The sequence below is a fragment of the Methanococcus maripaludis genome, from assembly GCF_013760955.1.
Lineage (GTDB): Archaea > AGJL01 > Methanococci > Methanococcales > Methanococcaceae > Methanococcus > Methanococcus maripaludis_A.
This window is the reverse complement of sequence record NZ_JACDUL010000002.1, coordinates 345,271-402,941: the sequence shown is the minus strand read 5'-3', so window position 1 is coordinate 402,941 and position 57,671 is coordinate 345,271. Positions and strand designations below refer to the sequence as shown.

Genomic DNA, 57,671 nt, shown 5'->3' with positions numbered 1-57,671 from the left:
CTTATTTTCAAAAAGGGCTTTATCAGTCCAGTTATGACTTCCAACAATAACCGTATCATCCACAATTATTAATTTATTATGTGTTTTCTTAGAATCGTGGAATTTTACCATGATGTGCTGGCTTGAAAGCTTGCTCTGGGCTAGAATATTTGATCCAACTTCTTCTTCAAGAATTACCCTAACCATAACTCCACGCTTTCTCGCATTTACAAGTTCATCGATTAATTCTGATATCTTTGGATTTAAGTATATCGAAAACATAATGACGTCAATTTCTTTTTTGGCATATTTTATTCGATTTAAAACGTAATAATAGTATTTTTCGTCATTCAATACTTCAATCCTATCCTCAGGGCAGGTTAAACTTCTTGAATATTCAAAATTACTTTTTACAAGTTTTAATAACCTTATAATAATGTAAAATAAAATTACGAGGACTATCGTGTTTATAATTGCCAAATATCCACATATATTGGTTAAATCAAACTCCATTTTAATCCTCTAATCGTGTTGATAATAATTTTTAGTGAAAATTACAAAACTTATTTTAAAAAACAATATATTTTTAAACTCGGTACTATTAAATAATTTTGAATCATGATTTATTTATCACACGACTGATTTTAATTGTCTTGGTGGTTAGAATGAGCACTTTAGAAAAAGAACAAATTATTTCAGATGAGAAAAAATACGTTATAAACACTTACGGCCGAGTTCCAGTGGTCCTTGTAAAAGGAAAAGGAATGAGCGTATTTGATACCGAAGGAAAAGAATATCTCGATTTTCTTGCGGGAATCGGAGTAAATAACGTTGGGCACTGCCACCCTAAGGTTGTTGAAACAATTAAAAACCAGGCAGAAACCTTAATTCACATTTCAAATATTTATTACAATGTTCCACAAATCGAGTTGGCAAAAAAACTTGTAAATTTAAGCGGATTAGATAAAGCATTTTTCTGTAATAGTGGTGCAGAAGCAAACGAAGCTGCAATAAAACTTGCAAGAAAATATGGTAAAACAAAAGGTAAACAAGGGGAAATAATTACAATGGAACACTCATTCCACGGAAGAACCCTTACAACAGTTACTGCAACTCCTAAAGCAAAATATCAGGAAGGATTTGAACCATTACCACAAGGTTTTGCATACATTCCATTTAATGATATTGAAGCATTGAAAGCAGGAATTTCAGAAAAAACAGCTGCAATAATGATTGAACCAGTTCAAGGGGAAGGTGGAATTCACGTTGCAGATAAAGACTATTTAAAAGCCGTACGAAAATTATGCGATGAAAATAATATCGTTTTAATTTTTGATGAAGTACAGTGTGGAATGGGTAGAACCGGAACTATTTTTGCATATGAACAGTATGGGGTACTCCCAGACATTGTAACCCTTGCAAAAGGGCTTGGTGGGGGAGTTCCTATCGGCGCAATAGTCGCAAAAAGTAAAATTGCAAGTGCATTCACTCCTGGAAGTCACGGAACTACATTTGGTGGAAACCCACTAGCATGTGCTTCATCTAATGCAGCGATCGATGTAATTTCTGGACTTTTAGAAAATACGCTTGAAATGGGAGACTACTTCAAAAATAAATTAAAAATCTTGGACAAAAAGTACGAATTTATAAAAGAAGTCAGATCTCTCGGACTTATGATTGGAATCGAATTAACATTTAATGGATCAGATATCGTTTCGAAGATGTTTGAAAAAGGATTTTTGATAAACTGCACTTCAGATACCGTTTTGAGGTTCTTACCACCATTAATTGTTGAAAAAGAACATATCGATGCAATTATTTCGGCTCTTGACGAAGTGTTTTCCGAAATTTAACTTTTTTCTCTTTTTGATTTAGTCATAATGTTCAAAACTATACAACATTAATCTGAATTTGATTAAAAATGTTTTTCTAATGATAGTTGACCATACAAAAACTATATATTCCACATTTTTAAAATATATAATTATGTCTTTTGAAGTGGGGGCGCTTTAAATGGCTTTTTATATTGGGTTAAATTTTTAAATTAAATATGAGAGTGGGGCGATATTAGTGAATTCTATCGAAAATGTAGATCGAAAGCTGATTGAAAATCTTGCAAATCTAATGTCAAGTGAGGTTCGAGCAAAGATCTATATCTATTTACGGAAATACAATAAAAGTACAGTTGACGAAATTGCTGACGGAACTGGAATCTATCCATCAACAGTTCGAGAATCGATACTTGATATGTATAACACAGGCTATGTTTCAAGAGAAAAAATGGATAAAGAAGGATTGGGTAAAAAACCGTATTTATATACTGCGGCAGCACCTTCAGAAATCGTTAGAAAAATTTCAAAAAGCATTCAGGAAAAATTAAATGATTTGATAATGGTTGATAAAAGACTTGATGCAAAAGAGCTTAAAATACCATTCGTTCCTGTAAAAATTGTAGTTGATGAAAAGTATAAGGATTAATTTTCCAATTTTTTTGTAGTTTTTTTCAATACTTTCTCAAATTCTTCTTCTTTTAATCGTTCTCCGGTAATCATGAAGGCAACTCTATCTCCAATACTTTTACATGAGTTTCCAACTCTTTCAAGATAAGTTCCAACAACGATAAAGTCGCTTGCTTCGCTGATTATTTTTGGATTTTCAATCATATTGATTGTCATATCTCTGCAGAGAACTTTGTATAGTTCGTCTATTTTATTATCTTCAAGATAAGTTTCTTTTGCAAGGCTTAAATCTCTATTTCTAAATGATAAAATTGAATTTTTAAGCATTTTTTCAAGAATTTCGCCCATGATTGTTAGTACACTTCCATTTTTTGATCTAAGAGTGTTCTGTTCTGAATTTATGGTTATTTTTGCAATTCTTGAAGCCATATCTCCAACTTTTTCAAGTTTTGATATAATTTTAATCATTGTAATAATTTCCCTTAAATCGCTTGCAACAGGTTGCTGTCTCGCCATAAATGAAATACATTTTTCTTCAATTTCCATTTCTTTTAAATCAATACTGTCGTCTCCAGCTTTTACAATCTTCGCAAGTTCGACGTCATTGTTTAGATACGCATTTATTGAATTTTTTAGGGCAGTTACACACATTTCAGACATTTCATAAATCATATCTTCAATTTCTTTCATCTGGTAGGAAAATGCAGTTCTGACCATTTCTATCACCAAATTTTAATTTTTTTTTAATTAACCAAATCTTCCACTAATGTAATCTTCAGTTTTTTTGTTTTCAGGTTCAACAAATAATTTGTCAGTTTTATTAAACTCTACTAAATCTCCAAGCATGAAAAATCCAGTGTAGTCTGAAACACGGCTTGCTTGCTGCATATTGTGCGTTACAATTACTATCGAATATTCATTTTTTAATTCAACCATTAAATCTTCAATTTTGAGCGTGGAAATCGGGTCAAGTGCAGAACACGGCTCATCCATCAGTATTACATCAGGTTTTACAGCGATGGTTCTTGCAATACAGAGTCTCTGCTGCTGGCCGCCCGAAAGCTTTAAAGCGGATTTTTTAAGGTCATCTTTTACATCTTCCCATAGTGCAGATTTTTTCAATGCCCATTCAACGATTTCATCAAGTTCATTTTTATCTTTAATTCCATGTATTTTTGGACCATATGCAATATTATCATAAATACTCATTGGGAAAGGGTTTGGTTTTTGAAATACCATTCCAACTCGTTTTCTAAGTTCAACAACGTCAACATCTTTGTCATAAATATTTTTTTCATCAATAGTTATCGTTCCAGTAATGGTAACTCCCGAAATTAAGTCATTCATCCTATTGAGGCATCTTAAAAATGTGGATTTTCCACAACCACTTGGGCCGATTAGTGCAGTGATGTTGTTTTCATAAATTGGCAGATTTATGTCATTTAACGCCTTTTTTTCTCCGTACCACAAATTTACATCTTTTGATTCCATTTTGAGTTTCATAATCACACCAATTTTAATTAACTTTGCATGAGTTTGAATCTATTTTTAACGACATTTGCAATTGTAAATAGTATAAACATGATTACAATTAATACTAACGCAATCCCATAAGCCAGTTGGAGTTCTTCTGTAGTAGAATATTCTGTTGCAAGAACGTATAAACTAAACGAAAGAGTTTCGACTCTGTTAAATAACCCGAGGCCAAATGAAAATGTAGTGGCGGCGGTAAACATTATTGCGGCAGTTTCTTCTGCACTTCTACCCATTGCGAGAATTATTCCTGTAATCATCTGGGGCAGTGCTGACGGGATTACTACTTTTGTGATTGTTTGCCATTTTGTAGCTCCAAGTGCCAGGCTTCCTTCTCTAAGGCCTGGTGCAACCGCTTTTAGACCTTCTTCAGTCGCTCTCATGATAATTGGAAGAACCATGAATGAAAGAGTAAGCCCTCCGATTAATAATGATGGACCAACTGTTTTTATTGCAAGCGCATATCCAAAAATACCAAACACAATTGATGGAAGTCCTGCAAGGCTGTCTGATGAAAATCTAATTGCTTGGGTTATTTTATTGTCTGAAGCGTATTCATGGAGATATATTGCACCCAAAACTCCGAAAGGAATTGATAATAATATTGAAAGGACAACTAATGCAAGGGTTCCAAGTATGGAATTCCAGATCCCATCAAAACATCTTTCAGAACCCAAAATCACGTTTATTGGGTTAGCATCTCCAAAGAAAAATGCCATGTTTATTGCGCCGATTCCATTGATAAATACGTAGCCGACAATTGTAAACAAAATACCTATCACAATAAAGGCAAACAGGTAAAAAATACCAAACACAATGTTTTCTTCGATTTTGGCTTTTTTAGAATTATTCAAATTTCCACCTTAGTCCCATTTTATTTTGTATTTTTTATTGATGTATTGGGAAATTAAATTGAGTGAAAGAACCATTATAAAGAGCACAAGCCCCGTTGCAAACATTGCATAGTAAATCGGGCTTCCTGAAGCTGCTTCTTTGATATTTAGTATAATGTGGGATGTCAATGGTCTAACTGGATTGAAAATCGATGTTGGAATTAACGGCCAGTTTCCAGCAACCATTAAAACTGCCATCGTTTCTCCAATTGCTCTACCCATTCCAAGTATAACACCAGAGAGTATTCCACTGAGGGACGCTGGAAGAATTACCTTCTTTATGGTCTGCCACCTTGTAGCACCCATTGCAAGGCTTCCTTCTTTTAATTGGGAAGGAACAGAATTGATTGCATCCTCTGAAAGTACCGTAATTGTTGGAACAATCATGATTCCAAGAATTATTGATGCAGCAAGCCAGCTGTATCCGGGGTTTGTATTAAAAACATCTCGAATTAATGGAACAAGTAAAACCATTCCCACAAAACCATAAACTACTGATGGAATCGCAGTTAAAATTTCAATGGACGGTCTTAATATATTTTGAACTTTTTTTGGTGCAAGTTCTGCTAAAAATATGGCGCATCCAACTCCCAAAGGTATTGAAAATACAAGTGCAAGCACAGTTACCAAAAATGAGCCAATAATCATTGGAAATATTCCGTAAGAGTCATAATTTGGTGACCAGTCAAGCCCAAATACAAAGTCAAACGGACTCACGACTGAAAAAACAGGAAGACTACTGAATATTAAAAACAAAACCATTGCAAAAATAATTACGCTTGATAACAGTGCATTCAATTTCAATAGATTTTCAAGGACTGATTCGCCAATATTTTTTTTATGCATCTCGTTCACCATAATTGTAAATTGAAATAATTAATAGAATTTTTTAAAAAAATAAGTAAAAATTTAGATTAGTTAGTTTACTGATATGTATCCTTCTTCTACGACGATTTGTTGACCTTCTGAACTTAATAAAAAGTCAATAAATGCTTTAGCTTCTGCTGAAGGTTCACCGTTTGTAATAACGTTTAATGTTCTTGAAACTTTGTAAGTTCCTGCAACAACGTTAGCTTCGGTAGGGATTACTCCTTCGTATTCACAACCTTTAACTGATGAGTCAAGGTATCCAATTGAAAGGTATCCAATTCCGTTAACATCAGCTTTAACTGATGATTTCATTGCACCGTTTGATGCAACAACAACTGCCTGTTTTGTAATATTTCCTTTATTCAATGCTTTTTCAAAGAATACTTCTCTAGTACCACTTTCTTCGTCTCTCGTGTAAACTGTAATTGGTGCGTCATCTCCACCAACTTCGTTCCAGTTTGTAATTTTTCCAGAGTATATTGCAATAATCTGTTCTTGTGTTAAGCTTGATACTGGGTTTTCTGGGTGCACGATAATTGCAACACCATCTTTTGCAATTCCGTATGCGATTAATTCGGGGTATGTATCTAATTCTGAGGATTTGATTTCTCTTGAAGCCATTCCTATGTCATTTAAGTTTTCACCGGATTCTTTAACACCGAGACCTGAGCCTCCACCGGTAACTTCAATCATGTAATTTTTATTTGCCATCATGAATTGTTTTGCAGCTTCTTCTGCGATTGGTAAAACTGTTGTCGAGCCTGAAATTTTTAAATTTACTTGCTGAATTTCTTCTACATCATTTGAGCCATTAGTACTATCCATGCAGCCACTAAATCCTACGATTAGTGAAATAAAGACCGCACCTATTAGAACACTTATATATTTTTTCAAAGGAGACACCTCCCAGGTTTATGATATACCGTACACGTCAAATGTATATAAATGTTTCTATTTTGGTATTTTAGTTCCTATTTTATGAATAAACTAGGTTAATTTAAAAAAAATAAATTATCAAAAACTAAGTCTGAAATCAACTCTACAAAATATTATATATCTGAGATGTATAAAATAGAATTGTAATCATAGTTATTTTTGATAGAAGAAACATGACTCGAACGAATGGAGGATTCAACATGAAATTGATAACTTGGCTTGATGATCTTAGAAATGATGATGTTGATATTGCAGGTGGAAAAGGGGCTTCTTTGGGGGAAATGTGGAATGCTAAATTACCTGTTCCTCCAGCATTTGTCATTACTTCAGAGGCTTACAGATACTTTATTAAAGAAACGAAGTTGCAAGACGAAATCGAAAGAATTTTGTCAAATATTGATGTTAATAACAATGAAGAATTGAATAAGGCATCAAAAGAAGTTAGAAAAGCTATAGAAAATGTTAAAATTCCTGATGATTTAAAATTGAGTATTATTGAATCATACCATAAAATGTGTGAAATAAGTGGGGATGACGAAACATTTGTTGCTGTAAGGAGCTCAGCAACTGCAGAAGATTTACCCGATGCAAGTTTTGCAGGTCAACAGGAAACTTTTTTGAATATGAAAGGAAATGAACAGGTTTTACAAGCTGTTCAAGAGTGTTTTTCATCATTATTTACGCCAAGAGCTATTTTTTACAGGGAAGAAAAAGGATTTGACCATTTTGAAGTTGCACTTGCTGCAGTAGTTCAAAAAATGGTAAATGCAGACCAAGCCGGAGTTATGTTTACAGTAAACCCAATAAACCACGACTACAACCAAATGGTCATAGAAGGAGCTTGGGGGCTTGGTGAAGGTGTTGTTAGTGGAACAGTAAGTCCTGACACGTATATTGTTTCAAAAGATACCCAAGAAATTTTAAGTATCAATGTTGCAAGGAAAGATACAATGTTTATAAAAGACACTGATGGGGTTACAAAAGAAGTAAAAACTCCTGAAGATTTACTTGAAAAACAAGTTTTATCGGAGGAACTAATCAAAAAACTTGAAAATGTTGGTCAAACAATTGAAAACCACTACAAAAGGCCAATGGATATCGAATGGGCTATTGAAAAAGGCGAGATTTACATGTTACAGGCAAGGCCAATTACCACATTAAACGAGAAAAAAGAATCAAAATCTTCAAATGAGGTTGAGGGAAAAATCTTATTAAAAGGAATTGGTGCATCCCCCGGAATTGAAGCTGGAAAAATAAAAATCATTTCTGAAATTGAAGAAATTGGAAGAATATTGGATGGAGATATTTTAGTTACAAAAATGACAACTCCTGACATGGTTCCTGCAATGAAAAAGGCAGCAGCAATTATTACTGACGATGGTGGATTGACCTGCCACGCTGCAATTATTTCAAGAGAACTTGGAACGCCTTGTGTTGTTGGAACAAAAGAAGCTACCAAGAATTTAAAAGACGATGAATGCGTCACCGTTGACGGTGAAAAAGGAATAGTTTACGAAGGAAAAATTGGTAAAAAAGAAGAAAAAGCAACTGCACAGATAGTTTATGCTGGAGCTCCAGTAATCACCGCAACAGAAATAAAAGCAAATGTTAGCATGCCCGAAGTTGCAGAACGAGCAGCAGCAACCGGTGCTGATGGTGTTGGACTTTTAAGAGCAGAACACATGATTTTAGGAACTGGTGTTCACCCAGGTAAAATATTAAATGAAGGGGGGGAGGGTGCACTAACTGAAGTATTTGCAGAAGGTATTAAAAAAGTTGCAGATGCTTTCTACCCAAGACCTGTTACTTACAGAACACTTGATGCTCCAACAGATGAGTTTGTTGGATTAAAAGGTGGCGAAGATGAACCTCATGAACACAACCCTATGATGGGATGGAGAGGTATTAGAAGGGGACTCGATCAGCCTGAAATTTTAAAGTGTGAATTAAGGGCAATTAAACAATTAAAGGACGATGGATACAGAAATATCAACGTAATGATACCTTTGGTTACAAATGTTGATGAAATAAGAAAAGTAAAAGAAATTGCAAATGAAGTTGGATTAAAACTTAGGTTAGATGTGGAGTTTGGTGTAATGGTCGAAACACCTGCTGCAGCTTTGATAATTGATGATATTATAAATGAAGGAATTGATTTTGTAAGTCTTGGAACAAACGATTTAACCCAGTATACAATTGCAATTGATAGAAATAATGAAAATGTTTCGAAGTACTACTTAGAAAACCACCCTGCAGTTCTGAAATTGATTGAACTTGTAATAACCTCCTGTAAAAGTGCAGGTGTAAAAACTTCAATTTGTGGTCAAGCTGGAAGTAGGCCACAAATCGTTGAAAAATTGGTTGAATGGGGAATTACAAGTATTTCTGCAAATATTGATGCAGTGGAAACGATAAGAAATGTTGTTGCAAGAACTGAACAAAAAATCATTCTTGAATCCATAAGAAAACAAAAATAATTCTTTCTTTTTTATTTTTTAGTAGTATATCCTTTAATTTTAATTTACAATGGTGTTTTTGAGATGAATAAAGTTGTTATCGGAGGTACCTTTGATATATTACATAAAGGCCACGAAAATCTATTGTTACACGCATCAAAATTTGGAAAACTTTTTATTGGGATTACCAGTGATGAATTTATAAAATTATACAAAAAACACGAAGTAAATCCATTAAATATTCGAGAAAACAATTTAAAAAAGTTTTTAGATAGTAATAACTTAGATTATGAGATAATGGTAATTAATGACCCATATGGAAATTCAATTTCAAAAAATTACGATATAATTGTAGTAACTCCTGAAACGAAAGAAAATGCTGAAATTATAAATAAAATAAGGCTTAAAAATGGATTAAAACCGCTAAATATTGAAGTTTATGATTTTTTAATGGCAACAGATAACATTCCGATTTCAACAACAAGGATCAGAAATGGCGAGATAGATCTATACGGAAATTTAAAACGATGATATTTATGGAAATCATGTATATAATCGTATTTTTAATATTAATCGGGTATATTTCAAGACATTTTAAAATACTCGATGAAAAAGATAGGATGGTCTTAAATAAAATAGTAATTTACATAGCAATGCCATCAACAATATTTTTGCAATTACTTACGAATGTAACTCCGTCAGACCTTCCAGAATTTATGAAACTTCCTGTGATAATATTTATTTCAACGTCAGTATGTGCACTTTTGGCATATTTTGTTGGAAAGCGTTTAAAATTAGATAATAAATCACTTGGTGGATTCGTACTCGTTTCTTCAATTGGAAACACTGGATTTTTAGGTTATCCCGTAATTTTGGGGTTTTATGGAGAATCAGGTCTTTTAAGGGCAATTTTTTGTGATATGGCTGCAATTTTTTGTAGTATGCTTCTTGGAACGTATATCGGAGTTAAGTTAAGCGGTGCAAAAAAAAGTATTTTAAAAGAGGTATTTACATTTCCACCTTTGTTTACAGCACTATTTACATTAATATTGGTATTATTGCATGTAAAATTATCGATATTCCCAGAATTTTTTATAAAATCGCTCGAATACATGTCAAACGCAACAATTCCACTAATTATGCTTTCACTTGGGCTTTCTTTATCTCCAAAAGCTGCAAAATTTGGAATATTCTATGGGCTCTTAGCATCAATATTTAGGATGGTAATTTCGCCACTGATTGCATTTCCAATTTCCGAAAGTATTTTATCAAACCAGTTAGATAAACAAGTAGCGATAATGCAATCAGCAATGCCTTCAGCAATGATGCCGCTAGTTTATGCAGTAATCTATGATCTAGATGTAAGGCTTGTCGCTTCAGCATGTTTTGTTTCAACGGTTGTTTCATTGCTGGTTTTGCCAGTAATATATACTGCAATGCAAACAATGTAAAAAGCGAATTTAAACATCATAATTTTATATCTGAATTTAATAATCGGTATTATAATTTTGGGGGAATAATTAATGGTAAAAAAAGCTATTATACCTGCAGCAGGATTTGGAACGCGACTTCTTCCAATTACAAAGGCACAGCCAAAAGAAATGCTTCCAGTACTTGGAAAACCAATAATTCAATATGTAATTGAAGATTTAGCAGATGCTGGAATTGAAAATATCCTTATTATTACCGGTCGTGGAAAATACGCAATAGAAAATCACTTCGATAAAAATTTTGAACTTGAAGAAAGATTGAAGAAAGATGGTAAATGTGAAGCTTTAAAAGCAATTCAGGAAATAAACGATTTTGCACACATTTATTATATCCGACAGGGTAAACAAAAAGGCCTAGGCGATGCAGTTTATTGTGGAAGGGAGTTTGTTTGTGACGATTATACAATCATAATGGTTGGAGATACGATTTACTCAGGAAATGTTCCAAAAAAACTTATCGAAGCCCATGAAAAGTATGGATGTTCAGTAATTGCCCTTGAAAGAGTTCCAAAAGAAGATGTGTATAAATATGGAGTAATTTCTGGAAAAGAACTTGAAAAAGGTATTTTTGAAATAAATGATCTCGTAGAAAAACCAAACGTGGAAGATGCACCATCCAATTTGATAATTACTGGAGCATATTTATTATCTTCAAAAATATTTGAACACATTGAAAATACTGAACCTGGAAGGGGCGGAGAAATTCAATTAACGGATGCAATGAATGCACTTTTGAAAGAAGAAAAAATAATTGGTGTTGAAGTTGATTTCAAACGTTATGATATTGGAGACATCAAGGGATGGCTTGAAGCAAACGTAGAACTTGGAATGGAAAACATAGATGGATTTAAGGAATATATCGGGGATTTATGTAATAAATAAAAATATATATAAAATTTAAATTTTGGTGAAATTTTGAAAATTTTGGTAACTGGCGGTGCAGGATTTATTGGAAGCCACATTGTTGATTTATTAATCGAAAACGGGCACGATGTATCTGTTTTGGATAATTTAAGCACTGGAAATGAAAAAAATTTGAATTCTTCAGCAAAATTTATTAAAGGAGATATTTTAGATAAAAATTTGGATTTAACCGGATTTGAATGTGTAATTCATGAAGCAGCACAAATCAACGTTAGAACCTCAGTTGAAAATCCAGTTTTTGATGCAAATATAAATGTTTTAGGAACAATTAATATTTTAGAAAAAATAAAAGAATATGGCGTTAAAAAGATTATATTTTCGTCTTCAGGAGGTGCAGTTTACGGTGAACCCGAATATTTACCAGTTGATGAAAAACACGCTGTAAATCCATTATCTCCCTACGGTTTAAGTAAATTCTGTGCAGAAGAGTATATTAAATTATATGCTAGACTTTACGGGATCGAATATTGCATTTTAAGATATTCCAATGTTTATGGGAGTAGGCAGGATCCTCTTGGTGAAGCAGGAGTTATTTCAATTTTTATTGATAAAATGAAAAAAGGGGAAACTCCAATAATATATGGTGATGGAAATCAGACCCGAGATTTCGTGAATGTAAAAGACGTTGCAAAAGCAAATTTAATGGCCCTAGATTGGAAAAATGATATTGTAAATATTGGTTATGGAAACGAAACATCTGTAAATGAACTTTTTAAAATTATCGCTTCAGAAACTGGTTTTAATAAAGATCCAATTTATGAAAAAGAAAGAGAAGGCGAAGTTTATAGAATTTATATTGATTATTCCAAAGCTAAAACTTTGGGTTGGATTCCTGAATTTGAATTAGAAAATGGAATTAAAGAGATTTAAAATATTTTTATTTTTCAGGGGATATGATTGGACTATAAAGAACGAATGATCAAAGGTACTAGCTGGAATTTTTTATTTTTAATATTGGCTGCTCCTATTGGATATTTTGTAAGGATACTTTATGCAAATTCCTTAACGAAAGTTGAAGTGGGATTATTTTATGCAATTTTGGATTTAATAGGTATGATTGCAATTTTCAGGAGTCTTGGATTGAATAATGCAGTTATTTATTTTATTCCCAAATTTTTAGTTCAAAATAAAAAAGATCTTATAAAATCAACATTGATTTCTGTTTTAGTTATTCAGATATTGGTGGCAATACTGGTGGCATTTATAATGTATCTGGTTTCCCCTTTAATTATTAATAATTATATAAATAATCAAAATCAATTTGGAGATTTTCAGTTAATTTTTAACCTATTTATAACAATGATTTTTGGATATTATATTTTTGATGGAATAAAATCCATACTTTTTAATTCAATACAAGGATTTCAAAGACAAAAACTGTTTAGCACATGTAATTTTTTAAATATTTTAAGCATCTTGTTCTTATCACTTATTTTTCTTTATTGGGGGTATGGGGTATATTCTCCGGTATTGGCTTATACGTTTAATTCAATTTTAATGATTGGATTATATGGAATAATTTTTTTTAAAAAAATATTTCCAGAATTTTTTAATGAAAAATTTAACCTTTCAAAAAAACTTTTAAAAGATATTTTTTCATATAGTATGCCAATAATGTTTGGAAGTGCAGGGTTTATTGTAATGGGGTACCTTGATTCGATATGTTTAACTTACTTTACCGGACTTGATGCAGTTGCAGATTATCGAAATGTTGCAATGCCGACAGTTTTAGTATTAAGTTATTTTGCATCGGCAGTATGTAGGGTAATGCTTCCAATGAGTACTGAAATGTGGGAAAAGGGGGAAAAAAAGAATCTTTCAGATGGTTTAAAAAAAATATTATCTTATTCCTTTATAATTTCAGTTCCATTTGCAGTAGTTTTGGCACATTTCCCGACAGTATTGATAAATTTATTTTTTAATGAAAATTATTTAACAGCGGCCATTCCAATGTCAATTTTAAGTTTTGGAATAATCTTTTTATCGATGAATAACATCATATTTAACGTATTCAATGGAATCGGAAAACCGCATATTTCAACAAAGATATTATATATCGGGGCATTATTTAATTTAATCTCTAATTTATTATTAATTCCAAAATTTGGAACAGTTGGGGCAGCATTTACTACAACACTGAGTTACGTTTTAATTCAAGTTTTACAGGCTCATTATTTAAATAAATTTTTAGATTATAAATTTCCTGTTAAAAAATTCGCTTTATCGGTAGCTTCTGCAATAATTTCGATAATACCTTTATTAATTATAAAAGAAATGGTTTCAAATGAATACTTGTTAATATTATTATCTTGTATATTGTATTTCATAATGTATTTGTTATTGGTATTTTTATTAAATATACTAAATTTAAATGAATTGAAGAGTTTTAAGCTCTGGTGACTTGAATGAAAAAAGCATTAATTACCGGAATTACTGGTCAGGACGGATCTTATTTAGCAGAATTTCTTTTAGAAAAAGGCTATGAAGTTCATGGACTAGTTAGACGATCAAGTACAATTAATACGTGGAGGATAAATCACCTGTATGGTAATCCAGAAATTCTTGATAAAAAACTTTTTTTGCATTACGGGGATTTAACGGATATTACCAGTCTTACAAGTATAATTGGAAAAATTAAACCCAATGAAATTTACAATTTGGCTGCGCAAAGTCACGTGAAAGTTTCTTTTGAAATTCCTGAAGTTACTGCAAATATCGATGCTCTTGGAACTTTGAGACTTCTTGAAGCAGTAAGAATTTTAGGTTTGGAAAAAAGCACTAAACTATACCAAGCATCAACTTCTGAATTATATGGAAAAGTTTTAGAAACACCCCAGTCAGAAACCACTCCGTTTTATCCAAGAAGTCCTTATGGGGTTGCAAAACTTTATGGGTATTGGATAATTAAAAATTACCGTGAAGCATACGATATGTTTGCATGCAATGGAATATTATTCAACCATGAATCTGAAAGAAGGGGACTCACTTTTGTTACTCGAAAAATAACTGTCGGATTATCTAAAATAAAATTGGGATTGCAGGATGTTTTGGAGTTAGGAAATTTGGATGCTAAACGGGATTGGGGCCATGCAAGAGATTACGTTGAAGCAATGTATTTAATGCTACAACAAGAAATTCCCGAAGATTATGTAATTGCAACAGGTGAAACCCATTCCGTTAGAGAATTTATTGAACTTGCCGGAAAACATCTTGGAATTGATATTTACTTTGAAGGAACTGGTGCAGATGAAGTTGGAATTGATAGGAATACTGGAAAAATCGTAGTTAAGGTTAATAAAAAGTACTTTAGGCCAACTGAGGTAGATTTACTTTTGGGGGACCCTTCCAAAGCCAAAGAACTAAAATGGGAACCAAAAATTAAATTTGAAGAACTTGTTGAATTAATGGTAAAATCAGACTATGAACTTTTAAAAAGCGGAAACTTTGAACTTTATTAGGTGAATAACATGGATAAAAATAGTAAAATAACTATTTTTGGTGGATCGGGCCTTGTCGGAAGTTCAATTTTTAGACAACTTTCTAAAAAAGGTTATTCAAATGTAAACTATCCATCAAGTAAATCCGTTAACCTGTTGGATAAAAATCAGGTTGAAGAATACATAAAATCTGAAAAACCGGAATATTTATTCATGGTTGCAGGGTTAGTTGGCGGAATTTACGGCAACATGAAAAGAAATGCGGACTTTTTATACCAAAATTCAATAATGATTCTCAATGTTTTAGAATCAATTAAAAACTGTTCTAAGGATACAAAAATACTATATACTGGTTCAACTTGCATATACCCAAAAGAAAATCCGCAACCTATTTCTGAAAATAGGCTTTTAAACGGCCTTTTAGAAGAATCTAACAAAGGTTATGCACTTGCTAAAATTTTAGGAATTGTTGGATGTGAATTATATAAAAAACAATACGGAATAAATTCGATCTGTGTAATGCCCACAAATATGTATGGTCCAAATGACACGTATGACCTTGAAGATGGGCATTTTATTCCCTCATTAATTAAAAAGTTTGTAGATGCAAAAAATAACAATTTAAAAGAACTTACCTTTTGGGGAACTGGAATTCCAAGAAGGGAGGCCCTATATGTTGATGACTGTGCTGATGCATGTATTTACTTAATGGACAATTATAACAGTCCTGATATCATAAATATTGGAACAGGATTTGATTATTCGATAAAAGAGTATATCGAAATTATGAAAAAAGTGCTTGACTTTGATGTTGAAATTAATTGGGATTTATCAAAACCCGACGGGGTTTTTGAAAAAAGAACCGATATTTCGAAATTAAAAGAAATTATGCCTGAATTTAATCCCCGAAGCTTTGAAGATGGCGTTAAAGAAGTTTTGAATGATGATTTTTAAGAATCAGTTTGGATAATATAGTTAAATTTAAGGAGATATTTCTAAAAAGTGTAAATTTGTGAGATTGTGAAGATAATACAGTTGAAAGGCGGGCTTGGAAATCAAATGTTTCAATATGCATTATATAAATCACTAAAAAAGAGGGGACAGGAAGTTTTATTGGATATATCGTGGTATTTAAAAAACAATGCACACAATGGTTATGAATTAGAGTGGGTTTTTGGATTAAGCCCTGAGTATGCATCCATAAGACAATGTTTTAAATTAGGGGATATTCCCATAAATTTAATATATAATGTAAAACGTAAAGTTTTTCCTAAAAAAACACATTTTTTTGAAAAAAGTAATTTTAATTATGATAACAATGTTTTTGAAGTAACTAATGGTTATTTTGAAGGTTATTGGCAAAATGAGAATTATTTTAAAAATTTTCGTTCAGAAATTTTAAATGATTTTTCATTTAAAAATATTGATAAAAGAAATGCTGAATTTTCAGAGTATTTAAAGTCCATAAATTCTGTTAGTGTCCATGTACGGAGGGGCGATTATGTAACTAACCAAAAGGCACTGAACGTCCATGGAAACATATGTAATTTAGAATATTACAATAAAGCTATAAACTTGGCAAATAATAATTTGAAAAACCCTAAATTCGTAATTTTTTCAGATGATATAACTTGGTGTAAATCTAATTTGGGGATTGATGATCCAGTCTATGTGGATTGGAATACTGGACCATATAGTTATCAGGATATGTATTTAATGAGTAATTGTAAGAACAATATTATTGCAAACAGTTCTTTTAGTTGGTGGGGAGCATGGTTAAATCAAAATACTGAAAAAAAGGTTTTTTCACCTAAAAAATGGGTCAATGATCGAAACAATGTTAATATTGTACCAAATGGGTGGATTAAAATTAAATGAAAAACCAATGATATTTATAAAACGGTGTTATGGGTCATATGCAAAATTTGTGATTATGGCGTTATATAATGAACCAAAAGCTTATTTAAAAGAATTCACTGATGGGTTTAACTTAATCATTAAAGTTGAATTATAGTATAACTTGAAAAATATTCTCAAAAGATAAAAATAATGCTAATTAATACGGGGCACACTATGAAAGAAAGATTATATGCCATATTAACCTTAAATCCAAATTTTTATATAAAACCAATTCCAAAACAAGGAAATAGCATATTTTCAAGAATTCTCCATCATATGTTGACTTCAATAATATCAATACTCCTTTCAGGGGAATACCCAAACACGGATGCCATAAAATGTAGGTTTGGTCACCACGTAGGCATAGTGGTGTCGGAAGCCGCAGAAATAGGGGAAAATACTGTAATCCAGCAGAATACTACAATTGGAAGGAATTTAAAAACCGGAAATGCTCCAAAAATCGGTAATTTTTGTAGGGTGGGCTCAGGTGGAAATATCATTGGGCATACAAAGATTGCAGATAATGTAACGGTTGGTGCAGGATGTAATATCGCAGAAAGTAAAATTGGAGCGAATACAAAAATCGGAATGGGCTGTACAATAGTCCACACAAAAATCGGAAAAAACTGCAAGATATTATCTGGGGCAGTATTGAATGGGCAAGAAATTCCGGATAACTCAATAGTTAAACCTGTAATAAGTAATATAATGGGGCCTTATTAGGTGCTAAGTGGTGTATACTACATTAATTAATGAACTAAAAACAACCGACCGTTATTATGGGATATTATATTTTTTGGATATTTTAAAAGGGGCATTTGATATCACACTTAATGAGCAATATATAAAAGTTAAATATTATTCTAAGTTAAAAAAACAAACTTAACTTAACGAATCCAAAACATTAAATGAAAAAATCCCGAATACGCAAAACATGCTGATAAATTGATGTTGGGAACCACATTTCTAAACTATGGGTGAAGAATACATTATTTCATGGTGAAATGGCAATTGATGACCTTGATTTTTCGAAACTTCTTCAACTTGTATTAAAATGTAATCATGATTCGGGAAGTGTAGTAATTTGTAAGGATAAAACTAAGTTTGATTTTAAAGAAGCTAGGAGAAAACTCAACAGATGTTTAAAAAGGAATTATTATTATTTATCAAGAGAATGGCCGTATAAAAACGTAAAACCCAAGATAGTCTGTGAAAAATACCTTTTAGATAATGAAAATTTGGAGTTAAATGATTATCGGTTTTTATGTTGTGATGGAAACCCTAAATTTATAATGGTAGATTTTAATACCACCGATAAAACCAAAAAAAGAAGAAATTTATATGATTTGGAGTGGAATTTGTTAGGTGCTGAAATTTCATATCCTCGAGAGTTGGGAATCAAATGTCCGAAACCAAATAATCTTGAAAAAATGATAAATTTGAGCAAACGTTTGTCCAAAGGAATCCCGCATGTTAGAGTTGATCTTTATTCAATCAAAGATAAAATCTATTTTGGGGAAATGACTTTTTATCACCAATCTGGAACTGCAAAAATAAATCCAAAAGAATTTGAAATTGAAATGGGAAACTGGATAGAATTATCTAAAACAAAAAAATGAGTATATAATATGTTGAATCGTATGGCCAATTAAATTTAACAATATTTTAAGGAGTTGCAAAATGCATCCAAAAATTTCAGTAATAATGTCTACATATAATGAACCAGTGGATTACATAAAAAATTCAGTAGATTCAATATTATCCCAATCATTCAATGATTTTGAATTTATAATTATTTTGGATAATCCTAACAATTTTGAAATATGGGCAGAACTCGAGAGATATGCTTCAAAAGATGATCGAATAAGACTAATAAAAAATGAAAAAAATCTTGGAGCAGCAGAATCACGGAACAACGGGATTAATATTTCAAAAGGAAATTATATAGCAATTATGGATGCTGATGATATTTCCTTACCATATCGGTTAGAGGTACAGTATGAATATATGGAAAAAAATCCTGAAATTTTTTTAATTGGTTCGGGAATAATTGATATGGATGGAAACGGAAAAGCGATTGTAAAACATAAAATGATTACTTCAGAAGCCCGATTAAAAAAGATACTCGAAAAAAGAAATTCAATAAATCATCCTACAATAATGTTTCGAAATAATGGAAAAACCTATTATCGAGAAAAATTTGTAAATGCACAGGATTATGATTTATACTTGAGGTTACTCTCCGAAAAAAAACGTTTAAAAAATATTCCTGAAATTTTGGTAAAATATCGAATAAATCAAAATTCCATTTCATGCTCTAGAACAACTAAACAGAAATATTATGCTAAAAAAGCTTTAGAATACTATGAACAGAGACTTAAAACAGGTTCCGACAATTACTCAGAACTTAATGTTAATGAAATTGAAAATTTGATGTTAGATTGTTCAAGTGACACTCTAAAAGCGAATATTGAAGTAAATTTAAAATTGGGAAATTTTAAAGATGCTAAAAAATTAATGAACCAGTACTTTAATACTGAAGGGTATATTAACGTAATTTTGATATATTATATATTAGCATGTTTTGGGAAAAAAATGTTTTTTGGAATTTATCGCCTATATTGGGATTTTTTAAATATTATTAAATAAATTATGTTTTAGTATATTCAAAGAATCCATTTAATATTAACCTTAAAAATTTAAAAAAACTTAAATTTTTGCCGTAACTTTTGTATTTTAAAAGTGAAAGTATAAAACAGAGCGAAAGTCCTCCCAACGTACCATACATTCTTTTAAATGCAGCACCTTTTGAGTAAACAGAATGTTCTGTCCAAAATGTTCCGGAACTTTCAATTGGATGTATTACTATTTGTTCTGGAACAAATATTACATTTAATCCATTATCTAAACAATCTTTTAGAAAAATATTTTCTTCACAGCCTATATATTTAGAAAAACCAAAATTTTCATCAAAAGTTAATCCTTTAGAAATTACCGGATCTCTTTTAAACGAAATTTCAATAGAACTAACCGATAGTATACTTTTTAAATTATGTTTAAATTTTGTTTTAGGATAATTTTTTCGCTCTTTCCCATCAAAATCTACTGATTTGTACGTTACGATATCTATCGATTCACTACTATACGAGGATTTAATTTTTTCTTCAAAATTATCAACAAAATTTACATCATCATCACAAATAATACATATGTCACCAGTGGCATGTTTTAAAGCATTATTTCTATTTTTGGATAACCCCTTATCATACATATAAACATATTTAACATTATTGCCAAGAATTTCATTATATGGTTTTATACTTCCGTTGGTAATTTGATGAGAGATTACAACTTCACAATTTTTTAATTGTGGCAGTAATTCTTCCTTAACTCGTTTAATATTTTCATTCATTGTGGTAATTAAAACACATAATTTAAGCTTTTTCATAATTTAAAACCTTAAACAATTTTAAAACAACATTTGTGGGTAAAAAATACATCAAATGCTCTAAAAAGTAATATATAACTCCAAAGATACTAAAAAATTTTTTATCAAAAAGCCATTTTTTCTGAATATCCAATGTAAATTTCAAAGTTTCTTTTAAGTTGGTCGTTTTTCCTTGAGTTTTACTTACACGATATTTTATTAAAAATTCATCTAAATTTCCAATTTTAAAAACTTTAGCAATTCTAAACCACAATTCATAATCCTGACATCGAGTATATTTTTCGTTATAATGTCCAACTTCATTTAAAACAGATTTTCCGATCATTGCAGAAGGCTGAGCGATTTGATTTTTTTTAACCATATTTTTAATTATTTTTTTAAAATCTGTTTCATATTTTCTAGATCCTATTATGGCGGAACTTTCATCAATTATCAAAGTATGGCTTCCAATCAACCCGTAATCCAAGTTTTTTTCCAAGAACATAACCTGTTTTTCTAGTCTTTCTGGTAGGGATATATCGTCACTATCAAAAATTGCAATATATTTTGAATTTGGAGACATTAATTCAAAACCTTTATTTCTTGTTTTTACAATTTTTAAATTCTGTTCGTTTCTAAATGCTTTAATTCTATTATCTTTTTTAGCGTAATTTTGAATTATATTCCAAGAGGTGTCTGTTGAAAAATCATCAATTATGATAAATTCAAAATTTTCATAAGTTTGATTTAAGATTGATTCAATTGCTTCAGGCAAATATTTTTCATTGTTATAATTTGGCATTATAACAGAAACTGTTGGATTATTTTCTTCCCCAGTCATCATCAAACCTTATAATATCGTCTTCTTTAAAATATTCTCCAATTTGTATTTCTATCATTTCAAGAGGGAGTTTCCCAGGGTTTTCTAATCTGTGCTTTAAACCTGATTTTACAAATGTACTTTCCCCATTTCTTACAAAGTATTCTTCACCTTCAACAGTAACTTTCGCCATTCCTTTTACAATAACCCAGTGTTCGCTCCTGTGGTGGTGGAGCTGGTAGCTTAATTTTTTTCCAGGAAGAACAGTAATTTTTTTAATTTTATAGATTTCTGAATCTTCTAAAATTTCATAAATTCCCCATGAACGGTAAACTTTTTTATGGAGTTCTGCTCTTTCATCTTTTTTAGATTTTAAAATGTTTACAATATCTTTTACTTTTTCAGACTGGCCTTTTTTACAGATCAATAACGAATCTCTCGTATCTACAATTATTGCATCATCGATACCAATTAGTGAAACTATTTTTTTATCGGATGTATTTACTAAATTTCCGCTTGAATTTATGCAGATATTTTCAACAGGGGTTATGTTTTTATTTTCATCAGTTTCAAATTCGTCGTAAAATGCATCAAAGCTTCCAAGGTCATTCCAAGTAATATTTATCGGAACAACTGCCACATTTTTTGATTTTTCCATTATTCCATAATCTATTGATATGTTTGGAACACTTTCAAAGGTTTTTTCAACGTTTTCAGTTTCAAATGCTTCATAAATCTCAGGAGCGTGGATTTTAAGTTCATTTTCAAAAATATCTGAATTTAATAAAAACATGCCGCTGTTCCAAAGATAACATTTGTTAATATATTCTTCGGCAGTTTTCAAATCAGGTTTTTCTTTAAATTCTTCAACTAAATTTCCGTTTTCAAGTTTTTTTCCCGGTTTTATGTATCCATATCCCGTATGTGGTTTATTTGGGGTTATTCCAAAAGTTAACAGGTATTTTTTCGCAAGTTCTTCAGAATTTAAAAATGTTTCAAGTAATAACTCTTCATTTTCTATTAAATGATCTGAAGGAAAAACAGCAATATTGAATTCGCCTGATTTTTTAAAATGTTTAATGCCGTAGTATATTGCAGGAAGTGTATTTTTAGCAACAGGTTCGATTAAAATGTTTTTTTCAGGAAAGTTTAAGCCTAATTCTTCAATCTGTCCTAAAATTAAAAATTTATACTTTTCATTTGTTACAATACAAATATCTTCAAGATTTCCATCTGCAAGATTTAGGCTTCTTTCAAACGTTTTTTGAAACAATGATTTGTTCAATTTTTTAAATTTTATAAATTGTTTTGGGAAATATTCCCTACTAAGTGGCCAGAGTCTTGTTCCACTTCCCCCTGCTAAAATTATGGATTTCATAGTCCCACGTCCAAAAATTTTTTAAAATTTCTAATGTTCCATTTTCCAAAGTACGTATGTTTTCCATTTAATTTAATGTGGTTTAATGTTAGGCCATATTTTAAATATAAAAGTTTTGGAACTCTTGCAACAACATTTATTTCGTCTTCATTATCATTCAAAATAAAAAACGGTTTTAAATAATCAATTTTTGGATTATTGTACGCGATATTTACGAGTGCAGGGTAGTGAATTCCATTAATTTCACCAAAAAACCAGCCCTTAATTTTATCCCATAAAGACTGTTTTAAATAGATATACTTGCAATCAAAGCTTTTTCCCTCAAAATCTATTGAAAATTTTCTAAATTCTGTGTTATTTAATTTTTTATTGAACAAATCAATCGATTTTGAAAGATCTTGTTTATGTTTCAAAATTAAATTTTTTGGAGGTAGCTCTTTTTTCAAAATGCAATTTTTAACAATATCGTATTCTTTAATTTTATATATTGAGTTTAAATTTGAAACATATTCTTTTAATTCAATATTATATTTCGAAAAATAATATGTATTTCCAAAAAGTAAATCTTTTACAAATGGTTTATACCCATCTGCAACTTTATTTTCACCAAGATTTAAAATTAATTCTTTTAATCTTTCTTTTTCAAAATTATCAAGTTCAAAATAAGTTTTTGAAGGGTTTAAATTATTATTTCTTATAAATAAAATCGATTCTTTTTCAGAATTAAAGAGCGGAATTTCGTTAAAATAATAAAGCATTTTAAATAATGGGTAATTTTTGCCATAACTTGCAAAATCATTTTCAATTTTTTCAATCCCTAAGGTTTTGAGGGTTGCGTTATCAAATACGGGTTCTTTATTTTTATAAATACTATCAAGTATATTTAAAAAATTTAAAATTTCTTCGTTATTATTTTCATTTTCAATCTCTAAAATCAAATCCGATAACATATAAACCCCCGTAAAAATCAAATCCTTTATATGTATGATTAATTAAAAGGATATAAAGTATTAGTTTAGGCACAATTGGCTTGGTGAAATCTTGAAACTTTTTGGGACTTCCGGGATTAGAATGAAAAATTTAGATCCTTTAATTGCATACAAGGTTGGTTTTGCAATTTCAAAGAATTTTAAAAAGGCAGTAATCGGAAGAGATACGAGAACTACTGGAAACTTAATTGAAAGTGCAATCACAGCAGGACTTCTTAATGGGGGCTGTGATGTAACTACAATTGGCATGGTTCCAACTCCGGTTTTAGGTTACTCTGCAAGAGACTATGATTTAGGAATAATGATCACAGCATCGCACAATCCTCCGGAATACAATGGTATCAAGTTATTTAATAAAAACGGAACTGCATTTGATCCAAAACAGGAAGAAAAACTTGAAAAAATAATTGCAAATGACGATTTTAATGAAGGTACTTGGGATAATATTGGCTGTGCTAGTGAAGACAAAACCGCAGTTAAAAAGTATTCTGAGTATATTTTACAAAATGTAGATATAAAAACGAATTTTAATGTTGTCGTTGACTGTGCAAATGCAGCAGGATGTGTTGTTTCTCCAAATATATTTACTGAGGCAGGTTGCAAGGTAATTTCTGTAAATTCACATTGCGATGGAAGATTTGTTGGGAGAATGCCTGAACCAAACGAAACAAATCTGAAAGAAACTGTTGATATTATAAAAGGATTAAATTCAAACGGTAGAAATTATATTGGGATTGCACACGACGGTGATGCTGATCGAATGATCGCAATTGACGAACTTGGAAGAGTTACTGACTTTGACAAGCTTTTAGCGGCATTTTGTAAATATGTTGTTCAAAAAACAGGTGCAGACAAAATTGTAACCACAGTTGACGCTTCCATGGCAATTGATGAATATTTGGATGAATTTGGAGCTAAAGTAATAAGAACCAAGATTGGAGATGTTGCAGTAGCTGAAGAACTTGAAAAAACAGGTGCTATTTTTGGAGGGGAACCTTCTGGAACCTGGATACATCGAGATATTCATTTAACGCCTGATGGTATTCTTTCAGGACTTCGGGTTTTAGAAATGATGGAATTTTACGGTAAAAAATTGTGTGATATTATCGATGAAGTGCCGTCATATTACAACATGCGTGAAAAAATAGCCTGTCCGGATAATTTAAAACAAAAAGTAATGGATTATATCTCAAAAGAAGGCAAAAAAATATTTGAAAAGGAACCTGAGACTCTTGATGGAGTTAGATTTTCGTTTGAAAAAGGATGGATGTTAATTAGGCCTTCAGGAACTGAAAGCTACGTTAGGGTTAGAGTTGAAGCAAAAGACGAAGATTTTGCAGAAAAATTAATGGAAAATGGAATTTCGATGGTAAAAACAGGAATTTCTGAAAATTAGGGGGTTACTATGGATGCAATAATATTATGTGCGGGAAAAGGAACCAGATTATATCCAATAACAGAATCACGTCCAAAACCAATGATTCCAATTGCTGGAAAACCCATATTGGAACATATTATTGAAAAAATCGAAAACTACGTTGAAAAAATATATCTTGTTGTGGGTTTTGAAAAAGAAAAAATAATTGAATATTTTAAAGAAAATCCAAAAATTGAATATATTTTGCAGGAAAAACAGCTTGGAACGGGTCATGCGGTTTTAACTGCTAAAAATTTTATAAAAGACGATTTTTTAGTTTTAAATGGGGACATTATCTTTGAAGATTCAATTGATGAAATTTTAGTTTATGAAAATGCAGTAGCGTTATCAAAAGTAGGCCATCCCGAAAATTTTGGTGTAGTTGAACTTGGATACGACAATAAAATAATAAATTTGCTTGAAAAACCAAAAAAAGAAGAATTACCCTCAAATCTTATCAATGCGGGAATTTACAAACTTCAAAATAATGTATTTGATATTTTAGAAAATCTTGTTCCATCTGAACGCGGAGAGATTGAATTAACTGACGCTCTGAAAAAGCTAATTGAGAATGGAAAACTTCACGGAATTGAATTAAATGGTTACTGGAATGATATTGGTCATCCATGGGATGTTTTAAGTGCAAACAACCGCTTTTTAAATAAAATAATTTCAAAAGTTTCTGGAAAAATTGAAAACAATGTATCAATTACTGGAAATGTTATAATTGAAGAAGGGGCAGTAATAAAACCAAATTCTGTAATCGAAGGGCCAGTAATTATAAAATCAGGTTCAATTGTCGGACCTTTAGCATATATCCGTCCAAATACTGTTTTAATGGAAAACACCTTTGTTGGAAACTCTTCAGAAATTAAGGGAAGTATTATCCTTGAAAATACGAAAATCCCGCATCTATCTTACGTTGGAGATAGTATAATTGGTGCGAACTGTAATTTTGGCTGTAACACGATAACTGCAAATTTGAGATTTGATGATAAACCTGTCATGGTAAATATCAAAGGAAAACCTGTAAAAAGTGTTAGAAAACTTGGCGCAATAATTGGTGACAATGTAAAAACTGGAATTCAAGTGTCATTCATGCCAGGTGTTAAAATTGGCAGTAATTCTTTAATCGGTGCAAATTGCCTGATTGATAATGATATTGAACAGAATAGTTTCGTTTATAAAAAAGACGAGCTTGTAATTACTAAAAAGAGGAATTAACATGATAATTGGACCAAATATCACAAAAGATTTTTTATCTGATTTAAAAGAAGGCCAGCTCCAGCAGTGCGGTGTTGATTTAAAACTCGATAAAATTTATAAAATTGAAGGAAATGGAGCAATTGATTTTTCAAATGAAAAACGGGTTCTTCCAGAGCATGTTTTAATCTTTGATTCGGAAAAAGACGAAAAAATAGACCTCGAATGCGGAAGTTATATTGTAAAAATTAAAGAAAAAATGAATATTCCAGAAAATATGGCTGGTTTTGCATATCCTAGAAGTACGCTACTTAGAATGGGTGTAACACTTTATACTGCAGTACACGATCCAGGATACGAAGGTTATGCAAGTTATTTAATGCATGTAATGAATCCTGTAACGATGTACAAATATGCAAAAATTGCACAGATTGTATTTTCCGAAGTTAAGGATGGAAATGGAACTTACAGTGGAATATATCATAAAAAATAATAAAATAGCATTTTCTTTTTTTAAAATATTTTAAAAAATTTTAAAGTTTTAATTACTTTTTTTAAGTTATTCATCAAGTCTCTGTGTTCTTCTAACTGTAAATGCAAAAAATGCAGGTAAAACTGCGCCACCCAAAATTGCTTCTGTTAATGCAACATCTGGGGCAAGTAATGAGCTGAATAGGTATGCAAGTCCAAGTCCGCCAAGCCCAGTTAAAACAACACATTTAATTAAGTCTTTTTGAATTAAAGCACCGATGTATGACATTAAAACGAGTGCCATTATTAAAAAATCAATATAAATACTCATTTTTACACCTTACTGCTTTTTTAGTTCATCGAAGAAGTCTGCATTTGCTATTGCATGTGCTGAGAATGGAACTAACACAAGATATGTTAATGCGAGCAGATACTGTTTAAATACAAGTAATATCACGATACATGCAATATCGATAACCCCTGTGATGTGGAGCCTTGCATAAACCATTTTTTCGCGGTCTTTTTCAACCCATAGTCTAAATGATGCTAACAATATCCCAATAGACGCGATTATTAGTACAATATCGTCAAACATGAATTCACCAATTATATCAAAGATTTTTTAAGGTATGGATAGGGGCAATTTATAATTACCATTTAATCTGGATTCACCAATAATTTAAACGAGTAAACCGGATACATTACATATATAATATCAATAACAGTAATAATAATGATTAATCATTATAATTCTTGATTATATATAATTATCTAAGGTGATTTTGTGATTGCAGAACGGTGTTTGAGAACAGAACAGTCAGAAATTCGTAAAATATTCAACATGGCAACAGAAAACTCGATAAATTTGGGTATTGGAGAACCTGATTTTGATACTCCAAATCATATTGTAGAAGCTGCTAAAATGGCCCTTGATGCTGGAAAAACGCACTACGTTCCAAATGCAGGAATCCCTGAATTAACTTCTGCAATTTCTGAAAAGTTGAAAAAAGATAATAATTTAGATGTTTCACAAAAAAATATTGTTACAACTTGTGGGGCTTCTGAAGCTTTGATGCTTTCATTATTCACGCTTGTAAACAAGGGCGAAGAAGTTTTAATCCCTGATCCCGGATTTGTGTCATACAAAGGGCTAACTGAACTTTGTGAAGGAAAAATGGTTCCAATAGATTTGGATGATAAATTCAGAATTGATTTGGAATCTGTAAAAAACAGTGTTTCTGAAAAAACAAAATGTATTGTATTAAATTCGCCATCAAACCCGACAGGAAGCGTGATGACGAAAGAAGAGATTAAAGGAATATGTGAAATTGCAGATGAAAAAAATATCTGTGTAATTTCTGATGAAATATACGAAAAGATAATTTACGGAAAAAAACATTATTCTGCAATGGAATTTACTGATAACTGTATTTTAATCAATGGATTTTCAAAAGCTTACTCAATGACTGGCTGGAGAGTCGGGTACTTGGCAGTAAATGAAAATTTTGATAATAAATACCAGATCCTTGAAAACATGATGAAAATCCACCAGTACGGTTTTGCATGTGCTACTTCCTTTGCACAGTTTGGTGCAGTTGAAGCACTTACTGGAAATCAAAATTGTGTGTCAGAAATGGTATTGGAATTTGAAAAAAGGCGAGATTTAATATATTCTGGAATGAAAGAGATATTTAACGTTCAAAAACCAGAAGGCGCATTTTATATTTTCCCTGACGTTAGTGAATATGGAAATGGAATGGATGTAGCCACAAAACTCATTCAAAACGGAATTTTATGTGTTCCTGGATCCGCCTTTGGTGTAAATGGGGAAAACAGTGTTAGATTTTCATATGCTACAAAATATGAAGATATCAAAAGAGCATTAGAAATTATGAAAAACGTTCTTCTTTAATTGGGATGATAATTATGATAATCAAGATAAAAACAAAAGTAAAACCTACCGAAGACGAAAACAAGGTTTTAACAGCAGTAACTAATATTTTTAAAGATGCAGAAATGGAAATTTCTGAAAATATTTATTCTGGAGTTTCAAAAGATATTTCAAGATTTAAGGAACTCCTTAGAAGTCAGGCGATTTTAGATGCTGCAAGAAACGTTCTTGAAAGAAATATTGTTGGAAATGCAACGAAATTTCATATAAATAAACAGGCGGCCTATTCAGGAATTTTAAATTTTGATAAGGATGTTCACGGTGGAATTCACATTGAATTCGTTTCCGAAGACGGTGAAGACATCCTTAAGTTGATTAAAGACATTGCTCCAAGAACGAGAAACGGAATTATTATAAACGAAGACGAAGAATTGGAAAACGAAAAAGAATAATTTATAAATTTTGATAATTATTTTTTTAGTTAAGCTTATATTTTTTTAAATTGTAAACTTATAGTTATATTTGTTAGGCTTGGTGAGAATTGTGATGAGATACGTAGCATACAAAATACACCCACAAGAGTTCGTTGAAAACGAAATTTTTGAAAAATCACTTATTTTAGATGGAAAAAGAATTCACAGGGTTAGGTTACTTGGGAATGTCACTAATGTTGACAAATCAAACATTGTTTCATTTAACCTCGATGGAATTTCCGTAAAAGATTTTGAAAACAAATCATTAGACGTTGAAGAAAATGATCTATTGGATATTATTGGAAGAATCGGGGAATACAACGGTGAAAGATACGTTGCGCTCGAAATTTACGGCAAAAAAAATAATGAAAAAGATAATTGGGTCGAACTTAGAAATTTGGAAATTGAAAAAACAAGAAAATACGTAAAAGATGAAGAAACAATAACATATAATCGGGATGACATGTCCGGTGAACTTTCAGTTGAGAGTGAAGCTTTAGAAGATCTTTATGGGGATTTGGATATTAAAGATAAGGTATTGGATGTAATAAGGGAAAATGATGGGATTTCATATGAAGATTTAATCGATAATTTGGGACTCGAAGATGTTGAACTGGACAATGTCCTGTCTGAATTAAAAGAAGATGGGGAAATTTACGAACCAAATCCTGGAAGTTACAGGATATTATAAAATTTATTTTAATTTTTTGGAGGGGTAATCTTGAAAAAGATATATTATTATTCAGGGGCCGTTTTTTTAGTAATCATTCTATTTTTAGTGGGTTTTATTTTATTACTTCCTGGAGATGGAATCAGTTCTAAGAATATCGCATTAATAAATATTGATGGTACAATAACTTCACAAACTTCAGAAACAGGCCTTTTTAGCGAATTTGAACCAAGCGTTAACGATTACATCGAATGGATTGACGATGCAGAAAAAGATTCAAATATAAAGGCGATAATTATCAAAATCAATTCTCCTGGCGGGGAAGTTATTGCAAGTGAAAAACTTTCAAGAAAAATAAAAGAAGCATCTGAAGAAAAAGTTGTTGTTGCATACATTGAAACAATGGGAACTTCAGCAGCATACCAGGCCGCATCTTCAACAGATTACATCTTGGCAGAAAAACAAGCACTCGTTGGAAATATTGGGGTTAGAATGGAAATTTTACATTACTATGGATTGATGGAAAAACTCGGTATAAACGTAACAACGATTAAAAGTGGTACTTATAAAGACATAATGTCTCCAACAAGGCCCATGACAGAAGAAGAACAGAAAATGATCGAATCAATTGTAGATGAAAGTTACTATGAATTCGTATCGTGGGTTGCTGAAAATAGAAACATGACGATAAATGAAACTTTGGAAGTTGCCGATGGAAAGATATACAGTGGTATTCAGGCTGAAAAGGTTGGATTAGTTGATATGACTGGAACAGAAGGGGACGCTATTGATATCGCATCAAAAATGGCAAATATAACAAATCCTGAAGTTTACGTGTATGGGGGAAGTTCTTCTGTTGGAATATTTGGAATGACATTTAATGATGCACTGTGTAGTTTTGGGTATGGTCTTGGAAGGGGACTTTCTCAATCTAATATGGAAGAAAGTTTTAAATCCTATCAAATTTATTACTAAAATAAAATACTTGAAACACGTTTTCTTTTTTATGGTGAAAAAATATGCTAATCGAATCGGTCTTTTTTTTAGCAGTTGGTTTGTTCATGCTATCTTATGGTAGCGATTGGTTTGTGTTAGGTGCTTCAAGAGTTGCAAAACAGTTTAACATCTCAAGTTTTGTAATCGGAGCTACAATTGTTGCATTTGGAACGTCCTTACCTGAAATTGTTACAAGCGCATATGCAGCATCCACAGGATCAGTTGATCTGGCAGTTGGAAATGCTCTTGGAAGTTGTATTGCAAATATCGGGCTCGTACTTGGTTTAAGCTTGATTATTTCTTCAGTATTTATTAAAAACAGGTCAGTTCTTAAAAACGGATACCTGTATATAATTTACACGATAATTTTTACAATACTTGGATACAACGGATTCTCATTTTTCGATGGAGCAATTTTGCTGATTTTACTTGTACTTTACGTGATATACACAATAAAATCTGGTGAAATGGACGAAGAAGAACATGAAAAAAGTGTGACGTTTGGCAGGGCAATATTTTACCTAGTACTCGGGCTTGCATTTGTAATTTTGGGGAGTAGTTTTTTTGTCGATGGTGCAAAAGGTCTTGCAACTGCTTTTGGAATCTCCGAAAAAATCATTGGATTTACAATCGTTGCATTTGGAACGTCCTTACCTGAACTTGCAGTTTCTTTTGCCGCAGCAAGACAGAAACTTGGCGGAATTGTCATTGGAAATGTAATTGGAAGTAACATTGCAAACATGTTTGGAGCACTTGCAATAGCTGCAATGATTCACGAAATTCCAGCAGTTAAATTTGAGCTTTCAGTTAATATTTTAATGGTCTTTTTGCTACTGGTTTTGATGAGTAAGGAAAAAATAAAATCAATGCTAAATTTAAAATCTAAAACAGAGTATCTTTCAGAAATTACGAAAAAAGATGGTTTAATTTTGATAGGAATATATGTAGTATTTGTTTTAGGACTTACTGGATTCTTTTAAATTTTCTTCTTTATTTTTAAACCGAATTTAAAAAATTTATACTTTAACAATTCTTTATATATCATTTTCATATAATTTTTAAATACGATAATTGATTTTTCCAATTTAATTTTTATTTCAAAATTCATGCGTGATATCCGTGAAGACATTTACGATAACTGTAAAAAAGACAGAAGGATTTAAAAAATTTGAAGTTCCAGTGGGACTCACAGTTTTAGATGCTCTAGAATATATCAACAAAACTTACGGCGAAAACATTCAGTTTCGGTCGTCATGCAGGGCAGGCCAGTGCGGAAGCTGTGCAGTCATGATAAATAAAAAATCAAAGCTTGCATGCAAAACCAAAGTCGAAGATAATATGATTATCGAGCCGCTTGAAGGTTTTGACGTAATTTCAGACCTCGTGGTTGATCGAGAACCTTACTATAAAAAAATTGCAACACTTAGAAACTACATTCAAAAAAAGAATGATAAAATAACTGAGGATGAATTGGACGAGTTAAAGCTGTATCCTGATGATTTAAAAGACGTGAAAAAAATTAGGGGTTGTATTGGCTGTTTAAGCTGTGTTGCAATGTGTCCGGCGAGAAAATATTCAGATTACCCCGGACCAACTTTAATGAGGCAGCTTGCAAGATTTGCATTCGATCCAAAAGATGAACTGGATAGGGAAAAGGAAGCATTTGATGAAAATATCTACAACTGTACAACTTGCGGAAGATGTGTTGAAGTCTGTCCAAAAGAGATTGATATCGTGCACAATGCAGTTGAAAAATTGCGAGAAAAAACATTTAACAAAGGATATAATTTAGATAGCCACCTTGAAGTTAGGAAAAACGTACTTTCACAAAACAGGTCAGTTCCAAAAGAAAAAACTTCATTTTTAGAAGAAGTTGCAGATGAATACATTGTAGAAAATGAAAAAATGAGAGTTGCGTTTTTTACGGGATGTCTTGTTGATTTTAGATTGCAGGAAATCGGAAAAAGTGCAATACGGGTATTAAATGCACATGGTGTTTCGGTCATCATTCCTAAAAATCAGGTATGCTGCGGTTCACCATTTATTCGAACAGGTCAAACAGATATTTCAGACAATCTAAAAAAACAAAATCTTGAAATTTTTAATAAATTAAATGTTGATTCTATAGTTACTTTGTGTGCAGGTTGCGGAAGCACTTTAAAGAACGATTACAAAGAAAAAGAATTCAAAGTAATGGATATCACGGAAGTTTTAGTTAAGGTTGGACTGATTGATTACAAACCACTGGATATTACAGTAACATACCACGATCCATGCCACCTTAGACGGGGTCAGAAAGTATATCTTGAACCTCGTAAAATACTGGAAAGCATTCCAAAATTAAAATTCGTAGAAATGGATATTCCTGACCAGTGTTGCGGTGCAGGTGGTGGAGTAAGGTCTGGAAAACCGGAAGTTGCAGAAGCAATTGGAAAAAGAAAGGCAAATATGATCTACGTAACTGACGCAGATTATTTAATTACGGTATGTCCGTTTTGTGAATACCACATAAGAGACAGTTTAAAGAAGTATCTCGAAGAACATGGGCTAAAAAAAGATATTCCGGTAATGAATATAGTTTCGCTGCTTGATAAAGTGATTTAAAATTTAATTAAAAATATTTTACTCTTTTTTAATTTTTTCGGTAACTTCTATTCCGTAAATTTGAGTATCTGGGTATTGTCCAAATTCATCCTTTTCAATTGCTTTTACCATGTCCCAAATCGTTAAAAGTGCAACAGAAACTCCGGTTAAACTTTCCATCTCAATTCCTGTTTTGTATGTTGCTTTTACTCTCGCTTCTGCTTTGATTTTATCTTCAAAAATCTCAAAATTAACTTTTATAGATTCAATTGGAAGCGGATGGCACATTGGAATAATATTTGAAGTATTTTTAACCGCCATAACTCCAGCAACTTGTGCAGTTGTTAAAACATCGCCTTTAATAACGTCTTGTTTGGTAATTTTTTCAATAGTTGATTTTTTAAGTTTTATAAATCCAACCGCAGTGCATATTCGTTCGACATCCTTTTTTTTAGAAACATCGACCATTTTTACGCCATTTTCATCAACATGTGTAAGCACAATTATCGCCTTTTGAATAGATACTATTAAGAAAAAGAATATTCGTATATTGTTTTGTAATTTTATTTAAGTTATTTGATTTTAAGTTGTGAAAAATAATGAAGATCGACGGGCTCACTGAAAAAATACTTACGTTACTTGAAAAGTACAGCACAACTCGGGAAATTGCAGCTGAACTTGAAACACACCCGAAAAATATTGATAGATACATCCGGGTTTTAAGGGATCTTGGATTTATCGAAACGAAAAAGGGAAAAACTGGCGGTGTTTTTTTAACAAACGAAGGAAGATACGTTTTAAAGAAAAAAAATATAAATTTAATTACTATTAAAGTCCAGGTAGTTGCTGAAGACAAAATAGGGCTTTTGGCAAGTATTTCTTCGAAAATTTCTGAGATAAATGGAAATATTTTATCAACCACGCTTGAAAAAGAAGGAAACAAGGTAAGGGTTTGGTTAGTTATAGAAAATCTTGAATTCAACGATTTAAAAGATAACTTAAAAGAGATAACTGATAAAGTGGTGCTTTTATGATCGAAGTAGAGATAAAGGTTAGTTTAAATGACGAAGATTCCAAAAAAATACTCGAAAAACTAAACAGTATGGGTTTTGAAAAAAACGAAACAAAAGAACAGATTGATACATATTTTAATGGGATAGATCGCGATTTTCAAATAACTGATGAAGCCTTACGGATAAGAAAATCTTTAAATCTAGATTCAAACAAAGGAACGGTATACGTTACATACAAGGGAAAAAAATTAGATACCATTTCAAAAACAAGAGAAGAAATCGAAGTAGAAATCTTAGAAATGGATTCAATGTACAAAATTTTTGAAAAACTCGGGTTTAAACCTGTAGATCCTGTTAGGAAAGTAAGAGAAATTTACAGAAAAGATGACATCGAAGTTTCATTTGATAATGTAGATTTTGTTGGGAACTACCTTGAAATTGAAAAAGTTGTGGATGACGATTCAAAACGAGAACAAGCTCTTGAAGAACTTCTAAATTTACTGAAAAGTTTAAATATCAGTACTGATAAATTAGAAAAGAGATCTTATTTAGAATTGCGGAGAGGGAACTGTGGAAAATAGAAAAATGGTAGCATTATTTATTGGATTGGCAATGGTATGTTCTACAATCCCGCTGTTTTTTTTACACTAACTTAATTTTTTTAAAAAAATAAAAAAGATGGAATTAACTCATAAGTTTGTTTATTCCATCAATAACTGCTTCTACTGATGCTTTGACAACGTCATCGCCAGTGGCTTTTGCAATAACTTCTTTTTCATGATTTTCAAGTCTAACTGTAACTTCTGCGATAGCGTCAGTTCCTCCAGAAATTGCACTAATATTGTATTCATTTAATCGAATATTTTCACCAACTGCCGCCTGAATTGCTTTTAATGCTGCATCAACAGGACCTACTCCAAGTTCAGATGTTTTATAGATCTTATCCCTTACTTTTAATGCAACGCTTGCAGTTGGAAGTACGTTATTTCCAGTCATTACTGCAAACTGTTCTAAATCAACGATTCTTTCAGATTTTATGGTTCTTTGAGTAATATCTTCAGTAATTGCCATTACATCTGCATCGGTTACTAGTTTTCCTTTGTCACCAATTGCTTTTACTCTTTCAACTATTTCACAAAACTGTTCTTTTGAAAGGGCATCCCCAATTTCAACACCAATTTCCGAAAGTTTTGATTTTATCGCATGAGCGCCACTATGCTTTCCAAGAACAATTCTACGTTTGTTTCCAACAATTGCAGGATCAATTGGCTCATAAGTTAGTGCATGTGCTAAAACACCATGTGCATGAATTCCACTTTCGTGAGCAAATGAATTTTCCCCAACAATTGCTTTATTTGGTTGCGTTTTGATTCCAGTATAGTTTGAAACGATTCTTGAGAGTTTTGTGAGCATTTTTGTATCTACATTAGTTTCTATTCCATAAACCATGTTTAATGTCATCACGGTTTCTTCTAATGATGCATTTCCTGCCCTTTCACCAAGTCCATTTACGGTACAGTGAACCTGTTCAGCACCAGCTTCAACTGCAGCAACTGAATTTGAAACCGCAATTCCAAAGTCATTGTGGCAGTGTACTGATAAAGGAACTTTTATGTCTTTTTTTAGTTCTGAAATCAGGTAAGTCATTGAATGTGGAACCATAACTCCAACAGTATCTGGAACGTTTATCCTGTCTGCTCCTGCTTCAACCGCTTTTTTGTAAACTTCTTTTAAATAATCGAGTTCGGTTCTTGTCGCATCCTCTGCAGAAAATTCTACAATTATGCCGTGTTCTTTAATGTATTCGATAGATTCAATTGCAATATCGATAATCTTTTCTTTACTCATTTTTAATTTGTATTCCCTATGTAGTGGGGAAGTTGCAATAAATGTATGAATGCTGTCAACACCACAGTCAATTGCAATATCAATATCCTTTTTAACAGCTCTTGCAAGTCCGCAGATTTCTGCATTGAGCCCCATGGATGTAATTTTTTTAATGGATTCCTGTTCGCCTTCGGAAGAAACCGGAAAACCTGCTTCTATTGCATCAACACCAATTTCGCTTAATTTTGTAGCGATATCTAGTTTTTGATCTGGTGTTAGAGAAACTCCTGGAGTCTGCTCCCCATCACGTAGCGTAGTATCGAATACCCGCACCTTTTTTGGCAGTTTCATAGATTTCAGGGAGTTTTTAATAATTTCGTTGCTGTGTAAATAAGATTCCATATCATCACCATTAACTAAGTAGAATATTCAAATAATGTAATTTTAAAGATAATATGCTAAGGAACTATTTAATTATTTTTACGATACCAAACTCCTATTAAAATGCCTGAAAGCAGACCTGTGATTAGATAAGTGATATTTATAAAGTAAATTTTGTAATCCTGCCCAAACAAGTCTGAATTATTTGAATTTCCCGAAATTTCGTAATCTGAGCTTTTTTCTTCATATTTAAAAGCATCACTATCAAATTCTTTTAGTATGTCCATATTCATCTGGGCGTAGGCTATTGAATATTTGAAATAAAGAATTTTTGAATATTTATCATCCAGATTTTCCGCATATTCGAAATAACTCAGCGCAGAAACCGGGATATATTCTGAATTGTTTTCCGTATTTAAAACGCAGTTTTCAGCTTTATTTATCTTTTTTTCAGCTAAATCCGATAAATAATCTACATCTGTGGTATAATCAAGAATGGTTGTTGAATAAACATATGCATCGATACTTTTTGACATCGAAAGAAGGTACTCTTTTTCATTGTAAAGATCGATCGAATCTTCAATCTGTAGTAATGGATAAGCTACGAGTTCTTCTGAAAGAACTGTCGAAGTATATACAACAACGATTTCCGAATTATCGAGGTATTCTCTTGCAAGATATTTTAAGTCTTTTTCATCAATTTCTTCAGGATTTTCTTCTTCAGGCGAGAGTTCAAGCCACCAAATTCCAGTTTCAGCCCTCAACTTTGCATATGCTGCATATTCCAGTGCGGAAGTTAAATTTCCTTTATCAAATTGATAAAATGCTTCATCCATTAATTCAGAAGCTTCATATATTCTACTTTTTGATGAAAATACGTATTCAACATTGTTTTTTGTTAAAGTTGCATCTGATACATAGTTCTTTTTTTCAGTTATGCTTTCATTTACTTCTGAAAGGTAATTTTTAACAGATTCGTTATTTCTGTATAAATATTTTGACTGCAGTGTTTCAAATATTACCAATGCATTAAAGCTTCTCGACGTTCCCGCATAATAATTACTGCTTGAATGCAGTTCGTTTCCAAGGTAGACTAAATTTGATGCGGTTTGAATGCCTTCTTCAAATTCCTGTTTTTCAGAAGAATTTAATATTGACAGATCTAAATTTTGAACATCTTCAAGGCTTTTTTTAGCGTTTTCTAATGTAATTTTGGATAATTCTCCCATAATTTGATTATATTTGCTATCAATCATCGGGTTTTTTTCGTAATCTGTTTCAATTTCATAATTTGTAAAGTAGTAGACTGCATCGTAAATATTGCTTACTTCAACAACGTTAATTCCGAGAGTTTTACCGTATTCGATACTATCAATTGATTCGTTGTTTTCATCGATTTGATGTCGCTGTCCATAGGGAATAAGGAAATAATCGACGTTTTTTTCAGCACCAACCTCAATTTTTTCAAGTATTCCTCCAACAGGTCCGATTGTTCCATCTGGACCTATCATCCCAGTCATCATGACGTTTTTATTCAATGTCCAGTTATTTATTGCAGCAATCGTTGCAACAGTTAAAACTGCACCTGCAGAAGGCCCACCTACTGTTGGAACGTCTGATCTGATGATATAATAAACATCGTAATCATCACTATCTTTTCCACAGGTGTCAAATGCCACTTTTGATGCAATTCTAGCTGACCCTTGCATATCAATGTCCGTAAGTGGTAAAGTGTCCATATACGCATGGCCTTCACCAGTAGAAACTTTTACGTCGATATCAACAGCTGCTCCAACATAGCCTTCATCAGTTATCGAAACTGCAGGAGCTGTGATACTAACGTAACTTTCAAATTCCGTGCTATTTTCCAAATCAAATGCAAATGCCGGAATTATCGACATTAAAATTGTGAAAATTGTGATAAGTTTTTTCATAAAAATCCCCTGACTAAAATTATGTCAAATCAATTATAAATTACCAATTTTTATTTTATTTTTTGTTAAATTGACCAGCTTTTTAATTAATTCATCTTCAAGTCCTTTTTTAACTTCTATTTTAAATTTTACAACATCAAAATAGTTTTCATCGACAATTTTTCCGAAATTTTCAATAATTTGTTTAACTTTCTGTATTTCCGAGTAGTCAAATTCGGCTAAAACATGAACTTTTTCGAAAACCTCCAAAATTCCGCTTGAATTTACAACTTCGGTTGCAGTATCGCTGTATGCGTTCACAAGTCCACCGTATCCCAATTTAACTCCTCCAAAATATCTTGTAATAACAATAACTGTATTTTGAAGATTTTTTAGTTCTATAACTTTGTAGATTGGTTTTCCGGCACTCCCTTGCGGTTCACCATCATCATCGTATTTCATTGCAAAGTTATATTCAGTATCTATGCGATATGCAGAAACGTTATGTGTTGCATCGCTGTGAATGGATTTAATTTCATTTATAAACTCTTTTGCTTCAATTTCGCTTTTTACTGGTTTTCCATATCCGATAAAGAGAGAGCCTTTAAAAACCAGTTCAACTTTTGAAAAAGATTTAAGAGTTTTATAGAAATGTTCTTGCAAAAATACCACTCAAAATTAATTAAAATTCAAAATAAGGATTATAATATTAAATGTTTATTTTTTTAAATACTGTACCTTCTTTTGGATTATCCTCGATTTGGTAGCCCAATTCCTTTAATCCATCCCTTATTTTATCAGACATTTCGTAATTTTTTTGCAACCTTAAATCTGACCGCAGTTCAATTAAAAATTTAACAAATCCTTCATCATTTGATTCTGAGGATTCTTTAAAGTAATTTTCAAATAATCCAAATATTTCCCCAACAATTTTAAAGAAATCGAATGCTTTCAGAAGTAAACCTTCACTTGGGGTTTTTACCAAACTTAAATATTTATTAACTCCATTAGAAACTTCAAATACTGATTTTAATGCTTCAACAGTGTTAAAATCTGAATTCATTGCTTCATAAAAATTATGTTTCGAATTTTTTAAAATATCGTAGAGTAAAAATTCATTTTCGTTCCATATTCCAGACTTTTCAGATTTTTCAAGCGAAATTCTTATGTTTTCAATCACATTGTATATTTTTTCAAGATTATTTTTAACATGACTCATCGATTCAGCAGTATAATCAATTGGGCTTCTATAGTGCCTTTGAATAAAGAAAAACCTTAAAATTTCGGGATCGTACTCTTTTGAAATATCCTCGATAGTTATAAAGTTTCCTAATGATTTGCTCATTTTTTCTCCATTAACCATTACAAATCCGGTATGCAACCAGTAGTTAACCCAATCTTTTCCAGAATATGCAACACTCTGTGCAATTTCATTTTCGTGGTGTGGGAACGATAAATCCCGTCCGCCGCCGTGTATGTCAAACTGTTCTCCAAGATATTTTGAACTCATTGCAGAACATTCAATATGCCATCCTGGCCTCCCTTCTCCAAATGGACTTTCCCATTTAGGTTCTCCCGGTTTTGCAGTTTTCCAGAGTGCAAAGTCTTCAGGGTTTTTCTTTTCGTCCGAAGGTTCGATTCTAGCCCCCGAAATCAAATCTTCCAAATTAATATTGCTTAATTTTCCATAATTTTCGAATTTTTTAACTTCGAAATAAACGCCATTTTCAGTTTTGTATGCAAAACCTTTTTCAATCAATTTTTCAATAAAAGCTATGATTTCAGGGATGTGTTCAGTAACTTTTGGGTAGATATCTGCAGGTTTTACTTTTAATGTTGCCATATCGTTTAAAAATACATTTACAAAAGTTTCTGAAAGTTCTTTTGGATTTTTTCCTTTTTCCTGTGATCTTTTGATAATTTTATCATCAATATCTGTAAAATTTATGACGAGATTTACTGTATATCCGATATGTTCGAGGTACCTTCGAATGATATCAAATGAAACATATGTTCGCCCATGCCCCAAATGGGTATGATCGTAGACCGTTGGACCACAAACGTACATTTTTACCTCATTTTCATTTAGTGGTTTGAATTCTTCTTCTTTTCTTGTTAGTGTGTTGTAAACTTTTAGCATAATCATCCCATTATTCCATAGTTTCTATTTTTTCCTGCCAATTGGTGGATTCGTCTTTAAATATATCTTTAAATCCTTCTTTTTTAAGAATTCCGCGAGCTGCAAGTATTCCTGTTGCACAGGCATTCGTAATATCTCTCGAAAGGCCTGCACCATCTCCAGCAGCAAAAATATCGGAAACACTAGTTTCCAAATCACTATTTACTTTTGTTTTCATTGCATAGTACTTAATTTCCGGCGCATATAATAATGTATGGTCATCAGAAACTCCGGGAATTACTTTATCGAGTTTTTCAAGTCCTTCGATTATATTTGTAACAATTCGGTGCGGTAGTGCCATTGCGATGTCTCCGGGAGTAATCTGTTTCAATGTAGGATCAAAACTGCTTTTTTCAAGTCTCCCCCAGGTGCTGCGCCTTCCACGTTTTAAGTCACCCAATCGCTGTAAAATTGGTTTTCCACCACCGAGGGTTGTTGTAAGTTCTGCGATACTTTTTCCATAACTTGTTGTGTTTTCAACTGGCTCGGTAAGTTCGATTCTGGTTAAAAATGAAAAGTTCGTGTTTTCACTTTTTTTGTCAACCATCGAGTGTCCATTTACTCCAATTGTATCTCCATAATTTTCTTCAACTACAAAGCCGTACGGGTTTGTACAGAACGTTCTTACAAAATCATCATATGTATTCGTGTAAATATGAAATTTGGGGTCGTGATTTATTTCGGTAATCGATTCCATGATTATTGCTGGAACTTCGACCCTTACTCCAACATCGATTGGCCCGTGATTTGCTTTTAAACCGATTTTTTCAGAAATTTTTAAAAACCAGCCTGCATTCCCCCTTCCTGGAGCAACGATTATGTATTTGGTTTCAATCTGTTCTTCTTTTCCAGAATTATTTACAAATACTTTATTTTTTTTAAATTCCAAAACTTCAGTATTTAATAAAAAAGAAATCCCTCGATTTTGAAGGGTATTTTTGATATTATTAATCAGCTGTTTTGTATGGTCTGAACCGATATGTCTTTGAATAATTGGGATAAATCTAACTCCATTTTGTGCAGAACACCTTTGAAGGGATTTTATATTTTCAGAAGATCCTTTCGAAAGCTTTTTAGGGCCACCATGATCTAAAAAGATTTTATCGACTTCAAAAATAAGTTGCCATGCATAATTTTCATTATTGGTTATTTCAAATAAATTTCCGCCAATATCCGGCCTTAAATTCAGTGTTCCATCACTTAATCCGCCTGCACCGCCAACACCATGCAAAATTTGACACGGTTCGCATTTTATGCATTTTTTAAGTTTATCTGCAGCACAATATCTATCTAAAACATCTTTTCCCTTATCAATTACTAAAATCTTTAATGCATTATATTTCGATAATTCGTACGCTGCAAAAAGGCCTGCAGGACCTGCTCCAATGATAACAACGTCAAAATAATTCTCTAAATTTTCCATAAAACTACCTTTGAATTATTTTTCAAAAAGACAGTATAAATTTATTTTTTTTGAAAGTTTTATAATTTTTTAAAAGGATTTCGAATAGGAATATTTATATACTAAAAACAGTCAAAAATTAAGCTGGATTGGGCTGATAGCTCAGACTGGGAGAGTGCCGCATTGGCTATGCGGAAGCCGCGGGTTCAAATCCCGCTCAGTCCACCTAGTTTATTTTAAAATGGTTTAACCTTTCCAGTAGTCTCTTTTAAAAATTTCAGAATTATCTGCAAGTTCACTAGGGAACGGTTCGAAATATGTCTGTTTTTTTAAATAATCAACATTAAATCTAATAACCCATGATTTTAAAAGAATTATTGGTACACAAAGACAGTCCAGTTCATTATGGTATCTTTGAAGTGAATCGATGAACAGCGCTTTTTCATCTTTTGAAAGTTTATTGGATAAGTATCCAAAAATATGCATGAGAACATTAATATTTGATCCAATCGATGAAGGCCGTTTTAATAGTAATTCAAGATGTTTTTCGTAAATTTTTATAATTTTATCAAAATTTTTGTTATGATTTCCAACAGTATTTCCAAGGAAGTCGTTTTGTTTTTGATTGTATGCCATAAATAAGAATTTATTGTTTGTATGGAACTCCACCAGTTCTTTTATAGATTCTGACTCTTTAACTTCCTTAAAATCTTTTAGGGTATACAATTTGGTTAAAAAATGGTCCTTTATTCTTTTATTTCTAAGACGTGAATCTTCTTCAATTGTAATATGTGGATATCGATTTAAAACTTCTCTTGCAAAAAAACCCTCTGTTTTTTGGATTGTCGGGTTTCCTTTTGTAGTATAAACTTTAACGTTTTTTATTCCACAGGATGGAGATTTATGTTTTAATATTGCACCATCTATATTTTCAATAGAATCTAAAAAATCAGACGAAAATTGCGTAATTTTTGAAGTATACTTATTATTCGTAATATTTTGAATGAATTCAAATTTTCCATTTTCAAAAACAATTTTTAATGAATTTCTTGGAATTGAAAGTCCTATTTCAACTTCAGGGCATACTGAAACGTAGTTAAAATATTTTTTAGTACTTTTAACAAAATCGCTTGAAATCATTTGCCCATCGTATCTACATCGCCCGTGTTCGATGCATTTACTAATCAAAACATCCGGTTTTTTGAAATTTCTCATAATTTCCCCAAATTTCAAAAATTGGTAAAAATGGTTAAATTAAATTTAAATTACTTTCAAGGTTTCTTCTAATCCTATCTTTAATCCAGAGTGAAATTCTATCTCTATCAACGCTGTACATTTCCATTTTCGGAATAATAACTCTTGAAACATCGATTTCAGTTTTATTTAATTTAACAGTTATGATTTTATCAAAACCGTGCTGTTTTAGTGTACTTTTAACTGTTTCAATGTCTTTTTTAAGATTTAATTTTGCTTCATTCGGCATATCTTCAATGTTTATCTCATTTTTAAAACTATACCACTTTTTATGTGCTCTTTTCAGCCTGTCATAACTTATTCTTCTTACGACATCTCCCCGATTTGTATCTTCCCGTGCCCCGTGGATTTGTGTTGCTCTGCTCTGTGCAACTTCGGTTAATGCTCTCAAAACTGCAATTTCCGGGTGTAAATGGCATCCAACGCCCATACATAAAAGTGCAGGGTCTTTTAACACATCATCGTCTGAAATTGCCGCAATTGTTGGAATTCCAACTTCGCTTGTCAAATCTTTTAAGATGATGTTTACTTTCGCTTTTTTAAATTTTTCAAGGAGTTCAAAAATTAATGGATTTTTCGCATTTTCAACATTTAACTTTTTATACGTGTTTTTTGAAAGTTCTGAGATACTCCATGCATCCCTTTCGATTACCTCAAGCATTCCGTGAAAAACTGCTTCTTCTTCAGAGTTTCCAGATGCAAGACCATTGGTATTACTTCTAAATAATTTTTTTCCGTCATGCGGGTGAACAGCACTGTTTATTGGAACTTCAAAGGTTTTTCCGCTGATAATATCTTTCCCATATACCCATTCAATTCCATCAGTATCTATATATTCTGCACTTTTTCCATCCGGTAAAATTAAATCATCCAAGTTTACGGGGTTTTCTGGTGCTTTTGTAATTTCGAGTTTTGATTTTTCGTCAAATTCCGCAGAATACCTCTCAATTGCTTCCATCGTGGATGAAACTTTTGCTTGAATTTCAGTAGCACCTTTTCCAGCATATACGCTGATTGCACCCTCTTTTGCAGAAGGTCTAATCGATGAAAAAACAGGAATTCCAATTCTATCAAGTCCATCAATTCTCGCAGTTCTTGTAACACCGATTTCCTTTATTATCGGTTCTATTTTTTCAAAAGTTTCTTCAGGGGTGCAGATTCTATAAGCTGCAAGAGTATAGTTAATGTCATTTTCCATACTATCACTTTAATTTGATAAGATTAAATTGATTTAATTTCCTTTTTTAAAATTTTTACAACATCTTCTTTTGTTTTATCTGGTATAAGTACTGTTTTTTGTGATGACGTTGTTCCAGAATTTATAAATATTTCACTTTTAAAGATTCCCTTCAAAAATTTTACAATTGCCTTGTTTGCCTTGCCCTCGATTGGTTGTTCTCTAATTCTTATTTCTATTCTTTTACGCCATTCGTTAATTTTTCCAATTTCATTTTTTTTAGCGTTTGTAGTAACTTCGATATCAATTAAAATTCCTTTTTCTGATTCTTTGACTATTTCCTCAATCAAAATACCACCGTCTTAAATAATATTCGAATTCCTATTAAAAATACTAATGTATTATACTAGAGTATAATATATGATATCGATTACCAATAAATATATTATATATAAACCAAAGTATCCTAGAGGTGTTAAGGATGATGAAAGCTGAAGAGTTGAACAAAGGTTTTGTGAACGAAATCATTGAAGCTGGAACTCCGGTTCCTGGAGAAAAAGAAGTAGCTTCATTAAAATCATGCTACCAGTGCGGTACCTGTACAGGAAGCTGCCCAAGTGGTAGAAGAACTGCATACAGAACAAGAAAAGTAATAAGACAGGCATTACTCGGTATAGACAGTGTTTTAGACAGTGACGATATCTGGAAATGTACAACCTGCTACACTTGCTATGAACGATGCCCAAGAGATGTTAAAGTAACTGAGATTATTAAAACAATCAGAAACTTAGCAGCTAAAAAAGGAAACATGGCAACCCCCCACAAAATGACAGCAGTATATGTTTTAAAAGCTGGTCACGCAGTACCTGCAAACGAAGATACAGCAAAATTAAGAAAATCAATCGGTCTCGCTGAAAAAGCACCAATTGCACAATTCAGCCAAAAAGACATGGATGAAATCAGAACAATTGCTAAAAACTTAAAATTCGATGAATTAATCGGATTTGACTGGAAAACAATGGGTTTAAAACAATAATTTACGAATTTCATAATTTAAGATGGTGATATTGATGAAATACGCGTTTTTCCTTGGATGTATCATGCCAAACAGGTACGCTGGTGTTGAATCAGCTACAAGAACAGTAATGGAAAAATTAGGTGTGGAATTAGTTGACATGCCTGGTGCATCCTGCTGTCCAGCTCCGGGGGTATTTGGTTCATTCGACCAAAAGACCTGGTTAACATTAGCTGCAAGAAACTTAGTAATTGCTGAAGAAATGGGAACAGACATTGTTACAGTATGTAATGGATGCTACGGTTCATTATACGAAGCTGCACACATGTTACACGAAAACAAAGAAGCTTTAGCAATGGTAAACGAACAGCTCAAAGAAGTTGGAAAAGAGTACAAAGGAACTGTTAAAGTAAGACACTTCGCTGAATTAATCTACAACGACCTCGGTGTAGACAAAATCAGAGAAAATGTTGTAAAACCATTAAGTGTAAACATCGGAGTTCACTACGGATGCCACTTTTTAAAACCAACCTCAGCAAAAGGACTTGGTGGTGCTGAAAACCCAACAATGCTTGACGAACTCGTTGAAGCAACAGGTGCTAAATCAGTAGCATACAAAGACAAAATGATGTGCTGTGGTGCAGGTGGTGGTGTAAGGGCTAAAGAATTGGACCTTGCATTAAGTATGACTCAGGAAAAAATCGAAAACATGTTGGCAGTAGGCGCTGATGCTACAGTTAACGTATGTCCATTCTGCCAGTTACAATTCGACCGGGGACAAATCGAAATCAAAGAAAAATTAGGTAAAGAATACGGATTCCCTGTTGTACACTTATCACAACTTTTAGGTCTTGCAATGGGAATGGAACCAAAAGATGTAGCTTTAGATGTAAATTTCATTTCTCCAGAACCATTACTCCAAAAATTAGGATACTAAACTCTTTTTCTTTTTTTAAAAATTATAAAAATTTATAAAAACATGGGATTTTCATCTGAATCAGTCATTTTTGATGCATTTAAAAGAGTGTAGCTTATTTTATTTTTATCAATCGTTTTTATTATTTTTTCCGCCATTTTACCCGTAATTATCGCAATAACATCGCAACCCCTATTGCATGCAGAAACGATTCCTTCAGATACTGCAAATCTAATATCTGGATGAATTTCAAGTTTATTTACTATAACCGTTCCAACAGTTCCTGCAGTTGCAATTACTGCATCAGGATGTTCTTCAAGTGTATTTCTTACAATTTCATAGTCGACATTTCTAGATCCGCCCATAACTTCAGAAGGAATTTTTAACACGATAACTTTTCCGTTATGAACTTCGATATGCCCATGAATTTCATGTATCGCAACGTCGTCTCCAGAATTTCCTCCTAAAAATACCTTTGCAGTTGCGTCGGATTCGATATTTTTTGAAACATAAATTACTCCCTTTTTCATATATACTCCAACAGTGTCTCCCGGAGCTATATTTTCAGAAGCAATTGCTGGCCATACGTCTTTATAACGGTATAAATTTTGATTTACATCGTTTAAATAATTTTTAAAATCAGAAATCCATGTTTTTAGGAAAGCCATTCCTTTCTCAGTTATTAAATATTCCCCTCTTCCCTTATTTCTGATGTGTTCGTCTTTTATGAGATTTCGCATATGTTCTGAAACCCCTTGAACAGTTATGCCCAATATGTCTGCAATTTCTTTCTGTTTTATATGCGGCTGTCTCCTAACAACTTCTGAAAGTATTTGAAATTCGGTAATATTTCTTTTTTTCATAAATCCACCAAAACTCACTTATCAAATTAACTTTAATAATAATATGAAATCGGCTAGTATATATACTTTTTACGTTAATCTTAAAAAATTAACTTTAATTTTGAATCCGAAAACACAATTTTAAAAATAGTATAATTTAATATAGTAATATATGAAAACCTTAGTTTTAAATTAGATGTACTGAATTCAAAAAAGTCGAATATTTAACATTTAATTAAATAAAATAAAAGGGGTATGAATACATACACCTTTTAACCCACAAATTATAGATAGGCGTGCTAAATGCACAAAGAATAAACATGTAATAATGGTATATATGTTTTTTGTGAGCATATGGGCCTCCAAAACTCAATTGATTGATTATTTAGTCCTGATATGCAGTTGTATAAATATTTGTGAGACAATAATATCAATATAATGGTGATTTTTTATGACGATGGAAATATTGCTTGTAAATGATGATGGGATTTATTCAAATGGTCTTTTAGCACTTAAAAATGTAATAGGTGAAGAATTCGATGCAAATGTTACTGTTGTAGCACCCACTAATCAGCAGAGTGGTATCGGAAGAGCAATAAGTTTGTTTGAGCCACTCAGGATTACTAAAACAAAACTTGCCGACTGTTCTGAAGGCTACGCAGTATCGGGAACTCCAACCGACTGTGTTGTTTTAGGAATACATCAGGTTTTAAAGAAAGTTCCCGATTACGTAATTTCTGGAATAAATATCGGTGAAAATCTTGGAACCGAAATTACAACTTCAGGAACACTTGGTGCTGCATTTGAGGGTGCACATCATGGTGCAAAGGCACTTGCATGTTCGCTTCAGGTTACAATGGATCATTTAAAATTTAAAGAAGGCGAAAGCCCGATTGAATTTTTGACTACTGCCAGAATTGTCAAAAATGTATTTAAAAAGTTTTTAGGCGATGAATTTCCCTGTGATGTGGTAAATATAAATGTTCCAGATAATGCTACAGAAAATACGCCTGTAGAAATTACAAAACTTGCTAAACGTATGTATTCAATGCATGTTGAAGAAAGAATCGATCCAAGAAGTAGGAGTTATTACTGGCTCGATGGATATCCTGTAATGGATGAAGAAGATGGTACTGATGTATATGCAGTTCGAAATAAACGAAATGTATCAGTAACCCCACTTACTTTGGATAATACTGCTAAAAATCTAGATGAATTTAAAGAAAAATATGCTAAAAAGTTCTAGATTTAAATAGTTTAGATGCGAATAAGTTATTTACTTAATTTTTAATTTTGTTAATTTTTGGTCGTGAGATAGATGTGGAAAAAACTGGGCAATTTAAAGAAATTTTACGTAAAAACCAGCAAAAAAGGGACTAATAAGATGGCTTTACTTATTGATGGACCAAACATGTTAAGAAAAGAATTCAATGTTGATCTGGATAAAGTAAGGGATGCGTTAGAGCAGTTTGGCGATATTGTTGTTGGTAGAGTTTATTTAAACCAATACGCATCAGATAAATTAATTGAAGCCATTGCAAATCAGGGATTTGAGCCAAGAATCTCTGCAGGAGACGTTGATGTTGAGATGGCAGTTGACGGAACCGAATTGATATTCAATAAAAATCTAGATACACTTGTTTACATGACAAGGGATGCGGATTTTTTACCTGCAATCAGAAAAGCCAAAGAACGTGGAAAACAGATCATCGTTGTTGGTGCTGAACCAGGATTCAGTACTGCAATTCAAAATATTGCTGACCATGTAATTCGAGTAGAAGAGGACTTTGAGCTTGATAAAGAAAAATTAGAACAGAAAAAACGAGAAAGAGAACACAGTATTTCAGCTTCAGAAAGTGGGCCTGAAGAAAATACTGAAGTTCAGAAAAATTCAGAGCCTAAAAAAAGCAGCACTGATTCATTCAAAGATGGAATAAGCAACAGTATAAACTGGCTCAAAAAATAAATTAAACTTAAAAATAAATTCTTTTTTATTTGGTTATAAATCTGCAGGATTTCCTTTTTTCATAAATTTTGAAAATGCAATTGTTCCAATTGGGCCGCATACCAAGAGTAATAGTGCTACGGTTTCTACATATGCAATCGAGTATATTTCTGCCAATATTACTAAAAACGTAGCAATTATTACAGCCATTAGGCCTTCTCCAATAAGTACGTTTGAAGTTTCTTTTCTAAATGCTAATTTTAACGCAGAAAACGCACCAAACACTAATGAAATCATGGTGAAGTATAATACATATTCGTTCATAAAACCACCTGAATTACGCTGATAGGAATTTGTAGGCCCATATTACAAAGATAACTGCACCAATAAACATTGAGAACCAAACCCATATATTTACTAGGAAGAGTATCTTATAAATTTTTTCGCTTTTTTCCGGATCATTCATAAGCTTCTTTAATGGGTCTCTTCCATAATATTTTTTCTTTTTTAGCATATTATCACTAGTTAAGGCCTATTCTAAATAAGTACTGTGTCGTTGTCGGTAATTTTCTTCTAACTTCCCTTAATTCAGGTTTGTAGATATAAAGAATATTTTCTTCACTAAAAAGACTGACCTTTTTTCCTAAAATTTTTGATATCAATTTTACTTCTTCAATTCCTTCTATTTTTACAGTTCCAGAGTCATAACTTGAATCAACTTCCAATATTATTGGAAGTCTTATATCTCCAGATATACTTTCTTTTATGAACTCGAGTTCCTTTTTCTTAATTCTATGTCTTTGTCCGTTTACTATTAAATATGGTTTATCTTCTTTTAAAAGTTCGTTTAAGGTTTTTCTTTTAAAATTGGATTTTAAATTGTGCAGAAATTTATAAATTTCTTTATCCATTGTTTCACGTAAATTTTATTGAAAAGTTAAAAAAAGTTAGTATTGATGGTATTTAATTATTCAGCATGAAGTACTACAATGGTTCCAATGAGTTCTCCTTCTTTAATAGTTCCTTCTTTTACTGCAACAAAGATTGCGTATTCGAGACATCTTTCATGTTCGAAAGGAACAGGGGTTTCTTCTCCTAAGGATACCATGTTACCTAATTTGTGCTGAATGTATGCAGAAGGCATCAAAACTGTTTTTTTAGGCAAGCAAATTTTCGAAATGTTTATCGGTTTAATTTCGCCTGCTTTAATTTCAACAGTTTCTGCTGCAAAAACTGGGACTTTCTGACCAACTATTTCTAGTTTGGTTTCGCCCTGTTTTTTGCTTTCAATTTTTTCTTCAATTTCCTTAATTTTTCCAGTAATTCTGAACATAAAACCACCAGCGATGTTGAATTATGCTTCTTCAGCTTCTTTAGCATCCATTCTCGCTTTAATGATTTTCAATCTGAAGAAGTTCTCCCTCTCCATCTCTTCAAGTCTCATAGCGATGTATTTTTTGGTTGCGTTCATTTTTGGAATTACAACGTATTCAAGAGCGTTAACTCTTCTTTTGGTTGTGATAATTTCCTGAGCGAGTAATTTTATCGAAGTTTCGATTTCTGCAAGTTCTGTAATAAGTTCTAAAGCTTCTTCGAAGTTCTTTGCAGCTTCATCCAATTTTGAGGAAACTCCGTAAGGGCTGTAACCTCTATTTGAAATATCTCTTTTTACGTTTGAAATTTCAAATACTGGAACATCGATACCCATGATGTTTCTCATATCCACATCTAAGTCGATGTTATCATTTTTAGCTGCAAATGAAGCTTCTTTAACTGATAAAGTACCCATTACTGCCTGAGCCATTATCAAGTCTTTGTATGCTTGTGAAAGAGCATCATTTACTTTATCTCTTATTCCAGAAGCTTGATCAAGGATTTCAAAAAACTCCATCATAAGGGCGTCTCTTTTTTGTTTCAAGAGTTTGTGTCCTTTTTCTGCAAGTTTAATTTTTCCTTTCAACTTTAGAAGTTCCATTCTTGTAGGGTTTACGTCTGCCATTGCTATCCCCCTAGATTAATAAAATGGGAATAATTCAGCTTCTGAATTATTTTTTAGGTAAGTATTTTTCAATTAATTCGTCGGAAACTCTCTTGAGTTCTTCTCTAGGTAAGATTGTTAATAAATCCCAGACATAATCAAGTGTTTCTTCAATGCTTCTGTCTTCATCTACTCCTTGAGTAACAATGCTGTTTTCGAAAGCATCAGCGAATTTTAAGAATGATCTGTCTCTTTCGGTTAGTGCTTCTTCCCCAACAACCGCTACAAGGTCTCTTAAACCTCTACCTTCAGCGTATGCAGCGTATGCTTGGCTGATAACTTTTGAGTGGTCGTCTCTTGTTTTTCCTTCACCTTGGCCGTTACCTGCAAGCCTTGAAAGTGATGGCAAGATGTCAACTGGTGGGTAGATACCTTTCCTGTTTAATTCTCTTGAAAGCACAATCTGTCCTTCGGTAATGTAACCTGTAAGGTCCGGGATTGGGTGTGTAATATCGTCATCAGGCATTGTAAGAATTGGAATCTGTGTTACTGTTCCTTCTCTACCTTTAACTCTTCCTGCTCTTTCGTAGAGGCAAGCTAAGTCAGTGTACATGTAACCAGGGTAACCTCTTCTTCCAGGTACCTCGTTTCTTGCAGCTGCAATTTCCCTTAATGCCTCACAGTAGTTTGTAAGGTCAGTTAAGATAACAAGCACGTGCATTCCTTTTTCGTATGCAAGGTACTCTGCAGTTGTGAGTGCAATTCTTGGTGTAAGAATTCTTTCAATTGCAGGGTCGTCTGCTAAGTTAATGAAAACAACCGCTTTTTCCAAAGCACCGGTTTTCTTAAATTCATCCATGAAGTAGTTTGATTCTTCACCAGTGATACCCATTGCAGCAAATACTACCGCAAACTGTTCACCTTCTCCTCTTACCTTAGCTTGTCTTGCAATTTGTGTAGCAAGCTTGTTGTGTGGTAAACCGGATCCTGAGAAGATCGGGATTTTTTGACCCCTAACGAGTGTGTTTGTACCATCGATTGTTGAAATACCAGTTTGAACAAACGCGTTTGGCGGGTTTCTTGAAACTGGGTTCAATGGGTAACCGTTGATATCTAATTTTTTCTCAGCGATGATTTCTGGTCCGCCATCGAGTGGTTTTCCTGCACCGTTGAAGATTCTACCGAGCATATCGTATGATACACCGATTTTTGCAGTGTCTCCTGTAAATCTTACTTTTGTTTCACTGGTGTTTAATTCTGAAGTTCCTTCAAATACCTGAACAACAGCAATTTCTTCTCTAGCTTCTAGAACTTGCCCGGTTCTTTTGTCTCCGTTTGGAGTTGTAATATCTACAATTTCACCGTAAGCAATTCCTTCGATTCCATCAATAACCATTAAAGGACCAGCAATTCTGGAGACGGATGTGTATTCTATGGTTTTTTGCATAGCGTCCATGATAACCCTCCTTACAGTTTAAAATTAAATTAGGTTATTTGATTAAAGCACCTAATTCGGATTCCATTTTGTTAATGATTTCAGGTACTTTCGTGTTTACAAATTCTTCTTCAACTAAGTATTTCATTCTTGCAATGTCTCCTTTTACAGTAACAGCTGAAATACCTGCTGGGTCAGCACCTTTAGCAACTGCATCTAAACCTTTCTTGTAGAACGTCATGATGATTTTCAACATGTGGTACTGTTTTATTGGTGAACAGTAGCTGTCTACTTCGTGGTATGCATCTTGCTGTAAGAAGTCTTCTCTTAACATTCTTGCAATTTCTAAGATAACTCTTTCTCTGTCTGGAAGTGCATCTGGACCAACAAGTTGAACAATTTCTTGGAGCTCAGCTTCTTTTTGGAGTAAGCTCATTGCTTCATCTCTTAATGATCTCCAGTCTGCTGCGGTGTTTTGTTGCCACCAGCCAGCGATGTCGTCAATATAGAGTGAGTAACTTGTTAACCAGTTGATTGCAGGGAAGTGTCTTCTTCTTGCAAGGTTTGCATCCAATGCCCAGAACACCTTAACAATTCTTAATGTGTTTGATGTAACTGGTTCTGAGAAGTCACCACCTGGTGGTGATACTGCACCTACAATACATACGAATCCTTGTTTGTTTTCTGAACCTAAACATTCAACTCTTCCTGCTCTTTCGTAGAACTGAGCAAGTTTTGATGAAAGGTATGCAGGGTATCCTTCTTCCCCAGGCATTTCTTCGAGTCTACCTGAGATCTCTCTCATTGCTTCTGCCCATCTTGATGTTGAGTCAGCAGTTAAGAGAACACCGAGTCCTTGGTCTCTGAAGTATTCTGCAATTGTAATTCCGGTGTATACTGAAGCTTCCCTAGCAGCTACCGGCATGTTTGATGTGTTTGCAATTAATACGGTCCTGTCCATTAATTTGTTTCCTGTTTTGATATCATCCAAGTGTGGGAACTCTTCGATAACTTCTGTCATCTCGTTACCTCTTTCTCCACAACCGATGTATACCACAACATCCACGTCAGACCATTTAGCAAGCTGGTGTTGTGTAACAGTTTTTCCACTTCCGAATGGACCTGGAATTGCTGAAGCACCTCCTTTTGCAAGTCCGAAGAATGTATCTTCAACTCTTTGGCCAGTAATTAATGGAATTACTGGAGCTTGTTTTCCTTTTGATGGTCTTGGCTTTCTTACAGGCCATTTTTGCATCATTTGTATTTCTTTTTCGCCATCAGCGGTTTCAACAACTGCAACTGTTTCTTCAACAGTGAAGCTGCCTGATTTAATTTCTTTGATTTTACCGCTAACTCCGAAAGGAATCATGATTTTGTGAACGATTGATGCAGTTTCTTGAACTGTACCGATAACGTCCCCAGTTATAACTTCATCTCCAACTGCTGCAGTAGGTTCAAAGTCCCATTTAATTACTCTTGAGATTGATGGAACGCTTACTCCTCTTGGGATGTAAATTGAATCTGTAGCATTTTCGATTTCGTTTAAAGGTCTTTGAATACCATCGTACATTGCTTTTAACATACCAGGGCCGAGCTCTACGGATAATGGAGCACCAGTTCCTGTAACTCCTTCTCCTGGTTTGATACCAGCGGTTTCTTCATAAACCTGAATGATTGCTTCGTCCTCAGTTAACTGAATGATTTCCCCGGTTAAACCTTCGTTTCCTACTTTAACCACTTCAAACATCTGGGAACCTTTCATGCCTTCGGCAACAACAACCGGACCGGATATTTTGATAATTTTACCGACGACCATATTTTCACCTCAGAATTACTTAATGTCAACACCAACAGCGTTTCTTACTAATACTTTCACAGGATCATTTTCTCTGACAATAGGACCGTTTTTGTCAGGTACTTCTACAACAACTTTTTTTACACCTGAAATAGTATCTCTTATTTCTTCACCGATTCTCTCAGTGGTAATAATTAATCCTATTTCGGAGTTGCTGTTTAATTCTTCTATTGCCTTTGCAGCTTGTTCAGGGGATTTAACTTCGTAGACATCTGTAAGTCCAGCAAGTCTGAACCCAACTACTACATCAGGATCTCCAACTACACCGATTCTCATAATATCACTTTACAATCGTTTTTAGGATACCAGTATCTCCCTGATTTCACTTGCAGACAGGCCTTCGATTTTACCTTTAATGATAATTTTCAAATTTCTTATCTCAAGTTCTTTCGAGGTAATGAGTCCAATTATCGGGCCTATTCCAAATGGCTGTCTGAGTGATAATTTTTTACCCATTTTAACCAAGTAACTGTCAAGAGCTTTTTCAAATACATAAACTGATTTAGTTTTTTCAAATTCTTCGAGGTTTTCAGCCATCATTGGGGCATATTTTGTGCCTTCAAGTGAACTGATAACTCCTTCGATTGATTCTACATCAGCGAGCTCTTTTAACTTCCAAGAAGCAAGTTCGTATCCTTTGCTTGTTGTATAGTTGGATATAGCTTCGGATGATAATCCATCAGCTTTTCCTTTAAGGATGATTTTCAAGTTTTCAATGTCGATCATTGTTCCGATAAATTCTTTGAACAAGTCTTTTTCGGTACCATCAACACTCACGTTTTTCCAGAGGTTTTCAAGGATTAATTTATCGAGTGACATCTCAAGGGTAGTTAATTTGCCATTTTGCTCGTATTGTGTTAATCCTTCTGAAAGTACGCTTGAATAACCAGTTCCTTCTAAAGCACTTACAATTTCTTCAATTGCTTTAGTTTCACTTAATTCTCTTAATTTGCTTTCAGGAATTGTTCCAAGTGGGATCAATAATTTGAAAGTTTCTTCAGCATCCAAACCAACATATTTTGCTCTGAGAAGTGTTTTAATGTTTTTAACATCAAATTTCTTTTCAAGCAATTTTAATATTTTTCTTGCTCCATCTGGAGAGATATTTGCAAGTGTTTGGTAAACGTGTGCTAAATGAATATCCAATGCCTTTTCAACAACGACTGGGTCTTCACTTTGCCCCATAACTTCGGATAAGTATGGCCCGTAGTCGGTATCTTCCAAGAATCCAATTAACTCAGTAGTTCCTGCAGATTCGATTAATTCATTTATTTTGTGGTCTTTTAATAATCTAGACTCCATACTTCTTACTCTTGCATTAACGTAAGCAAATGGAGCAGTTTCTGACAAGTATCTTATCAGGAAGATCATAATAACCAAGAATATAGCGATTCCTGCAAGTACAAATAAAGTCATGAATACATCAGTAGGCATTCCTGCTGATTCCATTAACTGTGTTAAAGCATCTACCATCTAAATCACCTTAGAACAACATTTCAGCGATTTTAGCTCTGACTGAATCTAAATTCCTTTCAAATGTTGCTTCGAGGCTGTTGTCAGATACTTTTGTTTTATCAGCAGTTTTTATGATACAACCGCCAATAATAGATTTAGCTTCGCCTTTTTTCAATACTGTGACTTTTTTGAGTCTATCTTCCATTTCTTTTTCGAGAGCCCAAAGTGTTGAGTCATCGATTACTTCAAAGTCTTTTTTGTTGAGTAACAATTCTAATTCGCCGCCGCCTACTGAGTAAACTCCGGAAATTATCAATTTCAACAAAATGTCTTTGTATTCTTCTTTTTGAGGTAATTTTACTAAATCTTCCTCTAATTTTTCGAGAGTCAACTGGATAGTTTTTTCTCTTTCTTCAAGCAATTTTTTCTTTGCGGAGAGTCTTGCTTCAGCTAAAATTCTGTTTTTAGTCATTTCAGCATCTTTTTCTCCTTTTTTAGCTATTGCTTGCTCTTTTTTTGAAGCTTCTTCCTTAGCTTCAGTTAATATTGCTTCTTTTTCATTAAGAGCTTCAGCCAAAATTTTTTCGGCATTTTTATTTGCATCTTCTACGATTTTGGATGTTATCTTTTCCGCTCCCATCGTAACACCTTCGGAATTGGATTTAAAGTATTTAGAAACCCTGAGTTTCGTTTATTTTAATTAAAACATGATACCGAGCATGATCAAGATTGCTATCAATAAACCGAAGATAGCGAAAGTTTCCGGCATAACTGCTAAAACTAAACCTTTACCCATTGCATCAGGATCTCTAGCTGTAGCTCCAATTGCACCTGCAGCTGTGATACCTTGACCGATACCTGAAAGACCAGCGAAACCAACAGCTAAACCAGCACCGAGTGCAGCAATTGTTGTAACTCCTGGGCTTGCAAATACTCCAACTAAAAGAAGGATTGCAACTAATAAACCGTAAATTGCCTGAGTTTCTGGAAGAACGGAGAAAACCATTGCTTTACCGAAAATTCCATCATCTTCAGCAACAGCACCTAAACCAGCAGCTGAAGCGATACCTTGACCGATTGCTGATAAACCAGCTAAACCTGTACCGATACCTGCAGCGAGCATTGCCCATTCAGGAGCGCTTTTGAATACGAATAAGATTAAGATTGCGACAAGGAAACCATAGAGACCTTGGGTTTGTGGTAATGCCTGGAAAACAATTGCAGTACCGAATTTGTTTGGGTCTTCTGCAACGACACCAGCACCGCTAGCACCTGTGATACCAGCACCGATACCTGAACCGAGACCAGCGATACCTACTGCTAAACCAGCACCTATAGCTCCGAGTAATAATGGGTTTTCAAATACCATCATAAGCACCTCGTTTCGAATCATTCATATTAGATTATTTTTCATTTTTTTAATTAATTTGAAGTGTATTCTCTTTTAGCTTTGAATGGGGAGAATCTCTTTCCTCCACCTTCATAGTATTGGCCAAAGAACTCTACGTAATGTAGCCTCAATGAGTGGATGAATGAACCAAGACCATTCATAACAAAGTTGAATGCGTGACCAAATACGAGCATTACTATTGCAATTAAAATACCGATTACTGGAACTGCATCTCCCAATAATTTAGCCATAATGTTTACAGCCATTGCAAGACCACCTGTAGCTAAACATAAAGCTAAAAGCCTTGCGTAAGAGAGAACGTTACCTAAAAATCCTGTAATATCCATTGCACCGAGTAAAGCATCGAGAATGCCACCATTCATGAATCCTTTAATCATACATAATGCGATTACTGCGATTACTGCACCGCCTGCAATCATCATGTTTCCGGTTACTACTGTAGCAACTATTGCAAGTATCAATAATATCCACATACCTTG

General features: G+C 32.8%; 63 protein-coding genes and 1 tRNA gene (2 of these 64 only partly in view). 30 read left to right on the top strand and 34 right to left on the bottom strand.

Going from position 1 to position 57,671, the window contains the following annotated elements; all coding sequences use genetic code 11:
• Positions 1 to 492, bottom strand: partial view of a phospholipase D-like domain-containing protein gene (locus tag HNP90_RS04960; RefSeq protein WP_011976758.1) — the 5' portion only. It extends 84 nt beyond the left edge of the window; the window shows 492 of its 576 coding nt (coding positions 1-492); the start codon lies at positions 490 to 492; the stop codon falls past the left edge of the window.
• Between the two features lie 152 nt (positions 493 to 644).
• On the opposite strand from HNP90_RS04960, the gene HNP90_RS04955 reads away from it, so the two are divergent.
• Both HNP90_RS04955 and HNP90_RS04950 read left to right on the top strand, forming a co-directional pair.
• Entirely contained in the window at positions 645 to 1,832 is a 1,188-nt protein-coding gene (locus tag HNP90_RS04955) for an acetylornithine transaminase (protein ID WP_011976757.1), read from the top strand.
• Between the two features lie 217 nt (positions 1,833 to 2,049).
• The gene (locus HNP90_RS04950) at positions 2,050 to 2,457 is read left to right on the top strand and encodes a winged helix-turn-helix domain-containing protein (protein WP_011976756.1); all 408 of its coding nucleotides are present in this window, start codon (positions 2,050 to 2,052) and stop codon (positions 2,455 to 2,457) included.
• Here HNP90_RS04950 and phoU read toward each other — a convergent pair.
• The 5 genes from phoU to HNP90_RS04925 form a co-directional block, all read right to left on the bottom strand.
• The gene (gene phoU, locus HNP90_RS04945; protein ID WP_011976755.1) at positions 2,454 to 3,155 is read right to left on the bottom strand and encodes a phosphate signaling complex protein PhoU; all 702 of its coding nucleotides are present in this window, start codon (positions 3,153 to 3,155) and stop codon (positions 2,454 to 2,456) included. The genes HNP90_RS04950 and phoU overlap by 4 nt on opposite strands.
• Positions 3,156 to 3,185: 30 nt before the next feature.
• The gene (gene pstB, locus HNP90_RS04940) at positions 3,186 to 3,941 is read right to left on the bottom strand and encodes a phosphate ABC transporter ATP-binding protein PstB (protein ID WP_011976754.1); all 756 of its coding nucleotides are present in this window, start codon (positions 3,939 to 3,941) and stop codon (positions 3,186 to 3,188) included.
• A 17-nt stretch (positions 3,942 to 3,958) separates the two neighbouring features.
• On the bottom strand, positions 3,959 to 4,825 hold the full coding sequence (gene pstA, locus HNP90_RS04935; protein WP_011976753.1) for a phosphate ABC transporter permease PstA: 867 nt from the start codon (positions 4,823 to 4,825) through the stop codon (positions 3,959 to 3,961).
• A gap of 9 nt (positions 4,826 to 4,834) precedes the next feature.
• Entirely contained in the window at positions 4,835 to 5,710 is an 876-nt protein-coding gene (gene pstC / locus HNP90_RS04930) for a phosphate ABC transporter permease subunit PstC (protein ID WP_011976752.1), read from the bottom strand.
• A gap of 72 nt (positions 5,711 to 5,782) precedes the next feature.
• Positions 5,783 to 6,628 (bottom strand): phosphate ABC transporter substrate-binding protein, encoded by an 846-nt coding sequence (locus HNP90_RS04925; RefSeq protein WP_011976751.1) that lies wholly within the window; start codon positions 6,626 to 6,628, stop codon positions 5,783 to 5,785.
• A gap of 242 nt (positions 6,629 to 6,870) precedes the next feature.
• Here HNP90_RS04925 and ppsA point away from each other — a divergent pair, with 242 nt between their 5' ends.
• From ppsA to HNP90_RS04865, 12 genes are all read left to right on the top strand, one after another.
• Entirely contained in the window at positions 6,871 to 9,147 is a 2,277-nt protein-coding gene (gene ppsA, locus HNP90_RS04920) for a phosphoenolpyruvate synthase (protein ID WP_011976750.1), read from the top strand.
• A 63-nt stretch (positions 9,148 to 9,210) separates the two neighbouring features.
• A complete protein-coding gene (locus HNP90_RS04915) occupies positions 9,211 to 9,657 on the top strand; it encodes a phosphopantetheine adenylyltransferase (protein WP_011976749.1) in 447 nt (148 codons plus the stop codon).
• Complete coding sequence (locus tag HNP90_RS04910) at positions 9,654 to 10,577, top strand: AEC family transporter (protein WP_011976748.1); 924 nt, start codon at positions 9,654 to 9,656, stop codon at positions 10,575 to 10,577. Before HNP90_RS04915 ends, HNP90_RS04910 begins: the two co-directional genes overlap by 4 nt.
• Positions 10,578 to 10,649: 72 nt before the next feature.
• Positions 10,650 to 11,498 (top strand): UTP--glucose-1-phosphate uridylyltransferase GalU, encoded by an 849-nt coding sequence (galU, locus tag HNP90_RS04905; RefSeq protein ID WP_011976747.1) that lies wholly within the window; start codon positions 10,650 to 10,652, stop codon positions 11,496 to 11,498.
• A 33-nt stretch (positions 11,499 to 11,531) separates the two neighbouring features.
• Positions 11,532 to 12,410 (top strand): NAD-dependent epimerase/dehydratase family protein, encoded by an 879-nt coding sequence (locus tag HNP90_RS04900; protein ID WP_011976746.1) that lies wholly within the window; start codon positions 11,532 to 11,534, stop codon positions 12,408 to 12,410.
• 27 nt (positions 12,411 to 12,437) lie between these two features.
• On the top strand, positions 12,438 to 13,940 hold the full coding sequence (locus HNP90_RS04895) for a flippase (protein ID WP_011976745.1): 1,503 nt from the start codon (positions 12,438 to 12,440) through the stop codon (positions 13,938 to 13,940).
• 5 nt (positions 13,941 to 13,945) lie between these two features.
• Positions 13,946 to 14,998, top strand: a complete 1,053-nt coding sequence (gene gmd, locus HNP90_RS04890) for a GDP-mannose 4,6-dehydratase (RefSeq protein WP_011976744.1) — start codon at positions 13,946 to 13,948, stop codon at positions 14,996 to 14,998.
• A gap of 9 nt (positions 14,999 to 15,007) precedes the next feature.
• Entirely contained in the window at positions 15,008 to 15,931 is a 924-nt protein-coding gene (locus HNP90_RS04885) for a GDP-L-fucose synthase family protein (RefSeq protein WP_011976743.1), read from the top strand.
• 66 nt (positions 15,932 to 15,997) lie between these two features.
• A complete protein-coding gene (locus tag HNP90_RS04880) occupies positions 15,998 to 16,855 on the top strand; it encodes an alpha-1,2-fucosyltransferase (protein WP_011976742.1) in 858 nt (285 codons plus the stop codon).
• A gap of 195 nt (positions 16,856 to 17,050) precedes the next feature.
• Positions 17,051 to 17,599, top strand: a complete 549-nt coding sequence (locus tag HNP90_RS04875) for an LbetaH domain-containing protein (protein ID WP_011976741.1) — start codon at positions 17,051 to 17,053, stop codon at positions 17,597 to 17,599.
• 281 nt (positions 17,600 to 17,880) lie between these two features.
• Positions 17,881 to 18,495 (top strand): ATP-grasp fold amidoligase family protein, encoded by a 615-nt coding sequence (locus tag HNP90_RS04870; RefSeq protein WP_052288943.1) that lies wholly within the window; start codon positions 17,881 to 17,883, stop codon positions 18,493 to 18,495.
• A 61-nt stretch (positions 18,496 to 18,556) separates the two neighbouring features.
• A complete protein-coding gene (locus HNP90_RS04865) occupies positions 18,557 to 19,525 on the top strand; it encodes a glycosyltransferase (protein WP_011976740.1) in 969 nt (322 codons plus the stop codon).
• A gap of 1 nt (position 19,526) precedes the next feature.
• Here HNP90_RS04865 and HNP90_RS04860 read toward each other — a convergent pair whose 3' ends face one another.
• Genes HNP90_RS04860 through HNP90_RS04845 form a run of 4 tightly spaced genes read right to left on the bottom strand, consistent with a single transcriptional unit; the run spans position 19,527 to position 23,451 of the window.
• A complete protein-coding gene (locus HNP90_RS04860; RefSeq protein ID WP_011976739.1) occupies positions 19,527 to 20,324 on the bottom strand; it encodes a glycosyltransferase family 2 protein in 798 nt (265 codons plus the stop codon).
• Positions 20,311 to 21,144, bottom strand: a complete 834-nt coding sequence (locus HNP90_RS04855; protein ID WP_011976738.1) for a glycosyltransferase family 2 protein — start codon at positions 21,142 to 21,144, stop codon at positions 20,311 to 20,313. Before HNP90_RS04855 ends, HNP90_RS04860 begins: the two co-directional genes overlap by 14 nt.
• The gene (locus HNP90_RS04850) at positions 21,125 to 22,501 is read right to left on the bottom strand and encodes a mannose-1-phosphate guanylyltransferase/mannose-6-phosphate isomerase (RefSeq protein WP_011976737.1); all 1,377 of its coding nucleotides are present in this window, start codon (positions 22,499 to 22,501) and stop codon (positions 21,125 to 21,127) included. The genes HNP90_RS04855 and HNP90_RS04850 overlap by 20 nt, the downstream gene beginning before the upstream one ends.
• On the bottom strand, positions 22,498 to 23,451 hold the full coding sequence (locus HNP90_RS04845; protein WP_011976736.1) for a hypothetical protein: 954 nt from the start codon (positions 23,449 to 23,451) through the stop codon (positions 22,498 to 22,500). Before HNP90_RS04845 ends, HNP90_RS04850 begins: the two co-directional genes overlap by 4 nt.
• Before the next feature lie 91 nt (positions 23,452 to 23,542).
• Here HNP90_RS04845 and glmM point away from each other — a divergent pair, with 91 nt between their 5' ends.
• The 3 genes from glmM to HNP90_RS04830 are packed head-to-tail and all read left to right on the top strand — an operon-like array spanning position 23,543 to position 26,603.
• Positions 23,543 to 24,886 carry a phosphoglucosamine mutase gene (glmM, locus tag HNP90_RS04840; protein ID WP_048060406.1) on the top strand — a complete coding sequence of 448 codons (1,344 nt, stop codon included), beginning with the start codon at positions 23,543 to 23,545 and terminating at the stop codon, positions 24,884 to 24,886.
• 9 nt (positions 24,887 to 24,895) lie between these two features.
• The gene (glmU, locus tag HNP90_RS04835) at positions 24,896 to 26,131 is read left to right on the top strand and encodes a bifunctional sugar-1-phosphate nucleotidylyltransferase/acetyltransferase (RefSeq protein WP_011976734.1); all 1,236 of its coding nucleotides are present in this window, start codon (positions 24,896 to 24,898) and stop codon (positions 26,129 to 26,131) included.
• 1 nt (position 26,132) lies between these two features.
• Complete coding sequence (locus tag HNP90_RS04830; RefSeq protein ID WP_011976733.1) at positions 26,133 to 26,603, top strand: deoxyuridine 5'-triphosphate nucleotidohydrolase; 471 nt, start codon at positions 26,133 to 26,135, stop codon at positions 26,601 to 26,603.
• Positions 26,604 to 26,669: 66 nt separating this feature from the next.
• Here HNP90_RS04830 and HNP90_RS04825 read toward each other — a convergent pair whose 3' ends face one another.
• Positions 26,670 to 26,912 carry a DUF4040 domain-containing protein gene (locus tag HNP90_RS04825; RefSeq protein WP_011171018.1) on the bottom strand — a complete coding sequence of 81 codons (243 nt, stop codon included), beginning with the start codon at positions 26,910 to 26,912 and terminating at the stop codon, positions 26,670 to 26,672.
• A 9-nt stretch (positions 26,913 to 26,921) separates the two neighbouring features.
• The gene (locus tag HNP90_RS04820; RefSeq protein ID WP_011976732.1) at positions 26,922 to 27,176 is read right to left on the bottom strand and encodes a cation:proton antiporter; all 255 of its coding nucleotides are present in this window, start codon (positions 27,174 to 27,176) and stop codon (positions 26,922 to 26,924) included.
• 189 nt (positions 27,177 to 27,365) lie between these two features.
• Between HNP90_RS04820 and HNP90_RS04815 the strand changes: the two genes are divergently transcribed.
• The 6 genes from HNP90_RS04815 (at position 27,366) to tfrB (ending at position 33,215) form a co-directional block, all read left to right on the top strand.
• On the top strand, positions 27,366 to 28,493 hold the full coding sequence (locus HNP90_RS04815; protein WP_011976731.1) for a pyridoxal phosphate-dependent aminotransferase: 1,128 nt from the start codon (positions 27,366 to 27,368) through the stop codon (positions 28,491 to 28,493).
• A 14-nt stretch (positions 28,494 to 28,507) separates the two neighbouring features.
• Entirely contained in the window at positions 28,508 to 28,924 is a 417-nt protein-coding gene (locus tag HNP90_RS04810) for an RNA-binding domain-containing protein (RefSeq protein WP_011976730.1), read from the top strand.
• A gap of 94 nt (positions 28,925 to 29,018) precedes the next feature.
• Positions 29,019 to 29,636: a hypothetical protein gene (locus tag HNP90_RS04805; RefSeq protein ID WP_011976729.1), complete on the top strand. Its 618-nt coding sequence runs from the start codon at positions 29,019 to 29,021 to the stop codon at positions 29,634 to 29,636.
• A 30-nt stretch (positions 29,637 to 29,666) separates the two neighbouring features.
• Positions 29,667 to 30,590, top strand: a complete 924-nt coding sequence (gene sppA / locus HNP90_RS04800; RefSeq protein ID WP_011976728.1) for a signal peptide peptidase SppA — start codon at positions 29,667 to 29,669, stop codon at positions 30,588 to 30,590.
• A 44-nt stretch (positions 30,591 to 30,634) separates the two neighbouring features.
• On the top strand, positions 30,635 to 31,591 hold the full coding sequence (locus HNP90_RS04795; protein WP_011976727.1) for a calcium/sodium antiporter: 957 nt from the start codon (positions 30,635 to 30,637) through the stop codon (positions 31,589 to 31,591).
• A 139-nt stretch (positions 31,592 to 31,730) separates the two neighbouring features.
• Positions 31,731 to 33,215, top strand: a complete 1,485-nt coding sequence (gene tfrB, locus HNP90_RS04790) for a fumarate reductase (CoM/CoB) subunit TfrB (protein WP_011976726.1) — start codon at positions 31,731 to 31,733, stop codon at positions 33,213 to 33,215.
• An 18-nt stretch (positions 33,216 to 33,233) separates the two neighbouring features.
• Here the strand turns inward: tfrB and moaC are convergent, their stop codons facing one another.
• Positions 33,234 to 33,695 carry a cyclic pyranopterin monophosphate synthase MoaC gene (gene moaC / locus HNP90_RS04785; protein WP_011976725.1) on the bottom strand — a complete coding sequence of 154 codons (462 nt, stop codon included), beginning with the start codon at positions 33,693 to 33,695 and terminating at the stop codon, positions 33,234 to 33,236.
• Positions 33,696 to 33,793: 98 nt separating this feature from the next.
• On the opposite strand from moaC, the gene HNP90_RS04780 reads away from it, so the two are divergent.
• A complete protein-coding gene (locus HNP90_RS04780) occupies positions 33,794 to 34,228 on the top strand; it encodes an Rrf2 family transcriptional regulator (protein ID WP_011976724.1) in 435 nt (144 codons plus the stop codon).
• Positions 34,225 to 34,788: a class IV adenylate cyclase gene (cyaB, locus tag HNP90_RS04775; protein WP_011976723.1), complete on the top strand. Its 564-nt coding sequence runs from the start codon at positions 34,225 to 34,227 to the stop codon at positions 34,786 to 34,788. The genes HNP90_RS04780 and cyaB overlap by 4 nt, the downstream gene beginning before the upstream one ends.
• A gap of 103 nt (positions 34,789 to 34,891) precedes the next feature.
• Here cyaB and HNP90_RS04770 read toward each other — a convergent pair whose 3' ends face one another.
• From HNP90_RS04770 to HNP90_RS04750, 5 genes are all read right to left on the bottom strand, one after another.
• Positions 34,892 to 36,436: a 2-isopropylmalate synthase gene (locus HNP90_RS04770; RefSeq protein ID WP_011976722.1), complete on the bottom strand. Its 1,545-nt coding sequence runs from the start codon at positions 36,434 to 36,436 to the stop codon at positions 34,892 to 34,894.
• A 68-nt stretch (positions 36,437 to 36,504) separates the two neighbouring features.
• Positions 36,505 to 38,349 (bottom strand): S16 family serine protease, encoded by a 1,845-nt coding sequence (locus HNP90_RS04765; RefSeq protein ID WP_011976721.1) that lies wholly within the window; start codon positions 38,347 to 38,349, stop codon positions 36,505 to 36,507.
• A 33-nt stretch (positions 38,350 to 38,382) separates the two neighbouring features.
• Positions 38,383 to 39,000 (bottom strand): IMPACT family protein, encoded by a 618-nt coding sequence (locus HNP90_RS04760; protein WP_011976720.1) that lies wholly within the window; start codon positions 38,998 to 39,000, stop codon positions 38,383 to 38,385.
• 37 nt (positions 39,001 to 39,037) lie between these two features.
• Entirely contained in the window at positions 39,038 to 40,468 is a 1,431-nt protein-coding gene (gene cysS, locus HNP90_RS04755; RefSeq protein ID WP_011976719.1) for a cysteine--tRNA ligase, read from the bottom strand.
• A 10-nt stretch (positions 40,469 to 40,478) separates the two neighbouring features.
• Entirely contained in the window at positions 40,479 to 41,930 is a 1,452-nt protein-coding gene (locus HNP90_RS04750) for an NAD(P)/FAD-dependent oxidoreductase (RefSeq protein ID WP_011976718.1), read from the bottom strand.
• Positions 41,931 to 42,060: 130 nt separating this feature from the next.
• On the opposite strand from HNP90_RS04750, the gene HNP90_RS04745 reads away from it, so the two are divergent.
• A tRNA-Ala gene (locus tag HNP90_RS04745) sits at positions 42,061 to 42,134 on the top strand.
• 21 nt (positions 42,135 to 42,155) lie between these two features.
• Here the strand turns inward: HNP90_RS04745 and HNP90_RS04740 are convergent.
• From HNP90_RS04740 to HNP90_RS04730, 3 genes are read right to left on the bottom strand one after another with little or no spacing between them, the layout of a single operon-like run.
• Positions 42,156 to 43,124, bottom strand: a complete 969-nt coding sequence (locus HNP90_RS04740) for a YbgA family protein (protein ID WP_011976717.1) — start codon at positions 43,122 to 43,124, stop codon at positions 42,156 to 42,158.
• A gap of 34 nt (positions 43,125 to 43,158) precedes the next feature.
• A complete protein-coding gene (locus tag HNP90_RS04735; protein ID WP_011976716.1) occupies positions 43,159 to 44,361 on the bottom strand; it encodes a YcaO-related McrA-glycine thioamidation protein in 1,203 nt (400 codons plus the stop codon).
• 23 nt (positions 44,362 to 44,384) lie between these two features.
• A complete protein-coding gene (locus HNP90_RS04730; protein WP_011976715.1) occupies positions 44,385 to 44,690 on the bottom strand; it encodes a DUF167 domain-containing protein in 306 nt (101 codons plus the stop codon).
• 131 nt (positions 44,691 to 44,821) lie between these two features.
• Here HNP90_RS04730 and hdrC point away from each other — a divergent pair, with 131 nt between their 5' ends.
• Together hdrC and hdrB are read left to right on the top strand one after the other, a co-directional pair.
• Positions 44,822 to 45,376: a CoB--CoM heterodisulfide reductase subunit C gene (gene hdrC / locus HNP90_RS04725; RefSeq protein ID WP_011976714.1), complete on the top strand. Its 555-nt coding sequence runs from the start codon at positions 44,822 to 44,824 to the stop codon at positions 45,374 to 45,376.
• Positions 45,377 to 45,410: 34 nt separating this feature from the next.
• On the top strand, positions 45,411 to 46,292 hold the full coding sequence (gene hdrB, locus HNP90_RS04720; protein ID WP_011976713.1) for a CoB--CoM heterodisulfide reductase subunit B: 882 nt from the start codon (positions 45,411 to 45,413) through the stop codon (positions 46,290 to 46,292).
• A 32-nt stretch (positions 46,293 to 46,324) separates the two neighbouring features.
• On the opposite strand, the gene HNP90_RS04715 is transcribed toward hdrB, so the two are convergent.
• On the bottom strand, positions 46,325 to 47,134 hold the full coding sequence (locus HNP90_RS04715; protein WP_011976712.1) for a DUF7839 domain-containing protein: 810 nt from the start codon (positions 47,132 to 47,134) through the stop codon (positions 46,325 to 46,327).
• Positions 47,135 to 47,564: 430 nt separating this feature from the next.
• Here HNP90_RS04715 and surE point away from each other — a divergent pair, with 430 nt between their 5' ends.
• Both surE and HNP90_RS04705 read left to right on the top strand, forming a co-directional pair.
• Positions 47,565 to 48,359 carry a 5'/3'-nucleotidase SurE gene (surE, locus tag HNP90_RS04710; RefSeq protein ID WP_011976711.1) on the top strand — a complete coding sequence of 265 codons (795 nt, stop codon included), beginning with the start codon at positions 47,565 to 47,567 and terminating at the stop codon, positions 48,357 to 48,359.
• 72 nt (positions 48,360 to 48,431) lie between these two features.
• Entirely contained in the window at positions 48,432 to 49,079 is a 648-nt protein-coding gene (locus HNP90_RS04705; RefSeq protein ID WP_011976710.1) for a TIGR00288 family NYN domain-containing protein, read from the top strand.
• A gap of 33 nt (positions 49,080 to 49,112) precedes the next feature.
• Here HNP90_RS04705 and HNP90_RS04700 read toward each other — a convergent pair whose 3' ends face one another.
• The 12 genes in view from HNP90_RS04700 to HNP90_RS04645 are tightly spaced (at most 60 nt apart) and all read right to left on the bottom strand, a layout consistent with a single transcriptional unit that may run on beyond the window.
• On the bottom strand, positions 49,113 to 49,382 hold the full coding sequence (locus HNP90_RS04700) for a monovalent cation/H+ antiporter complex subunit F (RefSeq protein ID WP_011976709.1): 270 nt from the start codon (positions 49,380 to 49,382) through the stop codon (positions 49,113 to 49,115).
• Between the two features lie 13 nt (positions 49,383 to 49,395).
• The gene (locus tag HNP90_RS04695; RefSeq protein ID WP_169929111.1) at positions 49,396 to 49,572 is read right to left on the bottom strand and encodes a hypothetical protein; all 177 of its coding nucleotides are present in this window, start codon (positions 49,570 to 49,572) and stop codon (positions 49,396 to 49,398) included.
• 7 nt (positions 49,573 to 49,579) lie between these two features.
• Positions 49,580 to 49,969 (bottom strand): DUF61 family protein, encoded by a 390-nt coding sequence (locus HNP90_RS04690; RefSeq protein ID WP_011976708.1) that lies wholly within the window; start codon positions 49,967 to 49,969, stop codon positions 49,580 to 49,582.
• Between the two features lie 56 nt (positions 49,970 to 50,025).
• On the bottom strand, positions 50,026 to 50,391 hold the full coding sequence (locus HNP90_RS04685; RefSeq protein WP_011976707.1) for a DUF22 domain-containing protein: 366 nt from the start codon (positions 50,389 to 50,391) through the stop codon (positions 50,026 to 50,028).
• A 21-nt stretch (positions 50,392 to 50,412) separates the two neighbouring features.
• A complete protein-coding gene (locus tag HNP90_RS04680; protein WP_011976706.1) occupies positions 50,413 to 51,057 on the bottom strand; it encodes a V-type ATP synthase subunit D in 645 nt (214 codons plus the stop codon).
• A gap of 46 nt (positions 51,058 to 51,103) precedes the next feature.
• A complete protein-coding gene (locus tag HNP90_RS04675) occupies positions 51,104 to 52,492 on the bottom strand; it encodes a V-type ATP synthase subunit B (RefSeq protein WP_011976705.1) in 1,389 nt (462 codons plus the stop codon).
• A 34-nt stretch (positions 52,493 to 52,526) separates the two neighbouring features.
• Positions 52,527 to 54,287 carry an ATP synthase subunit A gene (locus HNP90_RS04670; protein WP_011976704.1) on the bottom strand — a complete coding sequence of 587 codons (1,761 nt, stop codon included), beginning with the start codon at positions 54,285 to 54,287 and terminating at the stop codon, positions 52,527 to 52,529.
• 15 nt (positions 54,288 to 54,302) lie between these two features.
• On the bottom strand, positions 54,303 to 54,602 hold the full coding sequence (locus HNP90_RS04665; protein ID WP_011976703.1) for a V-type ATP synthase subunit F: 300 nt from the start codon (positions 54,600 to 54,602) through the stop codon (positions 54,303 to 54,305).
• 21 nt (positions 54,603 to 54,623) lie between these two features.
• The gene (locus HNP90_RS04660; protein WP_011976702.1) at positions 54,624 to 55,799 is read right to left on the bottom strand and encodes a V-type ATP synthase subunit C; all 1,176 of its coding nucleotides are present in this window, start codon (positions 55,797 to 55,799) and stop codon (positions 54,624 to 54,626) included.
• Between the two features lie 10 nt (positions 55,800 to 55,809).
• Positions 55,810 to 56,421, bottom strand: a complete 612-nt coding sequence (locus HNP90_RS04655) for a V-type ATP synthase subunit E (RefSeq protein ID WP_011976701.1) — start codon at positions 56,419 to 56,421, stop codon at positions 55,810 to 55,812.
• 60 nt (positions 56,422 to 56,481) lie between these two features.
• Positions 56,482 to 57,150 carry an ATP synthase subunit K gene (locus HNP90_RS04650; protein ID WP_011170984.1) on the bottom strand — a complete coding sequence of 223 codons (669 nt, stop codon included), beginning with the start codon at positions 57,148 to 57,150 and terminating at the stop codon, positions 56,482 to 56,484.
• Between the two features lie 53 nt (positions 57,151 to 57,203).
• Positions 57,204 to 57,671: the 3' portion of a V-type ATP synthase subunit I gene (locus tag HNP90_RS04645; protein WP_011976700.1), read on the bottom strand. 1,593 nt of this gene lie beyond the right edge of the window; 468 of the gene's 2,061 nt are visible here — the last part of the coding sequence; its start codon lies off the right edge, out of view — the gene reads right to left on this strand; it ends in the stop codon at positions 57,204 to 57,206.

What these genes read in the sequence shown, in the direction of transcription:
- HNP90_RS04955 (WP_011976757.1), top strand. Translation starts at nt 645, where the DNA reads ATGAGCACTTTAGAAAAAGAACAAATTATTTCAGATGAGAAAAAATAC.
- phoU (WP_011976755.1), bottom strand. Translation starts at nt 3,155, where the DNA reads ATGGTCAGAACTGCATTTTCCTACCAGATGAAAGAAATTGAAGATATG.
- pstB (WP_011976754.1), bottom strand. Translation starts at nt 3,941, where the DNA reads ATGAAACTCAAAATGGAATCAAAAGATGTAAATTTGTGGTACGGAGAA.
- pstC (WP_011976752.1), bottom strand. Translation starts at nt 5,710, where the DNA reads ATGCATAAAAAAAATATTGGCGAATCAGTCCTTGAAAATCTATTGAAA.
- ppsA (WP_011976750.1), top strand. Translation starts at nt 6,871, where the DNA reads ATGAAATTGATAACTTGGCTTGATGATCTTAGAAATGATGATGTTGAT.
- HNP90_RS04915 (WP_011976749.1), top strand. Translation starts at nt 9,211, where the DNA reads ATGAATAAAGTTGTTATCGGAGGTACCTTTGATATATTACATAAAGGC.
- HNP90_RS04910 (WP_011976748.1), top strand. Translation starts at nt 9,654, where the DNA reads ATGATATTTATGGAAATCATGTATATAATCGTATTTTTAATATTAATC.
- galU (WP_011976747.1), top strand. Translation starts at nt 10,650, where the DNA reads ATGGTAAAAAAAGCTATTATACCTGCAGCAGGATTTGGAACGCGACTT.
- gmd (WP_011976744.1), top strand. Translation starts at nt 13,946, where the DNA reads ATGAAAAAAGCATTAATTACCGGAATTACTGGTCAGGACGGATCTTAT.
- HNP90_RS04885 (WP_011976743.1), top strand. Translation starts at nt 15,008, where the DNA reads ATGGATAAAAATAGTAAAATAACTATTTTTGGTGGATCGGGCCTTGTC.
- HNP90_RS04875 (WP_011976741.1), top strand. Translation starts at nt 17,051, where the DNA reads ATGAAAGAAAGATTATATGCCATATTAACCTTAAATCCAAATTTTTAT.
- HNP90_RS04870 (WP_052288943.1), top strand. Translation starts at nt 17,881, where the DNA reads ATGGCAATTGATGACCTTGATTTTTCGAAACTTCTTCAACTTGTATTA.
- HNP90_RS04865 (WP_011976740.1), top strand. Translation starts at nt 18,557, where the DNA reads ATGCATCCAAAAATTTCAGTAATAATGTCTACATATAATGAACCAGTG.
- HNP90_RS04860 (WP_011976739.1), bottom strand. Translation starts at nt 20,324, where the DNA reads ATGAAAAAGCTTAAATTATGTGTTTTAATTACCACAATGAATGAAAAT.
- HNP90_RS04855 (WP_011976738.1), bottom strand. Translation starts at nt 21,144, where the DNA reads ATGACTGGGGAAGAAAATAATCCAACAGTTTCTGTTATAATGCCAAAT.
- HNP90_RS04850 (WP_011976737.1), bottom strand. Translation starts at nt 22,501, where the DNA reads ATGAAATCCATAATTTTAGCAGGGGGAAGTGGAACAAGACTCTGGCCA.
- HNP90_RS04845 (WP_011976736.1), bottom strand. Translation starts at nt 23,451, where the DNA reads ATGTTATCGGATTTGATTTTAGAGATTGAAAATGAAAATAATAACGAA.
- glmU (WP_011976734.1), top strand. Translation starts at nt 24,896, where the DNA reads ATGGATGCAATAATATTATGTGCGGGAAAAGGAACCAGATTATATCCA.
- HNP90_RS04830 (WP_011976733.1), top strand. Translation starts at nt 26,133, where the DNA reads ATGATAATTGGACCAAATATCACAAAAGATTTTTTATCTGATTTAAAA.
- HNP90_RS04825 (WP_011171018.1), bottom strand. Translation starts at nt 26,912, where the DNA reads ATGAGTATTTATATTGATTTTTTAATAATGGCACTCGTTTTAATGTCA.
- HNP90_RS04820 (WP_011976732.1), bottom strand. Translation starts at nt 27,176, where the DNA reads ATGTTTGACGATATTGTACTAATAATCGCGTCTATTGGGATATTGTTA.
- HNP90_RS04810 (WP_011976730.1), top strand. Translation starts at nt 28,508, where the DNA reads ATGATAATCAAGATAAAAACAAAAGTAAAACCTACCGAAGACGAAAAC.
- HNP90_RS04805 (WP_011976729.1), top strand. Translation starts at nt 29,019, where the DNA reads ATGAGATACGTAGCATACAAAATACACCCACAAGAGTTCGTTGAAAAC.
- HNP90_RS04795 (WP_011976727.1), top strand. Translation starts at nt 30,635, where the DNA reads ATGCTAATCGAATCGGTCTTTTTTTTAGCAGTTGGTTTGTTCATGCTA.
- HNP90_RS04780 (WP_011976724.1), top strand. Translation starts at nt 33,794, where the DNA reads ATGAAGATCGACGGGCTCACTGAAAAAATACTTACGTTACTTGAAAAG.
- cyaB (WP_011976723.1), top strand. Translation starts at nt 34,225, where the DNA reads ATGATCGAAGTAGAGATAAAGGTTAGTTTAAATGACGAAGATTCCAAA.
- HNP90_RS04770 (WP_011976722.1), bottom strand. Translation starts at nt 36,436, where the DNA reads ATGGAATCTTATTTACACAGCAACGAAATTATTAAAAACTCCCTGAAA.
- HNP90_RS04765 (WP_011976721.1), bottom strand. Translation starts at nt 38,349, where the DNA reads ATGAAAAAACTTATCACAATTTTCACAATTTTAATGTCGATAATTCCG.
- cysS (WP_011976719.1), bottom strand. Translation starts at nt 40,468, where the DNA reads ATGCTAAAAGTTTACAACACACTAACAAGAAAAGAAGAAGAATTCAAA.
- HNP90_RS04750 (WP_011976718.1), bottom strand. Translation starts at nt 41,930, where the DNA reads ATGGAAAATTTAGAGAATTATTTTGACGTTGTTATCATTGGAGCAGGT.
- HNP90_RS04740 (WP_011976717.1), bottom strand. Translation starts at nt 43,124, where the DNA reads ATGAGAAATTTCAAAAAACCGGATGTTTTGATTAGTAAATGCATCGAA.
- HNP90_RS04735 (WP_011976716.1), bottom strand. Translation starts at nt 44,361, where the DNA reads ATGGAAAATGACATTAACTATACTCTTGCAGCTTATAGAATCTGCACC.
- hdrC (WP_011976714.1), top strand. Translation starts at nt 44,822, where the DNA reads ATGATGAAAGCTGAAGAGTTGAACAAAGGTTTTGTGAACGAAATCATT.
- hdrB (WP_011976713.1), top strand. Translation starts at nt 45,411, where the DNA reads ATGAAATACGCGTTTTTCCTTGGATGTATCATGCCAAACAGGTACGCT.
- HNP90_RS04715 (WP_011976712.1), bottom strand. Translation starts at nt 47,134, where the DNA reads ATGAAAAAAAGAAATATTACCGAATTTCAAATACTTTCAGAAGTTGTT.
- surE (WP_011976711.1), top strand. Translation starts at nt 47,565, where the DNA reads ATGACGATGGAAATATTGCTTGTAAATGATGATGGGATTTATTCAAAT.
- HNP90_RS04705 (WP_011976710.1), top strand. Translation starts at nt 48,432, where the DNA reads ATGTGGAAAAAACTGGGCAATTTAAAGAAATTTTACGTAAAAACCAGC.
- HNP90_RS04700 (WP_011976709.1), bottom strand. Translation starts at nt 49,382, where the DNA reads ATGAACGAATATGTATTATACTTCACCATGATTTCATTAGTGTTTGGT.
- HNP90_RS04695 (WP_169929111.1), bottom strand. Translation starts at nt 49,572, where the DNA reads ATGCTAAAAAAGAAAAAATATTATGGAAGAGACCCATTAAAGAAGCTT.
- HNP90_RS04690 (WP_011976708.1), bottom strand. Translation starts at nt 49,969, where the DNA reads ATGGATAAAGAAATTTATAAATTTCTGCACAATTTAAAATCCAATTTT.
- HNP90_RS04685 (WP_011976707.1), bottom strand. Translation starts at nt 50,391, where the DNA reads ATGTTCAGAATTACTGGAAAAATTAAGGAAATTGAAGAAAAAATTGAA.
- HNP90_RS04680 (WP_011976706.1), bottom strand. Translation starts at nt 51,057, where the DNA reads ATGGCAGACGTAAACCCTACAAGAATGGAACTTCTAAAGTTGAAAGGA.
- HNP90_RS04675 (WP_011976705.1), bottom strand. Translation starts at nt 52,492, where the DNA reads ATGGACGCTATGCAAAAAACCATAGAATACACATCCGTCTCCAGAATT.
- HNP90_RS04670 (WP_011976704.1), bottom strand. Translation starts at nt 54,287, where the DNA reads ATGGTCGTCGGTAAAATTATCAAAATATCCGGTCCGGTTGTTGTTGCC.
- HNP90_RS04665 (WP_011976703.1), bottom strand. Translation starts at nt 54,602, where the DNA reads ATGAGAATCGGTGTAGTTGGAGATCCTGATGTAGTAGTTGGGTTCAGA.
- HNP90_RS04660 (WP_011976702.1), bottom strand. Translation starts at nt 55,799, where the DNA reads ATGGTAGATGCTTTAACACAGTTAATGGAATCAGCAGGAATGCCTACT.
- HNP90_RS04655 (WP_011976701.1), bottom strand. Translation starts at nt 56,421, where the DNA reads ATGGGAGCGGAAAAGATAACATCCAAAATCGTAGAAGATGCAAATAAA.
- HNP90_RS04650 (WP_011170984.1), bottom strand. Translation starts at nt 57,150, where the DNA reads ATGGTATTTGAAAACCCATTATTACTCGGAGCTATAGGTGCTGGTTTA.